Consider the following 57,671-nt stretch of genomic DNA (forward strand, 5'->3'; position numbering starts at 1 on the left):
TTGAGAGCTTATTGCTATGGTTACTAACAAAATTGAGTTTAAGGCGAGAGAGAGGCTGTGAGCCAATAAAAAGCCTCGACTAAATCGAGGCTTTGAATGGTGTCGGCGTTAGAAGGAACGAATACTTTAAGTGCGCCAGTTTTTGATTGCGTTTATTGTGCGGGATGAACCTGAGGGAAGCTCATGGTTGGGTGTTTTTCGACGATACTTTTGTATCCGTATACGTCTTCAATCATTGACGGCTTTAGCGCCTCCCAAGGACTTCCATCGCAAACTAAGTGTCCATCTTTCAATACCACTAATCGGTCGGAATATTGAGCGGCTAAATTTAGGTCATGCAACACCACGATAACCGCGGCATTGTGGTTGTCGGCGAGATCTCTCGCGATCTTTAAGGTGTTGTGCTGGTGGGCAAGATCCAGTGCTGATGTGGGTTCATCAAGCATCAAGATACATTGGTCACCAGAATAGTGAAGCTGGGTTAGCACTCGAGCCAAGTGAACACGCTGTTTTTCACCGCCGGATAGCGAAGGGTAGAGCCTTTCACTCAGGTGAGTCACATCGGCAACATCCATTTTTTGACTAGCGATGTTGGTGAGGTTCTTGTTGGACTCTTGCAGAGGAATACCACCAAGCTCGACAACTTCATGTGCCAAAAATGGGAAGGTCAACGTACTGTGCTGAGGTAGCATAGCCAGATGCTTCGCCAATTTTTGAGAAGGCCACTTGTCTTTGGTGTGTCCAAAATATTGGATATCGCCGTTGCTTGATATCTCTTGGCACAAGGCTTTAAGTAACGTGCTTTTCCCTGCGCCATTTGGCCCAAGCAGTGTGGTTACCTTTCCAGCCTCAATCTCAATAGAAACGCCATCTAATATCACTTTGCTGCCGAACTTCACTTCGATATCGGTCGCTTTTAACGCTGAAGGAAACATTAAAGGATTCTCCCTTTCTGTTGAAATAGAAGGTACAAGAAGAATGGAGCGCCGATAATCGCGGTAACAATGCCCACAGGTAATTCTGCTGGTGCCAGTACCACACGAGAGAACATGTCTGCGGCTGTTAGCAGTAGTGCGCCTAGTACTGCTGACAATGGCAAAAGAACTCGGTGATCTGGGCCTGCCAACATACGACCTAAATGAGGGATAACGAGCCCGATGAATCCGATCATGCCAGACAGGCTCACTGTGATACCAACGCCTGCGGCTGTCAGTAGAATGAGCTTTCGTTTGAGTTTTTGTACTGGAATGCCAAGGTGTTGCGCTTCTGACTCACCTAAGAGCAGGGCATTCAGTGACATCGCTTGACGGTAAAAAACAATAAACAGTGCTACGAGCGTAACCGCAGCAAGTAAAATGCCTGACCACTTCGCTCCAGCTAGTGAGCCCATCGACCATAATGAAAGATCACGCAGCATTTGGTCATCAGCGATGAAGTTCAAGAACCCAATACCAGCGCCAGAGAGCGCGCTGATCGCCACACCAGCTAACAACATGATAGTGACTGAAGTACCGAATTTTCCCGTACCTAGCTTATAAACCAGTAGCGTGGTTAAGGCTCCGCCTAAAAAGGCAAATATAGGTACAGCTGCAAAGTTCATGAAAGCGGGGTATTGCAGTGAAAGCTCAGAGAAAAGCACGATGGCTAATGCGGCACCCAATGAGGCTCCGGCAGACACGCCGATGATTCCTGGCTCGGCAAGTGGGTTGCGGAATAGCCCCTGCATAACCGCACCACATAACGCGAGAATCGCGCCGATTAGCATGCACAAAATAGTTCTAGGTAAGCGAATCTCTTGAATCACTAAATTGATGTGTGGGGCTAAATCATTGTTTGGTTGGAGTAAGCTCGCTGCACTGTCAGCTAAGCTAATGTTCATTGGCCCAACGGTAATTGAGAACAGTGCGACGAAGACTAGGGTAGCCCCTAGGCCTAACATCGATGTTTTCAGTGGGACGGAGCGTAGCAACATAAAGGGCCTCAATGTCCATCGCTAGCTTCAATATCCATCACCAACATTGCGGAAAAGCGGGTTGGTAATGGAAACTGAGCTAGCAACAGTAAGAATAGGGTGGTCTAGTTATAGCGGGTAGATAAGTTATAACGGATAGATAAGAGCGTTTAATCGCTTGGCTTCTGAAAGGCTTTCGAGGCCAAGTCCGCCGACTAATGCACAGCCTTTTACGGTAATGATTTGTTTGTTCATGCCAGCAGGAGTCGCTGCTAACATAGGCAGCGATTTAAGAATGGCGTCAGCGCCGCCCATTTTTTGGTAGCTGCGGCCACTCACCAAGATGACATCAGGCTGCATTTCAACGAGTGATTCCATCGATAGTGGTTTGTATGACGTCAGGCTTTTAGCCGCAGGGTTTACACCGCCAGCCAATTCAATGATCGCGTTTGGTGACGTTTCACCGCCAGCAACGTTCGCCGGGCGACCTTCATGCAATAATAAGAACAGAACTTTCTTCGCTTCGTTGTTGGGTACTTGGTTTGCTTTTAGTGCCGCAATCTTCTTATTTACTTCAGCTTTGACTTGCTGTGAGTGAGCTTCGGTGTGGGTAATTTTTGCGATTTGGTCGATACGCTTTAATAACCCCTCAACGTTTGCTTCGGTATTGACGATCTCGACATCGACACCAGCAGATTTCAATTGAGAAATCGCGTTGTCAGGTCCCATTTCATCTGAGCCAATTAGTGTCGTTGGCTCTAAAGCAATCAAGCCTTCTGCTGAAAGGTTTCGGTGGTAACCAATCTTCGGCAGATTCTCTGCTTGAGGGAAATGGCTGGTCACATCAATTGCCACTAACTGCTCTTCAGCGCCTAATGCCAAGACCAATTCAGTAACGGCACTACCCGCACTGATGATTCGAGGTTGTTCTACGTCATTGGCCATTGCCGTTGGCGCAGTCAATACCAAGCTCATTGCAGCTACTGAAAGGAGATGTCTCTTGGTCGTTAATATATTGAGCACGTTTAAGTTGTTCATAATCATTTCTTTATATTATCTACTTGTTTCGCGAAGATTCTCAGTGAGCAGTCCGTTCGCATTGTGAGTTCGTATCGATAGAGAAGTTTAGCTCTGCTTCTTTGGTGTTAGTCATCAAGAGCCAAACTTCATGAAAATAGAGAGTTGTTCTAGCCATCTTCAGTGAGCAATTGAGTCGCTGGTATTCCGTTCTCTTGAAGGAAAGACAGCAACTTCACTAGGTTCTCAACGTTGGCGGCTTTATCTGCACCAATGATGATCGGCTTCTTGTCTGATGTGCCTGTTTCTTCTAGCAATGCAATCTTGAAGTTTTCCCAGTCGATGTACTCTTGGCCGTTAATCGCCCAGTAGGGTTCGTGATCTAAGATATTGACGCTAATCGAATCTTTATGAACTTCAGAAACGTTCTTAATATCAGAGCTCGGCAGTTCGACTTCTAATGACTCCAACTTCACCGATGCTGTTAGCAGCAGGAAAACCATCACGATAAAAATGATGTCGAGCAGCGGTGTTAAGTCCGGAGCTAAACTTTGTGTTTGAGATGAGTGGGGCGTTTTAATCATGCTTGTCTCGCATCACCGACAGCGACTTTGTTTAATGATGAATCTTTAGATTCGTCAGACTGATTAGTTTGAATCGACATGCCTTCTAACCACACATTCACATAATTCAAAGTATGTTCTAGCTGCGCCAAAACCCTATCGGCCCAAAGCCCAAGTAGTTGAGACCCTGATATTGCAGGCAGTGCAATCATCAAACCTGCAGCTGTGGTTCTCATTGCTAAGCCAAGGCCGTCAGCTAGATCATTTGGTGTGATACTTCCGGTGGTAGCAGCTACACCTTTGAACATCTCGATAAGACCAAGCACCGTACCAAGCAAGCCAATTAGTGGACTGATCACGCCGATTAAACCAAGCAGCCTTAAACCTGCGTGCAGCTGGTGGCGTTTTTCTTGTAGCCAGATGCCTGCTGCACCTTCACGTAGTCCTTTCGAAAAAGAGTGGTGAGCAAGCAACATCGACACACCCTTGTACAGTAGCGGTCGTTTACCAGAAATAGATTGTGCTAATGCTTCGATCTCTTTGCTGTTAGTTGGTGATATTTGATTGAGCTCGCGACGAATGGCGCGTTTGCCAACACCAATGCTTAACATCACTTGGAAGACACGTTCAGCGATGATCATTGCGGTTAATGCTGAACATATAAGAAGAGGCCAAGTCATTAAGCCAAGTTGATCTTGTAAGTAACTGATTTGTTGCATGATTAATCCAACCTAAAACGAACAGGTATTTGTACACGGTGAGCAATCGCTCGACCATTGACAGTGTGAGGTGAGAATTTCCATTGTTTAATGGCGTCTAAAGCGGCGTTGTCGAGCATTAGTGCGCCTGATGAATTTACTAATGCTTGTTTAATCTGTTTGCCTTCAGCGTCTAACCAGACCTCATAAGTTGCGACACCTTCAACCCCACGACGTCTAGCTTGGCGCGGGTAATTCGGTGGTGTCGGGCGTGAAGAAAAAGAGGGCTTAGTGACTAGCACAGGCTCTTGGTTTGATACGCCTTGGTTTACTTCCTGAGGTTGGTTGGCAGACTCAGCCAGATTTCTATCGACTTTCTTGTCGGCCAGTTTTTCTGGTTGAGGCGTTGGTTTGGACTTTGGTTCTGGGCGTTCTTTCTTAACGACCTTTTTCTGACTCACTGGTTTCTTTTGAATTGGCTTCTTCTCGACTCTCTTTTCAACAACCTTTTTCTCTACTTTCTTGGGTTGAGGCTTATTGGTGATCGCTTTTTTCTTTGGCGTCGGTTTGGCTTGTTTTGGCTCAACGGCCTTGGGTTCGACAGGTTTAGGTTCAGCTTGTGAGACTGTTTCTTTGATTGGTTCTGGTTCAACCGGCTCTGTGATGGTTTTTTGTTGAGCCGGGGAAGGCGTGTTCTTAGGCGTGAAATTGATCGATACCGTGTTCGATTGGCTACCTGCAGGCATCGCGAATACTTTGGATTCTTGAGCGACAAATAATAGCGCTGCATGAATCACTAACGATGCACCGCCTGCAATAACATATCTAGGAACGTTCACACTCAATCCTTTACCAAATCCAAAATCTGTATCGGATTATTGCCTAGAATCTAAATAAGATCAATTATCAATTGCATTATCATTTGCGTCTATTTATGATTATTTCAGTTTTAGCGAATAGTATTCCAGACTTTGCTATGTAAGTGTTTAGAGAGATTATATGAGTCTTAATATCTATAAGTATGACGAATCAATCTTGGGTGTTTCTAGCCCTGATCCGCTTCGTTTTGCGTTTGCTAAAAAGCATTCTGCCCATGCCGGAGGAAGTTCAATTCCGGTCGACCCCAGTAAGAAGTTAGAACTCTTTGACGAACTGATGCTGAGTGAAGGGAAAAATCAGGATAAGCGTTGCTTGTATATCCACATTCCTTTTTGTCGCGTGCGCTGTACGTTCTGCAATTTCTTCCAAAATGCCGCAAGCCGTAAATTAGTGGATGAGTATTTCGATGCACTGATGGTCGAGCTAAAGCAGAAAGCCAAAACACCTTGGGCTCAGTCTGGACTATTTCACGCTGTCTATATTGGTGGCGGAACACCCACCGATTTGTCACCTCAACAAGTTGAGCAGCTTGGTAAAGCCATTCGTCAATATTTCCCACTAGCAAACGATGTGGAAATGACCTTGGAAGGACGCATCAATCGCTTTGGCGACGAGATGTTTGATCGTGCGCTTGAAGGTGGCTTCAATCGTTTCTCATTCGGTATTCAAAGTTTCAATACTCAAGTTCGACGCAGTGCTAAGCGCTTGGATGACCGAGAAGTGGTGTTGGAACGTATCAGTTCACTGAGCCGCACTGAACAAGCTCCGATCGTTCTTGATTTGTTATACGGATTACCGCACCAGTCTATGGAAGTGTTCCAACAAGATTTAGAAGACTACATGTCTACTGGCGCACACGGCATTGACCTCTACCAACTGATCGTTTCGGGCAATGCTCCTATGCTTAATCTCGTTGAGAAAGGAAAAATCCCACCACCGGCCAATACGCCAGATAAAGCGAGCATGTACTTGGCGGGTGTCGAGTTCATGGCAAAAAATAAGGTCAAGCAACTGAGCGTGAATCACTGGACTCGTGATAATCGCGAACGCAGCATTTACAACAGCTTAGCGAAAACCTACGCCGAAGTTTTACCTATTGGTTGTGGCGCTGGTGGCAACATTGGTGGCCACGGTGTGATGCAGCATCGAACTTTAGACAGCTACATGGAGTCTATAAAGCAAGGTCAATTACCTATTGCCATGATGACCAAGCAAAGCTCATTAGAGCCTATCTTCTCAACATTAAAGGCAGGTTTTGATTCTGGTGTTGTTAGAAGAAGTACGTTACCGACCTTTATGGGGCAAGACACGTTCGATTATCTGAAGCCTCTGTTCTCACATTGGGAGAAGAATGGTTTGGTTGAGCTTTCGGAAGATTATCTGACCCTCACTATTGCTGGCAGCTTCTGGGCAGTAAGCCTGGCTCAGAGTGTGCTTCAAATGCTTAACGCTGAATATCAGGCTATGCACCCAGCACCGAAAGCGTCAGGTTCAGGCGTTCACCCGCATGCAAGTTTGAAGCACGCTTAATATCGAATTTTTAGTTTATAACTTACGTAAATTACTCGTTTATACGGACACATATTCAATGACAGATACAACATTAGAAATGACAGAAACTCTAGAACAACGTGTCGCACGCATTCTAGAAGAAGAACCAAAACTGCTTCCTACTGCGATTGCTGAGAAGCTAGGCGTTTCAGAAGTTGAAGTAGTCGCTGCTTTTCCAAACGACATGGCGGTGATGTTAGATGGCAGCCGTGCCCAAGAGATCCTAGAAGGTTTAGTGGGTTGGGGCCCAGTGACCACAATTATGCATTCATTCGGCTCAATCTTCGAAGTAAAGGCGCCGTTCCCTAAAGGCAAAGTAGCACGTGGTTACTACAACTTAATGGGCAAAGAAGGCGAGCTTCATGGTCACCTGAAACTCGACAACATCAAACACGTTGGTTTGGTGAGCAAGGCGTTCATGGGCCGTGAAAGTCATTACTTCGGTTTCTTTAGTGAAACTGGCGAGAACATTTTTAAGATCTACCTAGGCCGCAATGAAAAGCGTGAGCTTATTGCCGACCAAGTAGAACGCTTCAAAGCACTAAAAGAACAAGCTTAAGAATAATTAACGGCAAGCTTAAATAAGGTTGCCTACTCGCTTAAACAGTACATCAATGCTCGAGGATCGTTTAGTTCGCTAATGATCGCTCAACCTCGGGCAAAAATAATAAATCAGAGAAAGTGAAGAAAGGAATTACCCATGGAACAGCAAGTAAAACAAGAACGTCTACAAGGTCGCCTAGGTCCAGAAATCAAAGAGTTTCGCCAAGAGCGCCGTACCCTTCAACTTGCAACGGTTGATGAAGAAGGTCGCCCGAACGTAAGTTACGCACCTTTCGTTCAGAACCAAGAAGGTTACTTTGTTCTCATTTCTGATATTGCTCGTCACGCTCGTAACTTGAAGGCTAATCCTCAAGTGTCTTTGATGATGATTGAAGATGAAGAGAGCTCGAAGCAGCTTTACGCACGCAAGCGTCTAACGTTTGATGCTCAAGCTAGTGTTGTTGAGCGTGAAACGGAACTTTGGACTCAAGTGATCGGCCAGATGCAAGAACGCTTTGGTGAAATCATTGATGGTCTTAGCCAACTTCAAGACTTCTCTCTGTTCAACCTTAAAGCAGAGAACGGTCTGTTTGTGAAAGGCTTTGGTCAGGCATACCAAGTGTCTGGCGACGATTTGGTGGATTTCGTTCACCTGCAAGAAGGCCATAAAAAGGTTCATCGCGGATTAGCGGGAACTAAAAACAAAAACGGTAGTAAGTGATATGGTTTAGTCGCCAAACAAAAATCATACACAAACTACCGTTTCTATGCCGAATCATACTTTCCTATCTTCATTCTGGGAAGGCTTTCAAATAGTAAAGTCTCTCCAGACAGCATCACTTATTACCCTGACTCTTAAACCTAGCTCTGAGGCTAAATGCCTTTGTGGTCTTGAGGCCGAGGCTATCCATGAGTATCAATGGCGTCACGTAAAGGATGCCATGTTGCTCGGTGTGCCTGTTGAACTTTCCGTTCAAACTCGAAGGATTAAGTGTCGTGACTGCGGCATAAAAACAGAATCTCTCTCTTGGTTAGAGCCTTATGCTCGTATAACAAAGCGCCTAAAAAGCTATATAGAACAACTGCTACCCCTGCTTCCCATTAAGCATATATCCCAAATTACGGGCGTTCATTGGCACACCATTAAAGAAATAGATAAACGCCGACTTCGACAAGTGGTGCCGCCAGTGAAATGGGGTGAGCTAAAGCAGCTCGTGATGGATGAGTTCGCCATCTTTAAAGGGCATCGATATGCCACCGTCATCGCTGATGCGAAGACTCATCAAGTCATTTGGGTTGGATTAGGCCGCAGCCGCAAGGACATACGGCCGTTCTTCGAGCAGCTAGGCGAGAATGGGGTAAATATCGAAGCAGTAGCGATGGACATGAATACGGCTTTTGACCTTGAAGTTCAAGCGCACTGCCCGAACGCAAAAATCGTTTACGACTTATTCCATGTTGTTGCTAAGTTCGGTCGCGAGGTGATGGATAGAGTCAGAGTCGACCAAGCCAACAAACTCAAGCAAGATAAAAAAGCGAGGCAATGGGTGAAGCGCTCACGGTGGGTACTGCTGAAAAATAGAGGCAACTTAAATACACGTCAAGATAGCTATCTTACTGAAATATTGAATATCAATAAGGACTTAATGACCACTTATATACTCGGAGCCCAACTCAAAGAGCTTTGGTATTGTGAATCCGAAGGGCACGCGAAGGGGCTCTGGGACACGTGGTGGGAACAAGTGCAAGAGAGTGGAATTAAGCCATTGAAAGAGTTCGCACGAAAACTGAGTCCTTATCTTCACGGCATTATCGCATCGGCAAGTTATCCGTTGAACACCTGCACACTGGAAGGGATAAACAACAAGATAAAGTTAATCAAGCGAATGGGGTATGGGTATCGAGATACAGACTACTTCTTCTTGAAGATAAAAGCGGCTTTCCCCGGAAAGCCGCGATGAACCATAAAAAAGTGTCTAACGAATAAGCTCGTTTAACCGATTTCTTTAGGAGCCCTCCAATGTGAGGGCTTTTTTATGTCTAAATCAAAGAGTTTGGTATATTGGCGTCTGATTATATTTATGTGTAAGGATCGGTACGTGAAACCAGTAAGTCGAGATTGGGACGAGTTCTGCTACCCGTTTATTTATGAAGACAGTCCTATCTGTGATTTTGAGATTTTATCGGATGAACTTTGTTGCCGAGTTGGATTAGTATTGTCTTTAGACCTAGAGCCTCAGGTTCGTGAGATCCTGCAACGCTTGCAGCCAAACATCTACCATTTGAATGGCTCTGTGCGCGGTAAGCTTGCCATCACCGAATCTGAATTGGTCGAGCTCAAGCAAGATTATCACTGTATCCGTGAGCAGCTAGAAGGCGGTTTCAAAGGGTTTGTTTTGCCCGGTGGGCACCGAGTGTCCAGCGAGCTTCACTTGTGTCGCTGTCAGGCTAAAAAAGTCGTGCGAGCATTGGTGAGTATTGAGCATCATGAAAGCAAAAAATCGCCGGACCCGATTCTTTTTAAATACGCTAACTTAGTCGCGAACACACTCTATGCATTGGCGTCTTTTACCAATCATGTCAATGAGGTAGAGGAAGTGGAATTTGTGAGTAAGAGCTATTCTATGCCAAAGAAATCTTAAGGAAGAGTTCTACATTGATTCATCTCTAATCCTAAAAAAGCTAAGAAGCTAAACCATTAAGCATGATGCTAGGTTTAGCTTCCAAAATAGCGTCTAAGCAGCCGTAGATGCTTCGTTTAAGACTTTTGCGCCGCGTAGCATGGCTTCGATTAATTCGCCCGCATTGAACTTCTCAAGTGCTTCATGTGCACCTACCTGATTGGCTCGGTCGACACAGATTTCACTGGACAGTGAGGTATGCAAAATACAGTAGGCATGACTCAGTGCGCTGTCATTTTGTACTTCAAACGCAAGCTCATAGCCATCGAGTCCAGGCATCTCAATATCACTCACGAGTAGATCAATTGCTGTACCTTTTGCGGCCTCGCCTCGCATCAGGTCAATAGCATCTAAGCCGTTATTACAAATGCTGTAAGGGATGTTGATACTGTCCAAGGCATCAGATAGCTGTTTCCTCGCGATTAAAGAGTCATCAACCAATAAGATATTCAGCGCTTTGAGACGCTCCCTTTCTACATCGGTCAGCATTGGAATATGCGCGTTTTCATAAGCCGGGTAGATTTTAGAAAGTAATAACTCCACGTCGAGCATTTGAACGATACGATCTTCAAAACGCGTAATACCAGTCACAAATACATTGCGACCCACACTGGCGGGTGGCGATTCAATGCTTTTCCAATCACATTCAATGATTTTATCAATCGAACGAACCAAAAATGCCACTACTGTTCTTAAACAATCGGTGACGATGAGCACACAATCTTGGTATTCAGAGGGTGTTATCGGTCGAAAGCCAATCGCTGCAGACATATCAATGACTGGAACGGTAAGATCGCGGATGGTCACCGTACCAATCACGTGATGATGGGAGTATGGGATTTGAGTCATCGGCTGAAAAGGCACTATTTCTCTTACCTTAAGCGTGCCAATCGCAAAACTTTGAGTAAGGGATAATTTGAACATCAACATTCCCTGTGACTGACTCGCTTTACTGATCGGTTTGGCCATAGTGGCTCCTACTTAATACGCGCTTAATTTATAAGGATTAATTTAAAGGGAAACAGGGATGTCGGCAAGTCACTATACGGTTTTTAGGGGTTTTAAGGCAGTTGTTTTCGGTTATAGAGTGAAGATTGGCAGTTCTTGGGTTAAAATCACGCTAAACGCGCGCTGTCGATGGTTTTATGTCGACAAGTCGTTAGCGATAAACAGAATTACAACAGTCAGTTCATTAACGATGCTCTAAGCAACCATCGTGAGTAAACTGACCGCAACACACTGAGAATTATCATGGCAAGAACAGCAGCAGCGCTTCATATTTTGGTGAAGCACAAAGAAGTAGCAGAAGACATCATCAAGCAGCTTAAAAAAGGTGCTAAGTTTCAAACGCTAGCGAAGAAGCATTCAACGTGCCCATCTGGTAAAAAGGGCGGAGACCTAGGCGAGTTCAAAAAAGGTCAAATGGTGCCTCAGTTTGACAAGGTTTGTTTCTCTGGCGAGACGCTAGTACCACACCTTGTTAAAACAAAATTTGGCTGGCACGTAGTGAAGGTTCTTTACAGAACTTAGTCATAAATATGTGTTAGATTGAATAAAAGGAGCGTATGTACGCTCCTTTTTTGTCACTTTTTTGTGCATTTTAAAGCACTATGGTTGAGTGTTCATCCCAGACGTTATGCGATAATTGGCACTACGCCCTTAACTATCCGCCGTGACTAATCGGTGGGAGGAGGAGGGTTTTTAATGAGTAACTCATATAATAAATACCATTCTTAAGGAAATTTATGCAGCTTTGCCTTTTAGCCTTTGTATTTATCTAGAAAGCTGTAAACAAGTTTGGTAGGAGAACAACATGGATAGTTCAGCTATGTTAAGCAACCCAGCGACAGATGTGATTTTGCATGCCTTTGACTGGTGCTACGCTGACGTAATGAAGAACGCCCCACTGATCCAAGAGTTGGGTTATAAATCTGTTTTAGTATCACCGGCAATGAAGTCGTTACGCGGACCTAAAGGTTGCGACCGTGATTCTGGCACCCAATGGTGGCAGCGCTATCAACCACAAGATTATCGTGTGATTGATAATCAGCTTGGTGACACGCAAGATTTCACTGCGATGGTGAACACGTTAAAGCAATACGGGCTTCGTACCTATGTGGACGTCGTGTTTAACCACATGGCCAATGAGTCGGGTATCCGTGGCGATTTAACGTATCCAAATCAGCAAGATATGGCGTCTTATCAAGAAGATGCTGACTATTACGAATCCATACGTTTGTTTGGCGATCTTTCTAAGCCTTTATTTGATGAAAACGACTTTGTTGAAGCGTTTGGTATCAAAAACTGGAAAGACACTTGGGAAGTGCAGAACGGACGTATTACCGGTGGAGTTAGTGACCCTGGCTTGCCAACGCTGTTAGACAACGACAATGTGGTCGCGCAGCAGAGAGCTTACCTAAAAGCCTTAAAAGAGATTGGCGTGAAAGGGTTTCGCATAGACGCAGCAAAACACATGACACTGTCACATCTACGCAAGGTGTGGACTGATGATATTTGCGAAGAAATGCACATCTTTGGCGAGATCATTACTGATGGTGGTGCGACCAAAGAAGAGTATGAGTTGTTCCTTGAGCCTTACCTCAAACACACTCGCTTAGGTGCTTACGATTTCCCTCTGTTCAATACTATCTTCAAATCCTTTGAAGAGCAGGGCAGCTTTAAATCTCTGATCAACCCTTACTGTTTTGGTCAGGCGTTATCGAATATGCGAGCAATCACTTTTGCCGTCACTCATGATATTCCAAATAATGAAGTATTTTTGGATCACGTAATGGGTGAAGTTGACGAGCGATTAGCTCATGCCTTTATTCTTGGTCGAGACGGCGGTGTGCCGCTTGTTTACAGTGAGCTAAGTACCAGTGGCATTCTGGATCAGAACGGTCAGCCTCGTTGGCTTAACGATTGGCAAGCGCCTTACATGAAAAACATGATTCAGTTTCATAACCATGTTCATGGCGAAGCGATGCGTGTGGTTGAGGCAAATGATGATTTGCTGGTGTTTGTCCGTGGAGACAAAGGCATTGTGGTGATCAACAAGTCGAAGCGAAGTAAAACGGCATCACTGGCTTGGACTGGTACAGTAACGGACTTATTGTCTGGTGCAGTGTTTGATTGTGTCGATAAGACGCTAACCATTCAGGTTGAATCTAATCAGTGCATGATGCTGACGACCAATGAGTTCGAACCTGTGATGAGTTAAGTCTGATCGGTCAGAAAGGAAATATCGAAAAGAAAGCCCCGCTTACTGGCAATCAGTAAGCGGGGCTTTTTATTTGAATCTGTTTATTAGTAACTAAACAGAGTGTTAGCTCAACGGTAAGACGGTTAAACCGTAAACTTGTTCAATAGCTCGTCTTGTTGGCGAACATTGTCAGTTTGTACCTGCATTGCCGTGTTTGCTTCTTGAGCCGCGTTGGATACTTGTGTTGAAAGGTCTTTGATCTTAACTGTGTTGTTGTTGATCTCTTCCGCTACTAAGCTCTGCTCTTCTGCTGCTGAAGCAATTTGAATATTCATATCAGAGATACGCTGAATCGCGTCACGGATGCGGTCAAGTGAAGAGTTTGCTTGCTGAGCGCGTTCAACGGCGTCAGTGGCTGTGTCTTTACTTTGGTTCATCGCGTTCGATACTGAGCTTGCACCCGCTTGGAGTTGCTCAATCATGTTGCGGATTTCAGTGGTCGATTCTTGAGTACGTTGCGCCAGAGTTCGAACTTCGTCGGCTACGACTGCGAAACCACGACCAGATTCACCAGCACGTGCCGCTTCAATCGCTGCGTTCAATGCGAGTAGGTTAGTTTGGTCTGCAATATCGTTGATTACTTTAAGAATCGTTTCGATGTTGGCTGTCGCTGATTCCAGTACTTGTACTTCTGCAACCGCTTGGTCGATACGTGCTGAAAGGTTATCAATGGCTTGAGTGGTATCACTGACTACAGATGTACCGTCTAGCGTTGCTTCGTCAGCTTCACGAGCCGCTGCTGCTGCGCCTTGAGCGTTGTTCGCGACTTCTGTTGCAGTCACTGCCATCTCGTTCATTGCAGTCGCTAATTGCTCAAGCTCTTGCAGTTGGGTATTCATCGCGTTTGCTGATTCGCCTGCACCTTTAACCGTGATTTCAGTACCACGCTTAATCTCAACACCAATCGCTTTTGATTGAATGATTTGGTTTTGCAGGTTTTCAGTAAAGGTATTGAAACCTTTTGCTAGGTCAGAGAACTCTTTGTCTGTGTTGGTGTCTAGTCGTTTGGTTAAGTCACCTTGACCGCTCGCCACATCTTGAATTGCTTGGTTAAGCACATCAAGTGGACGCATTAACACACGGATCAGAACAGTCAGTGCAATGATGCTGAGAATAACGGCAATCAAAGAGTAGATCATTGAGCTGTTTTTCAAGTCTTCAACGGTTTGGAACGCGATCTCTTCATCAAGGATTGCGCCAATGTACCAATCTTCACTTGGGATGTGGGTGAAGTTCACTAGGAACATTTTTCCGTCGACTTCAATTTCTTGAGAGCCTTCACGAATGCTTGCTTGTGGCATGTAGCTTGAAAGCGTTTCACCGTTGTTTTTCGCATTCGGGTGAGCAATCGTTGTGCCGTCAGCAGTGACTAGGAATAGGTAGCCGGCATCAAACAAGTTCACTTGGTTTACCAATGTCGCAAGGTTGGTCAATTCTAGATCGTAGAACATACCTGCCGTGAAGCGGCCGCTGTCTTTAACTGGCGTACCCACAGAGATGATGACTTTCTTACTTGATGCATCCACATAAGGAGCGGTAACCACTAAACTGTTTTTGGATTTAGCATCAATGTACCAAGGGCGGATTCTTGGGTCGTAATCTGGACCGGCTTCCCAACCGTCATCATTCTCAATGACGAAACCGTTTGCTTCATAACCAAAGCCAACCGCTAGGAAGCTGTTTTTAAGCTTTGGTTTTTCTAGGATTTCTTTTACGTAAGTACGATCTTGAGGGTTAATCTCGATGACTTCAGTCGTCGATTGAGCCAACGCTTTCTTGGCGTTCATTTCTGATACGACTGTATTTTTTACGCCAGAGACCATCTCTTTTAGGCTCGCATTGACGTGGTTTTCTACAGCACTTCTTACGGTGTAAAGTTGTTGTATTGAAAGCAATGATACTGTCACTAGCAGCAAGGCTGATGATGCAGCAACCACCTTATGGCTAAATTTCATTGAGTGTTCCCCTTCTCACAGGCTTTGCGAAGTCTAAAGTTAATCGTGTTTTTCTAATTATATATATCGACGAGATTGAAATTTACTTGAATGTAATTTCACAAAATAGACTACAAAAATACAACAACCTAAACAATACAAAATTCACTAAATCATATATTTTTTACTTTTAGCATTTGGTTCAATGAGTTGAAGATACACGCGAGCCTAGAGCCTACTGGTATTGATAATTTATTAATTAGACGTTTATGTGTGTGATTTTCTATTCTAAGACGAGAAGGAAGGTAAACAGATATGAAATTAAATGATATGCCAATTTTATATCTTGGCTGTATTTTTGATGGGTAGGTGAATGTATTTTGAGCGGGTAGGGAATGTCTTTACTGGCAATAAAAAGCCCCACAAAGTGAGGCTTTATAAAATAGTTCTTAATTACGCTATATCAGTAGGGTCTAATTTAGAATATTAGATGTGCTACACCAGCGATAACCGGAAGTGTAATTAACGTACGCAGAATAAAGATAATAAACAGCTCGAGGATGTTCACTGGAATCTTACTGCCTAGAAGCAGAGCGCCTACTTCAGACATGTAGATCAGCTGAGTTACCGACATTGCTGCAATAACAAAGCGAGTCATCTCGTTGTCGATAGAAGCCGCAAGGATTGCCGGGATGAACATGTCTGCAAAACCAACCACGATGGTTTCAGATGCTGCAACCGCTTCAGGAACACCAAGTAGCTCTAGGAATGGAATGAAAGGTTGACCTAGGAATGAGAATACCGATGTGTATTCCGCAATAACCAGTGCCATCGTACCAAGGCCCATAACAACAGGCAGTACACCAAATACCATATCTACGGCGTTACGGATGCCTTCAGCAAATACTGACTTAGCTGACTTAACTTGTGATGCTTTGTTTACTGCTAGCTCAAGACCCCAAGAGAATGTTGAGTGACCTGCAGGAATCGCGTCAGCGTCTTTGTGAGGCTTGCTGCCATCAATGAAGGTGTCTTTCTTCATGCTTAGTGGCGGAAGGCGAGGGATGATTACCGCAGCCACAATACCCGCTAGACAGATTGCTGCGTAGAAAGGTAGGAATAGGTGCTCTAGCTCTACTTGAGCAATAACCACAAGGCTGAACGTGATAGAGACTGCAGAGAAAGTCGTACCAACTACAGCGGCTTCACGCTGGGTGTAGAATTTCTTCTCGTATTGTTTGCTTGTAAGCAGGATACCGACACTGCCGTCACCTAACCAAGAAGCCATACAATCGATAGCACTACGACCAGGCAGGTTGAAGATTGGGCGCATTACTTTACTTAGTAAGGTGCCAAACAATTCTAGCAAACCAAAGTTAAGCAGTAGTGGCAGTAACAAACCAGCAAAGATAAACACTGAAAATAGAGTCGGCAATAGGCCTTCTAGCACGAGACCGCCGGTGTTTTCTTCCCAAATAAATTCAGGGCCGACTTGGAAGAAAGCCATGAATGCTGCAGCACCACCGATAAGACGAACCAACAACCACAGTGGAGATGGGTTGAAAAGGCCGCTTAAAAATGAGTTCGATGTAATGAATGCAGGTTTGAAAATGGTGCTTAAAACTGAAGCTACAGACATGAAGGCAACGATTGCAGTGATAATAGCAACTAGAGACTCACCGAAAACCGCTTGAATTGATTTGGCTAGAATAGCGACAGGGATCGTTAGATCACCTTGGTAGCTGATTGGCGCCATGAAAAGGAATAAACCAATCAGAGATGGGATTAAGAAAACCCAGAAACTGCCTTTAGATTTCTCTGGTTGAGCAGTATTCGTGTTGTTAGACATGTTAATTGTTCTCGTATTTCTACATGTAAAAAAGCCACATCCTTGGCGTTTTTATTCTCTAAACATCCGTATTTTCTCACTGGCTGCAAGATTACCCAGTATTGATAGTGCTTGCAATACTATTCATCAAATATCGCTAACTATTCACACTGGTTATTCTGCAACTCATTAAGAGTTTAGAATAAAGTGTTGCGGATGTTACGTAATTTGAGGATATATTGCCAGATATTTATAAATTGACTGGCGTTTCAGTTCGATAGGTCAGGTAGAGCCAGTAGCTAAATGCGATAATGAAGGCGAAAGAGGCAGGGAAAGCCAGCGCCAAAATTTCAAAGCGCTGGAACAGACAAGCTCCGCTTAAACCACCAAACAGAAAGCCAACCACAATGAACATCAGTAGTTTGGCTTTACGACGGTCAAAAGGCATCCCCTTTAAGCGAGCACCAATCATGATCCCAAGATCCGTGATGATCCCGCTCATGTGCGTTGTTCGAATGATCGCACCGCTGTAAGTCGTTATCATCGCGTTCTGCAAACCACAGGCTGCTGAAGCGAAGTATTGGCCTGAAGTGTAGCCCTGTAACAGTGCCCAAAGTGCTAAAAATAGCAACCCCCCTTCAATGCACAGAGCAACGCCGTAACGACGCCCTAACTTCAGTGCTTGGTTCTCAATAAAGAATCCGCTGAAGGCTGCACCTAACATAAAGCTCATGATAATCAGTAAAAGATGTAAAGAAGCCGAAGTTGGTGTGAGCAGGCTACTGCCTAATAAAGACATGGTGCCTGAAATGTGGGAGATCGCTTGATGCTGAAAGCCGAGTAAGCCAATCGCATTAACACTGCCAGCAAGGCCTGCGAGCAACAAAGCGCCGTATTCAACCCAGCGAGGTAGCTTAGAAATCATGTGGTTCACCCTGGGTTAAAAAGAGGAGCAGATTATAACGCTAGCGAAAAGATACGCTAGCGCTGTGGTGCGTTGATATTTGATCTTAGGCAACAGTATTGCAGTTTGTTCTAATGCCGTTGCTTTATCGAGATAAAGGTCAGTAACAGGCTAGTTGTAGTGACTCATTTGATGGTCAAATTTGACCCAGCCGTGTTTACGTTCTTCGTAGACTGAAAAGCTCGGTAGCGGAAAGTCTTGCTCTTTAAATAATCCGAGCGGGACGATATAAAAATCGGCAGCAGCAACAGATTGTAAGAGCATGGTGGTGCCACACTTAGGGCAAAACTGATAGGTCACTTCACTGCCCGTATCACTGATGCGTGAGAAAGAAGTGACTTCTCCGTTTAATGTGACTTGTTCTATTGGGAATCGAGCCTGAACACCAAACACACTTCCGGTGCGTTTCTGACATTCATAGCAATGGCACACAGAGGTGCGTTGAGGCTCGCCTCTGCATACTAGGTTGACTGCTCCACAGCGGCATTCGCAACTTCTGATATTTCTATCTTTAATATGATTGATATCCATCCATGCTCCACTTCTGGTTAACCCTGTATTGATAATTATACTAAAGCCCTTTATGGTCTGCACAACTGGATGAAAACAAAAGAATATAATTGCTCATGAAAAAGAAAATCTTACCTATACCTCTGATTTTACTGATTCCAATTGTCATGCTGGTTGTGGTGATACTGGCGGGTATTTATCGCTTTAGCTTAAGTGACGAAGAGATCTTGGCGAAGTTTCCTTCTTCTCAAGTCAGTTATGACCCTGTTGTTGAAACCGTTTTTGATTTGAAGACGACCAACCCATGGACAATTAAAGTACCCGAAACCAACGCGTACGCTTTTATTAATGAAGTCGATGAACCTAGAACTATAGCCTTTGGACGCTATGACTCGGGTGTTGAGCGTGGTGTGGTAACGGTAGACACCAACAACCTTTCAGCCGTCACGTTGGGCAAGGCGAGTTTCTTTGTCGCGCCGATGTGGGTATCTAACCAAGGCAGTGGCGTGTTCTATTATCTTGGCTTGTTTAAACATGACCAGCAGCGAAGCCGTGTCGTGCTAGTCGACCAGCTTTTTCTAGGCGATAGAGTGCAAATTCAGACTTTAGAGGTCGCTCAGCAGCAAGATTTACAATCCGCTAGCACACAAACAGGGGAAGGTTTTATCGGCTTTACTCAGCATTCTGCGGAACAATCATTTGCAGAATCCCCTTCTGAAAAGGTGTTAATGAGCTTTTCTTTTGATACGCAATCAATTGGTAAGCAATAACGTTTTCGTTAATGCAAGGATCTGTTGTTTATGTGAGCTAAATTACATATTATCTTAATTAGATGAATGAAATTTAGACACTCCTATGCTTGGTGTCTGCTTATTTTTACAAATGGAGCTTGCGAATGATTAATAAACGTTTTTTTAAGACGAAAGATGAAGTTGAAGTGACCTTCGAGCTAGAAGCTCAAGAAGCGAACTCTGTATCCATCGTTGCTGACTTTCTTGATTGGAAAGCCACCCCAATGAAAAAACTGGCCAAAGGGAAGGTTTACAAATTTAAAACTCGCCTACCTAAAGATGGCGAGTTTCAATTCCGCTATCTAGTTGATGACCAACAATGGGTGAACGATGCGAATGCTGATCGTTATATCCCGAATGAGTTTGGTGAAGACAATTGCTTGGTATCGACGGTTAACGCTTAATCGAGATGAAGTAGCGTGAATCAATAGAAAGCAGAAACTAGCCGTTTCTGCTTTTTTATTTTTTTATTTGGCGGTTAATATTATTAATCGTGTAGCGAGTTTTCACTTACGGTAACTCAATGACTTAGTCCAAATTGGGCAGATTCACATCATATTATGACAATGCAATGATGATTTATGCGTTTGAAAAGCATATCCTATGCCTTTATATCGTAGAAAGACCTGTTTACCGTGTATTCAAAAATATTTTCTTCTCCGTTTGCTGAGCTTTCACCTGTAAAAAAAGTAGCTATTTTAGGACTGCCACTTATTGCAGCGTTTGGTATTGCTTTGCAATCTTCAGAATCGGATCTGACGAAAACGATCGATCTTGATTTACCTGACTCAACCGTTATTGAGTCAATCCTATCACCTTCTTCTGTCGCGATTATCGAACCGCCGACGTTTGAGTATCAAATTCAAACGGGCGATAACTTGAGTAGCATCTTCACTCAACTTGGATTTTCTTATAAATCGATGATGAGCGTGATGGAAACCGATTTAAACTTCCTTGCCCTAGACACACTTCGTCCTGGTAACACATTACGTTTTTGGCGTGATGAGGCGACGGGCAATCTTTCCAAAATGGAAATTCAATTTAGTGTTGCGGATAAAGCAGTTTACCGACGACTTGAAGATGGCAGCTATGAATTTGAAGATATTTCTATTCCTGGTGAATGGAAGCAAAAGCCTTTAGTGGGTGATATTCACGGCAGTTTCTCTATGTCGGCGAACAAGGTTGGCCTGAATAGTCTTGAGATTGACCATATTGTGACGCTTCTTAAAGATAAGCTGAACTTTAGCCGCGACCTGCGTGCTGGCGATCAGTTTGAAGTGCTTCAGAAAGCGCAATTTGTTGATGGTGTCGCAACCGGAAAGCGTGAAATCGAAGCGATTAAGATCATGAATCGTAATCGTGTTGTTTCTGCGTACTTACACACTGATGGGCAATATTACGATGCCAATGGCGATAGCTTACAACGTGCTTTCCAACGTTACCCTGTGAGCAGTGGATGGCGTCAGAGTTCTCAGTTTAATCCTAAGCGCTTACACCCTGTGACAGGCCGAGTCTCACCTCACAACGGTACAGATTTCGCGACGCCAATTGGTACGCCAGTTCAAGCGACGGGTGATGGTAAAGTGATCATGACCCGTAAACACCCATACGCCGGTAATTACGTGGTTATTCAGCACGGTAGCACTTACAAAACGCGTTATCTCCATTTGAGTAAGATCTTAGTTCGTAAAGGACAAACGGTATCTCGTGGTCAGCGTATTGGCTTGTCAGGTAAAACTGGCCGAGTGACGGGGGCACACTTGCATTATGAGTTAATCGAACGTGGTCGTCCTGTGAATGCGATGACAGCGAATATTCCGATGGCTGATTCAGTGCCTAAAAAGGAAAAAGAGACGTTCGTAGCGTCAAGAGATGAAGCTGATAAGCTGTTAAAGGTAGCTTTAGAAGCACAATCTAACAACAGTTAATAGATTTCTCTAAATTAGGCCGATTAATCAAGCCGCGAGAGCTTTTCTAAATACTTCAGTATTTAGTCATGCTTCGCGGCTTTTTAGATTTTGGTCTGGCTACTGCTTTATATTTTAATTTTTATGGGCTTTGAATGAGCGCTTCAGAATGAGTCACTAAACTCACGATAGCTTCAGGTCGCATAGGAGGCGAGTATAGGTATCCTTGGATCTTGTCGCACCCCATATCGTGAAGTTTCTCTAGCTGTTCACGCTTTTCCACACCCTCTGCGACAAGTGATACGTTGAGTCGATGAGCAAGCTGGATGATCAACCAAACAACGCTCTCTGATGTCGAATTGGTGAGTAAATTTTGAATGAAAATTGCATCAATTTTAATGCAGTCAATCGGGTAGCTGTGAATGTAATTCAAGCTAGAGTAACCGGTGCCGAAATCGTCTAGCGCAATCGTAAAGCCTTGTTCTCGCAAAAAGTTGAGTGCGTCTTTAGTGTCTTGAGTTGGAGATAGCAATACTGTTTCGGTCAGCTCAATAACAAACTCATCAGCCTTAAAGTGATGCTGTTCAATGGTCCGAGTGAGGTAGGAAATGTAACGCTTAGAGTCGGTAAGCTCATGGGCGGAACAGTTTATTCCGAGCTTAACCTTGTATCCTAAGCCTTGTTCTAATGTCGTTTTAGCTCGGCATACTAGTTCGATAATGCGTTCACCCAGCTCGACAATTAGTCCGGATTCTTCTGCTACCTGTATAAACTCAACTGGGGATATGTCGCCGTGCTTTTCTGTTTTCCAACGAGTGAGTACTTCGAAATACTTCCAACGTTTGTCTTGTTGACCAACAATCGGCTGAGCCACAACATACATTCCGCTATTCAGCGAGATAGAGTTGTCAAGTTCATTTCTCAAGGCCGCAATTAACTCGGTCTTCCTCTGATATCGAGATCTTAAGTGGGTGTCATAGCACTTGATATGGGTACCCGAATATTGCTTACATTCTTTCAACGCCAAGCTGGTGTTGAAGATGATTTGCTCTACGTCTTTGCTATCTCCGGTTGATCCTGCGATGCCTATGCTGATATCAAAATCGATCCTAAGATCAATACTGTTATACCCCTGTTTTACTTTGGCGACGATTTGTTCACAAATTGCGGTTGGGTCGGCGTAATAGGTGATGAAGGCGAACTCATTTCCTGCCGTTCTAAAGGTGAGGTTATTTTCTGGGAGTGTTCGTCTCAAAATCTCAGCCAGATGTTGCAGTACTTTGTCTCCGATATAGTTGCCGTGAAGATCGTTAATCGCTTTAAAACTATTAATGTCCAGTATTGCTAACGTAAACGGTGTTGAGTTTTGCTGAGTGATTGATTCTAGCGTATCAGATAAGCAACTGCGGTTAAGTAGACCTGTTAAGCTATCGTGTGAGACTTCATAGCTGAGTTGATTGACCAGTTGCTCGGAGCGATCGTTGAACCACATCTCACGCAGGGTGTGGATGATGATATCCGAAAAAAGTTGATGATGTTTAATCGCTTCTTGTTGCTGAGCATTACTCAGTGGGGAAGTAAACGTAGAAAAAAGTACCCCCATGACTTCACCGCTTTGAGTCCGTGTAGGAATCGCAATGGAATTCTGTGAGGTAATCTCTTGCCGAAAGGCAGATGTAGGTAGTGATTTGACAACGTATTGAGCAAATGAGCAATCAGGGTGGTTTTGATTGACGGCTTGCTGATAGATTTGCCCATGACGAGGGTTGATTCTGTCATGCAAGACGTGATCAGAATGAGCAATAACTAAAGGAACAATTTGGTCTGGAAAGTACTTTTTCTCAATGATAGTGGTGTACTTAGTATCGAACATTTGGTGCAGGGTAAGTACTGCTGATTCCAAAAGGTCGATACCTTCCAACTTGAGCAAGCGCCCTATACGCTCAGTGTCTATCATATTGTTGTACGTTTGTTGAGTCATAGCTACCATCCCTAGTTAACCAGATCCAGCGTGTAAGCCTGTGTGTTTAGTTTGTACGCATCTATTTTTATATGCGCTTAGTTTATTATTGGCCGCGTTGTATCATTTTTCAAATAAAGTTGAGACTTATTTCACAAAATCTGGTTATTTCGCTCTTTATCTAGCCTATCTTTCAAATGGTCCAAAAATAACTTGGTTCGCGTATGTGAGTAATCAAGCTTAGGGTAGTATGCGTAAACCATCACTTCGTCGGCGGTAATATTTGGCAATACTGGAACTAATGTCCCTTGTTTAAGATCCTCTTTGATCATTGCTTTGATGGTTAACAGCACACCCATTCCTCGTTTCGCCGCGTGAAACAAAGCCTCAGGGTTGGTGGTCGCAAAGTTGCCGTTCAAAGTGATGCGCTGCCCTTTGGTGAGTGTGACTTCACGGGTAGGGCGCTCTCCCCATATTAAGGAGTTGTGTTGTTCTAAGTCTTGCTCGTTGGTGGGATAACCATGTTTGGCAAGATAACTCGGCGCAGCATAGAAACTGGCCTTGTGTTCAAACAGCGGTGTTTTCTTGAAGCTTAATGAGTTGAGCTGTTCCAGTTCACGACTGATCACGAGATCCAAGCCAAGTTCAGGCAATTGGCCTGGCGTGGTCGTGATCAGCTGCACCTTAATATCTGGGTATTTTTCTAAGAAGTCGTCCATGTATTGCACGAGAAATTTAGAGCCAACAGCAATCGTCGCGCCAATCTTTAAGAGGCCTGCCGGGGTTTGGTTAACCGAGCGAGTCTCATCAATAATTGACTGCCAATTGTCGAGTTGATCCTTGGCCCGTAAGTAAAAGAGTGCACCCGCTTCGGTTTGGTTAATTGAACGAGTGGTGCGTTTTAAAAGTTGAGTACCGATACGCTCTTCGAGCCAGTTTACTCTTTTGCTGATCGCCGAGCTGGTGGTGTTAAGTTTGCGAGCGGCGCCATTGAAACTGCCTTCTTCTACCACTCTAACGTAGCTTTTTACGTTGAGAATCCAATCCATATTATTTCCTGCTAGGACTTAATTAAATTCCAATTTGGTTAATTATCAATTACTGGTTTTGAATATAAACTTATATCATGAACAAATATCAAACGAATAGGGAATTTTTTGAGCCAATCGACCTTTAAAAAAACGCCGTTACTTTTAGCAATGATGATTATTGCTACGGGGCAGGTGGGTGTGAGCATCTACTTGCCATCATTGCCGTTAATTGCTTCTGATTTAAGTGTGACTCAGGTAGATGTACAGCTGCTCGTCACGCTGTTTCTTGTGGGTTTTGGCCTGTCTCAGCTATTTTACGGGCCGATGTCTGATGCAGTGGGAAGAAGACCTATCTTTTTGTTAGGTCAGGGTGTTTATTTGATTGGTACTGTCGTTTGTGTTGTTTTTTCTGACAACATGACGGCGCTAGAGGTTGGTCGCTTGTTGCAAGGTTTAGGGGCGGGTAGCGCCTCGGTTCTCGGACGAAGTGTGCTTCGCGACAGCTATGATGGCCCTCAACTGACTAAAGCGTTGTCTTATATTTCGATCACCGCTTCGATCATGCCGATCATTGCGCCCGTATTTGGTGGTTGGATTTCATTCCACCTAGGTTGGCAGGCGGTGTTCCTGTTTGTTCTACTGTATCTACTGGCAATATTCACTCTGGGTTACTTTGTGTTGCCTGAGACTTTGCCATATGGAAAGAGTCGCTTTGATGCCTGCCAAGTGGTGAAGAACTACGGACGCTTGATGACTAACCGCCAAGTGTTGACCAGTGCCAGTTATAACTGGATGAGCTACATGGCAAGTTTGGTATCTTTATCGCTGTTTCCATTCTTAATGCAAGAGCAGTTAGGGCTGACCGCTGCTGAATATGGCTCATTGATGATTGTCCCTTCGGCAGGCTTACTGATAGGTAGTGTGGCTTTGAACTTGCTCAATCGTAGGTTTAGCACTCCGCAATTGATGAGCATAGCTATCTTGATTATCTTGGCGTCGGGAACTTGGCTTCTTACTCATGAGTTATCCATCTTTAACTTAGTTTGGGCGTTTACTTGGTTGGCGATAGCGCAAGGTATCTCGTTCCCTCTATCGATCAGTATGTTGTTAGAACCTCATAAGAAGCAAGCGGGCGCAGTGTCGGCATTGTCAGGCTCAATTCAGATGTGCTTGGCGGGCTTGTTAGGAGGATATTTGGTGGAAAGTTGGGTGAAAACTCACCTACAACTTGGCGTGTTCTATCTGATTATTGGTGCTTGCATGGGCACAGTACTTTGGTCTTCAACCAAAATGAATAAGAAAGTCGCAGCTACCGAAGTAGAATACAGTTAAACAGCTGAAGTAGAGTACAGTTAAACAGTTGAAGTAGAGTACAGTTAAACAATTAGCTCGCTATAGTTCAGCGTACAGTCGTTAATACGTTGTATTTGTATGGATGGTTTTCTACAATACCTGCGTCCATTTAATAGGTAATAAACATGCAGCAAAATGAATTTGAAGTACTGGTAAAAGCTATCTGCGCACTAGATGGCCTGCCTCAAGCGCTTGAGCTATTGAAATCCAATGAGGATACAGAAGTCGCTGAGGCTGCTGGATCACTAACAGGTCAATTTGCGCTAGCTGAAGTAGAAGGCGAAAAGCGTATTTACCACGTGACGCTTCAAGAAAATGAACAAGGCGAAGAGCAAGAGTACATCGAACATGTCATGAATGAAGGCGATGACTTAATCAAATTTGCAGCTTGGTTCTTTGAAACTATGTTTGAGTTAAAGCAAAAAGACACATACCAAATTGCGGGTAAAACTTACAGACAGCCAAAGCGTAGCTAGTGTTATAACAGCTTCGTTTGAAAGGTATCTTTAGAACTAACGGTTTTTGGAACTCAGCCTTTTTCTAAAAGCAGCTTATTGAGCTGCTTTTTTATTGCGTTCTATTTATAAATTTACATGTAAATTCGGAATTTAATTACATAAAAGTGTGATGTAAGTCTTGTTTTTGGCCGCTTTAAGTGTAGAATCCGCGCATAAGAAAATCGATTATGTGCGGAGATAAGCATGAATTACGAACTAGGCCACGCATACCTTGGTCAAATGGTAGCAAAAAACATGATGCACGAAGCATTGTATGGCAAGCCAAAGCCAAAAAAAGCATCATTCTTTAAGCGAATGATGAAGAAAATGGCGAAATAAGCATTTTCAAAAACGGAATTTAAAAAGGCCTTAAACTCGATGAAGTTTAAGGCCTTTTTCGTTTTAGCGATTAATGAAGGTCATCGCTCGTTTTGTTGTGGATGGACACAAAAAAACACTGATTAATTCCCGATCGGATTTGTAACTCTGTGTGAGTTTAGCCTGCCGATTGGTTGGACAGGTCGACAACGTTATTTGGAATGGTATCTAAACCATTTTCTTTCATCCACGCTTCTAAGTTGTCTGCTCCACCGATGTATTTACCATCGAGCCAGATCTGAGGAACGGTTACTGGTGTTTTCTCACCAATGTGCGCTTTGACCTCTGGAATCATGCGATACAAAGCTGCGCTGTCTTTCACAACATCGTGGTATTGGTATTCAACACCCGCTTCATCAAGCATTTTCTTTGCCTTAACACAGAATGGACAGGTCGCTTTACCATAAACGATGTTGCCTTTTAGGCTGTCGCGTTTGGTCCACTCTTTGATCACGGATTGAACTAACACACCGCGGTTAAGCGCTTCGCCTTGGCTTACAACCTTGCCTTCAACAACAAGGATTGGAGCATGCCAAGAGCCCAGTTTTAGAGGCTCCCACCAGTGAGACAACCAATCTTTCACTTCCAGTTCGACATCGACATCTGATAATTCATTCTCAAAAGTATCCTTAAGAATGTCTTTGGTAAGGGTACATTCCCCACATGGGATATTAACTTTAAATGGACCCCAGCTGCCTGCCCAACGGTATAGTGTAATCTTGACTGGTTTCTTCATGGTTACGGCCTCGTTTGAATTCTCTTATCCATATAGAACGGACAGTTGAACTATTTATTTCACTAACCCTAAACTTTCTTCAGTTTTGACGGCTTTTTCGTTTCCCAGTGCGTTATAAATGCGACTGACGCAATAATAATAGCAGCCCCGAGCCATAAACGACCCGGTGGAACCCAGCTAAATACAATCCAACCTGCTAGGACATTTAGCGGTAATTTTGCGTGGTCAAATGGTTGTACGAATGAAGCATCAGCGACTGAGTAGGCTTTTACAATTGCCCATTGAGCGAGTGCCGTCATAACACCGATGACAATTAAGATAGCCCAAATCGTACCGCCGCTTGGAGTCTGCCAATCTGGCGCAGCAAGTAGGATGTTAAATGGCGTAATCAATAGTAAAAGGTAGACCACCATGGTAGAAGGGCTGTCTTGTGAAGAGAGCTTTTTCACCATTAGTGAGTAGCATGCCCAAAAGAAAGCGGCGCCAATCGGTAGTAGCGTTGCCCAATTAAAGTCCTCAGCCCACGGCTCTAGAATCACCATCGCACCCACGAAACCTGCTAAGGTCGCGCCCCAGCGAGCAGCTCCAACTTTCTCTTTGAGGAAAAGCCCTGAACCTATGGTTGCAAACAGTGGCGACGTCATGAGAAGGGCAATGCCTTGCCAAATAGGAACAGGGTAAGCCAGCGCCCATATCCAAAGTTGAATACCAATTACCGATAAAAACACACGGAATACATGCAACTTGAGGTTGTCGGTTTTTAGCGCGCGGCGAATGCCCAGCGTTTTCAGATAAGGAAGAATAGCGAACAACGCGATGGCGTATTGAATGACGGCAACGGTAGTAGAAGTAAGTCCGAAATGAATGCTAGCGATTTGAGTTAGGCTGTTAATGACGGCAAAGGCTAGGCCTGCGGTTAGCATCCAGCTAGCGCCTTGGATCGGATGGTGTTGTGACATGATGCTTCTAATTATTTGATGTGGTTCACCTATGATACGGATTTAGCACCACTTAACCAGAAAAAGCATTGATGAAGTTAGTCAGAATATTTGAATATGAAAAAGGTTGAGCTATTGCCCAACCTTTTAGTCTGTATCTAAAGCCGATTTAGATTAGAAGTCGTAGCGTAGACCTAGACGAAGAGAATCTTCGCTTTGTGTCTCTAGACCTGCAACTTGTACATCGTCTAGGTTGTTTAATTGGTAAGCAACGTAAGTACGGATAGACTTGTTGAACTTGTATGTACCCGTTAGCTCGAAGAAATCAGCTGTATCTACAGTGATGTTCTGTGTCGCGTCTTTTTCTTGTTTTTGGTACAAAGCAGCCAATTCAAATTGATCGGTTAGTTTGTACTTAGCCGCAACTTCTACACCAGAGAACTCAGTCTTAGATTTGTCGTCTAGGTCACCCATTGTGTAGGTGGCACCTAGGTATAGAGCATCCATTTTGTAGTTGATACCAGCAATTACAGCGGTTGCAGAGCCATTACCCGTACCATTGTCATTACCTGAGTAACCAAGACCAAAACCTAAGCCCATAGGCAATGTGTAGATACCAGAGATACCGTAACCGTCTGTATCTTTATCTTCGCCAGCGATTAAACTTGCCTTCAACGAAAGAGCATCAGCATCGTAAGCGTACACGAACGTGTTGTTAATCTGCTCGTTGCCCGCGTTAATGAAGGCTTTTTGATCACCTGAGTAGATAGTAACATCCGACATTTCTGAGATTTGAGCAGCGGCTGTATCTTGACGACCTACCGAAACAGCACCAAAGTTACCTTCAAGGCCAGCGTACATATAGCGTTGTTTAAAGTTATCAGTTTCATCGTTATCTGCTGAAGAATTTACGCCTTGTTCTGCTTCGTAGAAACCGAAACCAGATAGATCGCTAGTGATTTCAGTAGTGCCGCCAACATTTAAACGCACACGGCTTTTATTTTTCATGGTTCCGTCGATTTCTTTACCGCCTGACCCGATGAAATCACCACGGAATTCTGCACGACCACCAATCTTAAGCTCAGTACCATCAGAGCTGTAAACTGTTGCTGCTAGAGATGAACCTGAAACTAGTGCCGCTACCACTGCAGAAGCTAGAACTGCCTTTTTCATAATCACTTACCTTGTATTTTAAAATCCGTGAGCAATGTGCTCTCCGTTTCGATATGAAGCTAATTTAGAGCAGCTAAATTAAGCTTTCATTTCTATAAAATTACATTTTCGTGAAGGGGGAACTTTTTAAGTGTTGATTTTATTACACTTTTATTTCAATAGACTGAGTGGTTTGTGAATGGTTATATAACTTGTATGTTCTTGAGTGCATACTTTCACAGGCTTCTATTTAGGGGAAGTGATGATGAGATGAATGATTATTATGGGGAAGTCAGAGCTTGTTCATCTTATTAACTGTTTGTACTGATTAAGATATCCTCTATGATGCAAAAACTTAGAAGAGAATAGATTTTGCTCAACAAGATGGAGACGTTGGATGAAAACAGAGTACTTAGGCGATGTTTTACAAGGTAGGCAGGTTATTGGCTCCTTGAATGTTGAAGACCTACCCGTTGGAGAGCACCAGTTTTGGTTTCAAGTAACCAGTGATGGGCTAGGGCAACCCAAGAACATGCCGGTTTCTGTTTTCAAAGGCAGTCAAGCAGGTCCTAAGTTGATGATCACCGCTGGTATTCACGGTGATGAGCTCAACGGTGTGTTGGCTGCTCAGCAAATTATCAGAGACTTAGTCGGTAAAACTCTCAAAGGCACGGTAACGATAGTGCCTACTGTGAATTTGTCGGGTTTGCTTAACCACAACCGCGATTTTATCTCTTCGGATCCGGGCTCTTGCCCTGCCAACCTTAATCGACTATTTCCGGGTGATGCGAATGGCTTAGCGGCAGAGCGCTTTGTTGCGTCTTTGTGGGATCGCTTACTCAAACACAATGCGACATTCGCCGTTGACCTGCATACCCAAACTCGTGGCGCTGTCTACCCACTTTATGTTTTTGCTGACTACCGAATTGAACAATGCCTTGAAATGGCAAGGTTGATGACGCCAGATTGTGTTCTCAATGATCCTGGCGATCCGGGGATTCTCGAAACGGTTTGGAATCGAAGTGGAATTCCGAGCATTACGGTGGAAGTGGGGATGGGTAAGTTTACTCAGCCTGACATGATTCAACGAGCCGTGGACGGTGTTTTTAATATGCTGTCTTACTACGAGATGCTTAATGGTGAAGACCCGTTTGAGGCAAAGCAGCTGCCAAGTATGGACTGGATAGAAGGAAACAACGTCGTGTCTATCCGCGCCGATATTGGTGGCTTTGTGCTGCCTCAGGTCGAGCTTTTGCAAAGTGTCGAACAAGATGATCTGCTCGCCATCCAATATGATGCGTTCGGTAATGAATGTCGCCGCTACCACGCACCATCTTCTGGGCGTGTACTCAGCTATAACGTGGATGCATTAAGGGAACCGGGCGCGCTTGTTTGTCGCTTGCTGAGTTAAGCAAAAAAAAAGACCAAGCAAGGCTCGGTCAAAGGACAGTTGTCTTGAGTTAACACGTCTTTGACTCATCGACAGAACAGCTTTTAGCGTAGCGAGGGTAAATTAAGAATCCATTGCAAGATAGTGACATTTCGATTGCTTTTCTGTTTCAAAAATAATATTGAAAACATTATCTTAAGCTCATTAAAAAGCCGACGGCGAGTGACGCGAGTCGGCTTTTATTCACTTCTCTTTCGAGTCTTTATCTCTATCTACACTCGATTAAAAAGCGTCATCCACGATATCTTTAAGTCGGTCGTAAGGCACATATCCTGGTAAAACATTTCCGTTCATCATCATGGTTGGAGTGCCCGTTAAGCCGAGTGCACTGAACGTTTGGTGGTTAGTGGTTAGAACCTGGTTTTGTTCTTTAGTTGTTTTTAGTTCCGCCTCTGTTCCCGTCTTCTTGGCAACGGCTTCTAGTGAGCTTTTCGAGTGAATACCGCTTTTGGCCATCAGCAATCTATTAACTTCAGGGAATGCTTCTGGGTTATCTTTCCATACTTTCATCGCGTATAGCGCCGCGTTGGTGTCTAGCCCTGCAACTTGTTGTTGTTTAAACGATAAGTACACGTTGATCACTTTGATGTCGTTGTTTTCAGAAGCTAATTGAACCAAGCCCTTTTCCAAGCGTTTACAGTAAGGGCAGTTATAATCGGTAAAGTTAATGATGACCGATTTACCCTCTGGGTTGCCCGTAATTGGGTGAGCATCATTGTTATACAGCCAGTCGTGACTCTCTGCTTGAGCCTTCATCGCTTGCTCTTGTCCTGCGACATACTGCTCTAAGCTGGTATGTAAACCTGAGATCGTTGAAGGGTTGTCTTTTAGAAATTGGTTAATTTCTTCAAGTTGCTGAGTCTGTTCTTTGTTCAACTCGGCAAAAGCGCTGCTACTCATCAATGAGCTAATAATCAATGTGCTTATAAGATACTTTTTCATTTCTATTCTCTAATTTTGTGTAACCGCTAGAGGTTCGTCTTTAGCGATTTAAATCTATTAATAAGTGGCTTATCTTTTACCTGGTTTATTAGGAAAAGTAGGTTCTTAGCCAAAGCCCAATAGGGGAAGTAACGCCTGTTGCGATACTGCTTATTTTTCCATCTTTGATGATGACAATGCTTGGAGTGACGTTGACTCCCCAATCCCTACTGATCGATCCTGAAATATCGTTGATAGTAGGAAATTGATATTCTTTGGCATCCAAAAACCGCTGAACACGTTCGTCTGACCCAGATGACAAGGCGACTGACACTACTTGATGCGAGTCGCTGAAGCTATTAATGGTCGGACTCACTAATTTGCATGCACCACACCATGTTGCCCAAAAATAAACAATGACGGGCTTACCATTTTTGCTTAGCTCGATAACATCAATATCCTCACCTTGGAGTGATTGGCCAACGATTGAAATGGCGTCTCCCTGAGGCATATTCCTGCTGTGATAAAAGTCCATGGCAAATGACACCACGCCAACAATCAGTATCATTGAGACGAGTTCCTTTCCCCACTTCTTAAGACGACTTGGCTTTTTGGTTTCACCCTTTACAACAGCACTGTCTTCAGTCGTGCTAGATTTATCTTCATTGTTGGGAGTCTTCATCAATTATCTCGCAGCGTTGATGGCTTGAACGACAGTGTCACTGTCGAGAATGACAGGCAGTGGAATACCGCTTTTATAGCTTGGGCCGTAGACGATATTAAATGGCACACCAAATCGACCATTACTTTGTAGGTATTGAGTGACACTTTCACTTGGTGTTGTCCAATCGCCTTTCATCAAAACAATGTTTTCTTGCTGTAGGTGGCTGTAGACAGGGTCTTGGAGAACGACGCCGATCTTGTTGGCCTTACAGGTAATACACCAATCAGCGGTCACATCGACAAATACCGTTTTGCCTTGCTCAACCAATTGAGGGATTTGTTTTGCATCTAGCTTTTGCCAAGCGAGATCGTCAACAATCGGTGTCACCCAATTGTCTGCGGTCACACTGCCTACGATTAATGCAGCACCAAACACCAAGGTTGTGGTTGCGACGATAGGAATAAGTACCTTGCGACCCAACTTACGGCCAATCCAAATCAATACTGTAATCACGATAAACAGTGACAACAGGATCGTCGGGAATTTACCAATGAATGGGCTCATTAGGCTTGCTAACCATAGACTGGTAATGAACATCATTAAGCCAAATACCAGCTTAACTCTGAACATCCATGCCCCAGGTTTTGGAAGCAGTTTTGTAAGACTTGGGAACAGCGCGAAAATTAACCAAGGCGCACTCATACCTATACCTAAAGCAATGAATATCGCCCACAGTTCTTGGTAACTCGCCCCTAATGCGTAAGCCACAGCCGTACCTAAGAATGGCGCACTACAAGGAGTAGCAAGCAGTGTCGCGAACATGCCTTGAACAAAGTGACCGCTGTGGGAGTCATTACCTTTGGTGGCCATCCAAGTGTTCATGCTTGATGGTAATCTGAATTCAAATAGACCGAGCAAGTTAACCGAGAACAATAAAGTGATGATCAACATGAAACCAATGAACCAAACATTTTGGAATTGGATTCCCCAACCAATTGCGTTACCACCCATTTTTAGAACGGTCATGCCAAAGGCCAACAACGCGAAGGAGGTAATCACCCCCATAGCTGAAGCTAAGAATGAGATTCGGATGTGACGATTTGATGCGCCTTGGTTGTGAATGATGCTGTTTAACTTCATCCCTAATACTGGCAGTACACATGGCATGATATTGAGTATCAAACCACCAATGAGGGCAAAGCCAAGCATCACCCAAAAACCATTATTGCTCTCTTGGTATGCGATAGGCTTAGAACCAACCGGTGCAACCATTTCTTCCGCGAAGTTGGTATCAGAAACAGTGATACTCACAGTACGATCGGTTAAGTCGACTTCTCCAAGCCAGTTGCTGACGTCAAATACCGCGGTCATGGTATTGCCGGTGATATGGACGGTTGGTTGAGCAAAGAAGTCATCGATGACTTCTTGCCCGTCAATCAACACCATCGGCTTATCCCAGCCTTCGTTACTGGTTAGTTGAGTGACCAGTTGTTGCTTGCTTTTGTCCCAAAACAGACCGTTCACTGAAGTCCGGTTCGCTTCTCTTGGAGATTGGCTCATGCCTTGGTTGAACAAGAACATCGCTTCTTCATCGAACTTCAATTGCTGTGTGTCGATAGGGAGTTCGATGTCATAGTCAGTCAAAACACAAATATTGGTGCACGACGGGAACGAGAGAGAAGCCCTAAATACAGCGGGTTGCGTTTTGTCTTTCAACGTTAGGGTGACAGGAAAGCTTACGTGCTTTTTGTATCCCAGCGTCATTACGTCAAGTTGTTCGTAGTATTTAGGGATCGGCCAATGCCAATCTACAGACTCTATATTAGTTGAATCAGACCAATCCCAGCTTGGCGGAATGCCACCTTCACCTGGGCTGCGCCAATAGGTTTTCCAGTCACCGTCGAGTGTAACGTCCAATACAGTTTGAACGGTACCGCCTTTATCCGACTGTTCACCCGTCGACATCATTCGCATCTTAACTGGCGGATGCTCAGGCACGCTTATCCAGCCCGTGGTTTGAGCCAGGGCGGTAAATGACGTCATGACTAAGATTGCAGTGACGAAAGCTTTTGCGCATGTGCGCATGCAGAATGCCAACGAATCGGCAAACTTAGTTAGTAGTGTGTTGTACACAAATGTATCTCCAAAAAATAAATAAAAGGGTGGAATAGCCCGGTTATTTACTCTCTAAATATACAGTGCTTTAGGTGTAAGCGGTGTTTTGTAGGTCGAGCAGAGCGATGATTGTCTCTAGATAATCTCGAGATGTGAGGAGGTAAGTTAAATGCAACAGCAATAATAAGTACGAATGGTATCAGCCAGCCGGTTTTCGGGGCGGCAAAGGTCAGCATTTTCGAACTCAGGCTGCATGAACTTGAATTTGGTGTTGTCAGAGCTTTAGATGCTTCTGAACCAAAAACGCTGGCGTAAAGCTCAGACATTTTATCTAAAGATGCGATGACAGCATGTGGGTTGCTGGTTTCTGCGCCGACAAATATTGATTGTTCAACTAAGGAAGCTGAAGCCGTTACTTTATTTGCAGACAGCGTACTCGCCAGGCAAGTTATGATAACCAGTCCGGTAAGGAGAAGCGCCCAAAGCGATTGCTTTTGTTGGCGATTCTGTGTGGGTAAGAAAAGTAGCGATGTGTTCAGCAAATTAGTCGGTAATCAAATCTGTTAATAGTTAATAGCTAAAGCGAGCTCATTGAATTGTGGCTAGCTTAGATAAGTTCTCTTCGCGCCACAAGTCATAAAATTGTTAAAGTGAAACCATGTATAAACTAGAGAAACTATATAAACGCGGGAAACGGCATATACACGATAAAAGACGTATAAACATCAACTCACGCGAATACGACATTGGGCTCTGGTTAAAGTTCACAACAACTGGCAATTAGAACTAATTTATTCTGTATCGATTTGTTTATTCACGATGAGGAGATGCAAAAAGCCCAACAGATCTTATAGGAACTTATTGGGCTTAATCGTTGGTTCTATTGGAAAGGCTTAGTGAGTACGGCGAGGGCCATTACGTACCAAGTCTTTACCATTTTCGAAAACTTCTTTGGTGATCCAGCGAGCGAGCAGAACTTTGTGGCTACTGTTGAATACAGCAACGAAGTGACGACCATCTGAATTATTGGTTGCCATGCCTACACCTTCAACGCCTTCAAGACCCAAACCGCCAGCTTCCACTGAGATTAGGAACTTTTCTAGTTCTTCTAAGGATTCGATAATATCAAGTTCGTTGTTCATTTCTATGCTCTCTTGCTGTTAGCTAACATCGGATTTAAGGCGTTTTTGTGCATGTGCTTAAGTGACGATATTGGCTGTTGTTCTTTGTTGGTTGCGTACTCTACAGATCATAAGAGGGGATTGGAACTCTCAAATATTAGATACGTACTGATATTTTGCGAATTTTTAACACAACATACGTTTAAATACTTGTTATCCATATTCTTTTTACTACTATTTAAGGGGTCAATTTAGACATTCATAGGAATTAACATGATAAAGGTTTGGCGTTGTCTATTTTTAATGTTGGCGTTTGTTGCATCAGGGAGTTTTGCACAAAGTGTCGATAAAATAGCAGAAGTACAAGACCAGCTAATGCTGGACCTAACAACATTAGAAACAGCGCACGATGCTGAGAAGCCGTTTCTAGAAGATATATTAAGACGAAAGAACCAAGCACTACGTAAAGAGATTTCCTCCCAATTATCATCCGATAAGAAGGAAGGCTTAGACGCTGTTCTTGCCCAACAGGTAGATCTTTTACAACATTTATTGTCATTGAACGAAGTCAAAATTGTCTCTATGAGCAAAGACAACCGTTCGGCTGAGGGGGATTCAAAAAAGCGTCTTGAATTGTTGATTCAAAAACGTATCGGAATGATGGATGATTACTATCAGCAACTCTCTAAAACCTTAAGTTGGTCAAAAGATCGAGGCGTTGATGTATCGGCTGCGGAAAGCCAGTTAAAAACCGCATTGGTTTCTCGTTCTCAATATCTGACCAATGCGATCCTGTATACAGACACGCAGCGTCAAGATCTAGAGCGTCGCTTGTCTTTTGTTAGTGAAGACGAAAAGGCGACAATAAAAACTGAGTTAATACGTTTCAGCGAACGAACCAGTGTAATGGTTGCCAGCTTAGAGACAAGTATCTCTATGATGGCCCCGTTTGGTGTGGATGTCACTTCGTACAAGCGCATTCTATTAGCGACGACTGGGGACATTAACGCCGATGTGTTGGATGTCGATGTTGCACTGGATCTATTGGATAGCTGGCTTCGATCGTTCAGTTCATGGGCGTTTGACAACACGCCTTCATTTATCGTTAAACTCGCTCTGTTTCTTGGTATTTTATACGTAACTCGCCTTATTGCTAACGTGGCTCGTAAGACCGTTCGTAAGAGTGTCTCGCACTCTAAAATGGACTTTAGCGTATTGATGCAGGAGTTCTTCGTATCCATCGCATCTAAAGCGGTCGTGTTTATTGGTTTGCTTATCGCTCTGTCTCAAATTGGGATTGAGCTAGCGCCACTATTAACCGGTTTCGGTGTTGCGGGTGTCATTATTGGTTTCGCATTGCAAGACACACTATCTAACTTTGCGTCAGGTTTGATGATCTTGATCTATCGTCCTTATGATGTGGGCGACATGGTTAAAGTGGCCGGCGTTCAAGGCACAGTAAAAGACATGAGCTTAGTGTCGACGACCATTCAAACCATCGATAACCAACGCTTGGTGATCCCGAACAACAAAATTTGGGGTGACGTGATCAACAACATCACTGCAGAGCGTGTGAGACGTGTTGATATGGTCTTCGGCATTGGTTACTCAGATGATATCGATAAAGCGAAAGCGGTATTGAACGACATCATTCTTGCGCACCCTCTAGTACTGAAAAAACCGGAGCATATGATCAAGCTTCATACCTTGAATACGTCTTCTGTTGATTTTGTCGTCAGACCTTGGGTTAAGACCGATGACTATTGGGATGTGTATTGGGATGTGACGGAAACCGTGAAGAAACGCTTCGATGAAGAAGGTATCACGATCCCATTCCCTCAACGAGATGTGCATATTTACAATCACGAAGAGAGCTAAGCGAAAGAGCTAATACGAAAAGCGATTTCGAAAAGAGCTATTACGAAAAAAACTAATACGACAAAGCTAAGCGCAGCTTAGAGTCGACATTCTTAATGTGATATCAAATGGACGCTGAATAAGCGTCCATTTTTATTGGCTTCCGTTTATATTGAGCTTCATTCTTTTATGTCACTCAACCGCCTTAGAATTACGTTATGATGGGGTAGGCTTAGTTTGGACAGTTGAAAGCGAATGGATGATTCACAGCAAAAAACGAATAGTAGAAATACAACGGTAAGAAAAGCAACACGAATTGAAAGCGTCATGAACTCTGCGATGTGGCACCTAACCCAGAGAGATATGACGGAAAGCGAGTTGGTTGCGAAGCTCAAAGTGAAAACCGACAATCAAGAATGGATCGATGAAACTCTAGGGACACTGAAAGGCTTCGGGTATCTCAAGTCTGACCAAGTGTTTGCAGAACAATTCGTGGAACAAGCTTTTTCTGGTGAATTCGGTTCTCGATATATTGTCGAAAAATTGAAGAAGAAAGGCCTGACCGATTCAGTGATTTCTGATGCAATCCATAAAGTTTCCTTCGAAAAGTCTATTGATGAGCAAACCATCTTGATAGACCGTATCAACCATTACTATACAAGTTTTACCATGAGCCGTGAAAAGCTTGTCGCGACCCTACAAAAGCGTGGTTTTAGCTACCAGCAGGTGAAGGTAGCGATTGACCAGCACACGCAGTCGCATGAACTGAAAAGTAATATTCAAATTAAGGCAGAGAAAGCTGATTTGGAAAAAGAGGTGCTTAAATATGCTCGTAAAGGCAAAGGCTTGACTGCTATTCAGCAAGAGCTCAGACAGCGACAAATCGACACCAGCGAGTTGTCATCGTTGGTCGACCGATTAACTAATGAGGAGCAACTGGATTTCTATTCATCTTGTTTGGAACAGCTGCAGAAGAAATCATATGACCTCAACGATCACAAAGAGCGTTCAAAGGCGTACGCAATGTTAAGTCGAAAAGGCTTTTCGTCGGATGAAATCAAATTTGCTCTGAGTGAAGGCAACGAATAACAATCAATATTATGCGTAAAGAAGTGTGCATAGCCTTGCTTTAACGTGTCGTGTGTAGGTTTTCTGTAAGACCTAGGCCATTGCGTAAGGCGAATTGAATCAGGTCATTGTGGCTGTTTAAATCGAGCAATCCAAGCATTCTGTATTTATGCGATTCTATCGTTCGAGAGCTAAGGTGGAGCTGTTCTGCACACTCTTTTGCACTAAACCCTTGAGCAATGAGAGCCAAAACCTTGGTTTGTTTTTTTGGTGAGTAATAATAGCTTTTCACTATCATCTGCTAGCCGATTCTCATTTTGTTTTAGTGTCCTCGCTAGCGTTGAGTGCTGCCAATAACAGAGCCAAAGTTCACAGACTAACTTTAAGCGCTGGATGTCTTCGAGATTGAAGGTGGTATCGTTGTCGTGAAAGTTAGTGAAAGACAATGCTCCCCAGCGTTGGTTAAACAGCTGCAAAGGAATGATGCAGTGCCATCTTCCCCCTTCTTTATAGATCCTCTTTAACACATAGTTTTTGGTTGAAACGAGTTCGTCGCTGGTAAAAGTGAGATATGTTTCATTGGTTTTCAATAGCTTTAGGTAATCAAGGTAGTTACCGCCAACCAAACTTTTCTTATCGACAGGAGGTATGTTTGCTTTGGATACTGAACAAGTTTTCCCGTCTTCGAGTAAGACCATTGAATTCGGGTATAGCGTTAAACGATCAATCCCGAACCAATCGAGTACGTCAAAGCTTGCTTCTGACCACGTTGTTTGAAAGTTTTTAGGATCGCTATTAATAAGAGAGGTTGATTGTTTCATTAATAGCTGTTCAAAACTTAGGCTTAAAGCAGGCACGTTTTTCCTTTCTCGATATATTCATTAGGTCAATACTCAGAAGATATTCGTTCGAGTGGCTCAGTGCAAGATAAGATTCTTATATATATCATAGGTTCTATTTTTAAGTTTTTTATAACTCTTAGTTCTAGATTGTCGAATGATAAGCAGTACATTTACTGCATTAATTGAACGGTGTTTTTTATAGGTTCAGGATTTTAATTCTGCCTAACAAATCCCGTGATGATTGAGAACATCCGGAATATGGATAACAGCACGGATATCGGGTTTACGCTCGGCTTGCGATTCTCAATATAAAAGCCATATCAACATATCATTATGTAATTTAATTCACCAAAGCTATAAAATTTTCAGTAAATTTACGGTATATCAATAACGTATTTTTTTGAACAATAGCGCCACTCCAAAAGGCCGGACTAACAAGGCCGAATCAATATATAGGTAGTGGTTATCATGAAAAAGACATTAGTAGCACTTGCGATTGCGAGCATTTCAAGTTCAGCTTTCGCTGTAAGCACAAGCAGCCAAAACAGCCAAAACGAAGACATGTTTGCATTCGATTCAATGCACAAAGATCAATTCTCAGTATCAGGCTCTTTCGGTGTTGGTGGTTACTACGACACTGGCTCTAAAGCGTTCTACGATGACTGGGCAACGGGTCTTACTCTTGCCGTAAACTACCGTAACAACCGTATTGTTGGTTATTTCGAAACTGACTTGATGGTGAACTACACGACAGACAACAACGTATCTGCGAACGACGCAGCAACAGCTGGTTGGACAAACGGTATCGATACTGGTCCAGCAACAGACGTAGACAAAGCATGGTTAGGTTTCGATACTGGCTACGGTATTGCTTCATTCGGTTGGGAAAACGACACAGCACTAGACAAAGTGGATGGCGCTGGCGATAACACTTACGAGTTTGGCGCTTCTGCTGGTGATGCATCTGATGGCTTCAATGTTGTTAAATTCCAAGGCGCAACAAACGGTATCGCTTATGGTATTTCTTACTTTGAAACAGGTGACGATCATAATGATGCGGATAAAGGCATTAACGGTTACATCGGTTTAGAGCAAGAGGTATTCAACCTATACGCAGGTTATGAAGCTCGTGATGACGATGCTAATTACGAAGTTTACACAGTGACAGGTAACGTTAAGGTTGGTGCTCTTAAACTAGGTATGAACTCTTGGATTGAAGAGAGTGATTCTGCTAAGAATACGGGCTATTACGTTTCAGGTGGCTACACAGTTTCTGAAGACCTAACAATCGCAGCAGGTTACGCGTCTAGCAGCAATGAATTAGATGGTCAATCTGACGTAGATTCTTCTTACATCAATATCGCTGCAATGTACCGTATTGCTGACAACGCTGACATGGGTATTGATATCAAGCAAGACTTAGACGGTTACCGTGTGGGTAAAACTAGCGCGCAATACGACGAAGAAACACACGTATTCGCAGCAGCTTACTACTATTTCTAAGAACTTAAGAACTTAAGAACTTAAGAACTTCTAAGAAATTTGATGATAATGGTGTAATAGCTTGCCCGGTCTTTACACCATCTTCTCTTCTTTACGCAGTTTAAATATCCACAGTTCGACATGTGGTATGCCACTCAGGTGTTACGAGTGGAATTATTATTTGGAGAAATGTAATGGTTAAAAACATTACTGCTAAGGGTAGTATTTACGGAAATGATACCCTGTTTACGTGTAAACCGAATCGTAATGGATTATTTGAATTGGCGCGCAAACATGGAAGAGTAGCAGGTACTCGCCCGCAAGATCTCAAGAACAAGGTTTATGCTGAATCTCTTGATGAAGCTTGGAATCTACTCAAAACAGAGAAGTTTTATATTGTTTTGACGGGGCAAGTGTTTGGCATTCATCGAAAATCATTGCGAAGTGTTGATTCTGTTGATGTTGAGTTTAATTGTGAAACTCGCTCGATATGTGTCACGGCATAGATCCAACGCTGAATATAAAAAGGACGATAAATTATCGTCCTTTTTTCGTTTGGTCTTTTGGTTCAACCTTGGTTATAGATGCTCAGCACCCGCTATCGGCCGTATTGCCCAACGATAAAGTGTTCAAACTCATCACACATGTGATGGTTTGACTTATTATTATTCGCCAACTCGGTTGCCCCATCAACGATCGATATCTTCGCATTCAAATCAGCGACTGGTGCACGTTCTCTTGTCGACAGCTGTTTGATTTTTTGCTCCTCAATAGCCCAAGCTTGCTCTGGCGATAAGTTGCACTCGTCAGCGAGGTATTTGGCATTAAAACCTTCCCCGGTCAGGCTTTCGATTGTTCCATTATGATTGACGCTATTTCCTTGGTGCCAATAGTGCTTAGCTAACAAAGGGCCGATTTCTGGGTTATCCGTTAAGTAGCCAAACTTATCGGTGAAATATGCACGAGTTTGATACACAGCCATATGAGCCAGCAGGTAACCTTGATATGCGCAAGACGCTTCATCCGACAACAGATGTGGGATCGCCATCAATGGGCGAGGGCTACTCGCCAATCCAAGAATCATTTTCTCACTGCTACGAGCAAGATCGGTGATCTTTTCAGGTGTCAGATCTTCACCCGCCAATTCGTAAAGTGCTCGCTCGAAATATGGAACCACTAAAATGCTGCGTTCTTGATAAGCTCTGAAAGGTTGTTTGTTATCGATGATTGCTTTGATTAACTCATCAGGTACTGCTTGGCCATCTGCATTAAGCGCGTATTGTTTGAGCCAATCGGCGTCATTCAATAAGCTGTCACAGAACATGGATTGAGTTTCCGCATAAGCCATCGAAGTTGGTGCAAATTCCTGAGAGAAACAAGGCGCGTTCATCTTAACATTGGCGAAATGCGCTGCGTGGCCGCCCTCGTGAAATAGCGTGTTGATACCATCATAACCGCTGCCGATTTGGTCGGGCTTGGCGTTGCTCGTGAAGTTAACTTGAGCCGCTACCCAAGTGTCTTGATCGTAAAAAGATGGGATAGGGCCATGGCAGAAACCATTAGGGTACTTACCTTTACGATCAAGCAGATCCAATTTTAATGTCGCTTGAGAGTATTCGATGTTTAGGCGACCAAAAGATTCAATCCATCGTCGAAGTGACTTTGAGAACGGAACATAAGGATCAAGATCATTCATAACGTCACCTGCAAAAGAGTAGGTAAAGTTATGGGCTTGAAGTGCATTCTCGCCTTTCTGTTCTGCTAAATTGGCTAGGCTTTGCTGATGGCTATCGCGTGTACGTGCTTCGAAGTCGTCAAGAATCGTAAACAGCTGCTCTGTCGTCATCTGTTCGGTTTTAACCACCGAGTAATCAAAGAAGGTTTTAAAACCCAGTGATTGAGCAAATTGGTTACGTTTTTTGATCAGTTCAATGAAGCCGTTAGCCAGCAGCCACTGTTCTAAATCTAATAGTGCTTGGTGTGCAGAAAGCCTGACTTGTTCATTACCATTACTTCTAACGGCTGAACCTAAAACTGGCAGTGATCCTTCTGTTTCGTCGCCTGTTTCATTTACGTAAGTCATCACATGATTCTGTTTTTTCTCAAACAGTTCAGCCTCAAACTTTATGAGATCGGCTTTAAGCTTCTGTGACTGCTCAGACTCAATAGCGTGAGATCTAAAGGTCGCTAACCAACCATTCAAGCCTGTTAGCGTACTCTCTTTTTCTAGGGGATCTTGAATTTTATCGATAGCAGCGAGTTGAGTTTCGATAGCAGCAATCTGTTCGGCAGAGCTTAGAAATTCAGTCCATTGAGTCTGCGCGAGTGTCGAGCCATCGTGGTCGTCACTGATCCCCATATATGTATCCCAAAAGAAGTCTTCTTTCGCTTTATGAGTCGCAAGATACTTTTGATTCAATTGGTTGAGATAGTTCGTTGCAGTCATGACATTCCTTGAAAATTAACCAGTAATTTCAACATTATGACACATTCATTGAATGTATTTTGTGACGATAGATATAACTGAATGCAAGTCTTCTTAGTATCAAGCTTGTTAATATTAGCAATTACCAATAATTTTTTAGCTAAAAAGAGGTCAGTCAATAAGTTGTTTGTCGGCTGGTCACGTATAATGGATGCTTCGTACCGCGTGAAATAAGCACAAATAATGAGAACTCTTCCTGTCTTAATCCTACCTTTGTTATTGGCTCTGAGTACCTTTTCATTTTCTGCGCAAGCGAGTCAAAGCTGGTGGTTGCGAACGGTATTCAATAGCGACCCAACTCAACCGAGCTCTCAAAACTATATTAACGATATCGATCTTATGGATTGTGGCGAAGTTGAAGGCACTCTGTTGTGCAGTGACTTAACCCAATATTACGATTTGGATGTTTATGTTGAACTGGAGTTGGGTGACTCAAGCGTCGAAGTGGTTCGCCTTAATCTGCCATATTCGAATCTAAGTTACACAAAGCTTCAGGCATACCTTCGCCAAGATGGTTTTGCTCTTAGCTCAATTCGGATTGGAGAGAATGAGTTTGATGTCGTCACTCAACTTGAACAAGCTAAACGTGAGGGAGTTGGTTACGACAAGGTAGATAAACAACTCGTCAAATTCATCAACTCACCACATCAATCCTCTGAGCAAATGAGTGTGTGGAATGTGCCTAGTTCTTCCTCATCTTCTTCTAGCTCTTTAGCTCCTTGGGTTCAGTTACATAGTGATGGTGACAAGTTAACGGTTGAACTAAATCGCTTTTAATTGTTCAAATTTATAGATGATTTCGTCATTCATCAGAGTAAACAAGCCTTTCAGGAGAACGGTTGACGGGCAGACAGCAAGCTATTATTCATTTAAGTGTTCGTTTTTCTGTGGCTCTCACATTTTTAGTAAGCGTTTACCGTTGCCATTTGTTATACGTTGAGCCCTCGGTAAAACGAGCTTACGATACGTTCAGTATTGATAAAGGAGACAACCCATGGTTGCAAGAGTAACGACAGCGCCACAAGGCCCAGAACTTTCTGAGTTGGTGCAAGGATACTGGCGTACAGCAGAGTGGGGCATGACCCCGCAACAACGCCTGACTTTCCTGAAGCAGCACATTGACCTTGGTATCACAACTGTTGATCACGCGGATATTTACGGTAACTACCAATGTGAAAAGTTGTTTGGTGAAGCATTAACGCTTGAGCCAAGCCTTCGTGATGATATTCAAATCGTCACCAAGTGCGACATCAACTTGTGTGGTGACCACACTCCAGATCGCAAGATCAATCACTATGACACCAGCGCGCACCATATTTACCAATCAGTAAATAATTCTCTAGAGCGCTTGGGTGTAACCGAACTGGATGTATTACTGATTCACCGCCCTGATGTACTGATGGATGCAGATGAAGTAGCAGAAGCGTTCGCTGAACTACATAAGGTCGGTAAAGTTAAGCACTTCGGTGTCTCTAACTTTTCACCACGTCAGTTCGACTTACTGCAATCTCGACTAGGTAAGCCACTGGTGACTAACCAAGTTGAAATCAATCCATTGAACTTCGAAGTAGCCCACGATGGTACGCTGGATCAACTGCAGATGAACCGTATTCGTCCAATGGCGTGGTCTTGTCTCGGTGGTGGTAGCATCTTCAGTGGCGATTCAGCACAAGCAATTCGCGTTCGTGATGAGCTAGAAGCGATTCGCCAAGAAGTGAGTGCGGACAGCATTGACCAAGTGATTTACGCTTGGGTTCGCCGTTTACCATCTAACCCGATCGCGATTATTGGCTCAGGAAAGATTGAACGTGTGAAAACTGCCGTTGATGCACTGAAAATCGAACTGACTCGTGAGCAGTGGTACCGCGTATGGGTTGCATCTAAAGGCCACGGTGTGCCATAGAGACCTTTGGGGTCTGGCATTTATCCACAGACTTAGATGTTTCAACGTAAAAAACCAGCACCCCAGCTGGTTTTTTTGTATTCGCCTAACATGTTGCTCCAAAACTGTGATTAAGGTGGAATAATTTTCAAAAACACTCATAATGCACTCTGTTTTTCACCAGTTGGATATTTCCATTGAGCACTTCAAAATTCTCTTCAATCGCCCTTAAGCCAGAGCTTCTAAATACGTTAGATTCTCTTGGTTATACTGAAATGACGCCTATTCAAGCGTTAAGTCTTCCTATTATTCTGGATGGCAAGGATGTTATCGGTCAGGGTAAAACGGGTTCAGGTAAAACAGCTGCCTTTGGTTTAGGCGTGCTGCAAAACCTACGCGTTAAGCGTTTTCGTGTTCAATCTTTAGTGTTATGTCCGACTCGTGAGCTTGCAGACCAAGTAGCAAAAGAGATCCGTACTCTTGCTCGTGGCATTCACAATATTAAAGTGCTGACACTATGTGGCGGTATGCCAATGGGGCCACAAATTGGTTCATTAGAGCATGGCGCACACATTCTTGTGGGCACTCCTGGTCGTATCCTGGACCACCTAGAGAGAGAGCGTATTGACCTGTCTGAGTTGAACACACTTGTGTTAGATGAAGCCGATCGCATGCTGGAAATGGGTTTCCAAGATGCACTAGATGCTGTTATTGAAGCAGCACCAAAAGATCGTCAAACGTTATTGTTCAGTGCAACTTTCCCTAAACAGATTAAATCTGTTGCAGACCGCATCATGAATAACCCTGAAATGGTGAAGGTTGAATCAACGCACGATCACTCAAGCATCCAACAACACTTTTATAAGGTTGAAGGTACTGAAGCTCGTGATGACGCACTAGAGCTAATGCTTCTTCATCATCAACCAGAGTCAGCGGTTGTGTTCTGTAATACTAAGAAAGAAGTACAGAACGTAAATGATGAGCTAAGCCACCGTGGTTTCAGTGTTATCGAGCTTCATGGCGACATGGAACAGCGTGAACGTGACCAAGCTTTGGTTCAGTTCTCGAACAAAACCATCTCTATCTTGGTTGCAACAGATGTTGCTGCTCGAGGTCTTGATGTTGATAACCTAGATGCTGTGTTCAACTTTGAGTTGTCTCGCGATCCTGAAGTACACGTGCACCGCATCGGTCGTACTGGTCGTGCAGGAAGCAAAGGTGTCGCAATTAGCTTCTTTAGCGAAAAAGAGATGCACCGTGTTGCTCAAATTGATGAGTACATGGATATGCCAATCGAACCGTCACAGTTGCCAGCTAAGCCAATCGCTAAGCCATATTACTCTAATATGGTAACTATCCAGATTGATGGTGGTAAGAAAGCGAAACTTCGCGCAGGTGATATCCTTGGTGCGTTGACAGGCCAAGGCGGTATTGATGGTAAATCAGTAGGTAAGATCAACTTGTTCGCGATGCGTGCTTACGTTGCTGTAGAAAGATCAATGGCTAAGAAAGCATTAGGTAAAATCGAATCAGGTAAAATGAAGGGTCGTCAATTCCGCGCCCGAATTCTGAAGTAATTCGAGATTGTCTCCCTTTACTGCTAAGTCATGCTAGTGATAATGCAGTAAAGGGTGTTCCACAGTCAGTAACGTATCAAACGTTTATTCATCAGGTCTGATCGAATAGAAATCGTTGATATGTCTTCCTTCGCTAAGATACCAAGTCATCGCTTCCTGTCGATTATTAGCGGATATCGTAATTGTGGTTAGTCTTCCATCGTCAAAATAACAAAGCTCGTACTCTAACTCGCTTGTATAATGAGGAGTAGCGGCCATAGCTTACCTCCCAAATATTAATCATTTGAAAATAAATAAACCATTCGTTTATAGGGTTCGTGTACATCAAATGAGCAATAAAAATCAAGTTACATCACTGCCATTAATTATTTTTAGTTTAATCATTTGCCGAAATAGCTAGATTAGCAAGTCTGAGTCTCAATTTATCTCAAAGTTTTTACAGCCACTGCTTATTAAGGCTACTTTTATAAGAGCTAGAATATAGCGTTATAAGAACTAGAGCTAACCTTAAAAGGGTGAGTTAATGGATTTGTGGATTTGCTGAATATCGTGAGAGGGTTAAATGAGAAAGTGTCGATGGTTAGTCTTATTAGTCTGTTTTGTATTCGCTGGTTGCGGGACTAAATTTGCCTACAACAATATAAGCTGGTTTGCGGTTAGCTATATTGAAGACTTTGTTTCTCTATCCAACAGTCAAGAATCAGAGCTCGAAGAGCGCCTCGACTTATTACAGCAATGGCACAAAGAAACCCAACTTCCGCTGTATATGTCGCAACTGCAAGCGATTCAAAACTTAGACCGTTCTGATATGAATTCTGCTTTTATCATTGATCAAAGTGAACAAACTAAAAATCATATTCGCTCGATCGTTAACAAGTTCGCTCCAGATATTTACGCGTTAAGTATGCAGCTTACCCCAGAGCAAGATAACGAATTCTTAAAGAACTTTAGGGAAAAGCAGCAAGAGTATTACGAAGAAAGATTATCATTGAATGATGAAGATTCGAGAGAACGCTATCGAAGTCGAATTGAAGATAGGTTAGAGCGATGGTTCGGGTCGGTATCGGAAGAGCAAAAAACGATTATTTTTACGTGGTCTCAAGAGTGGGTAAATACTAACGATAGCTGGCGACAATATCAAAATAATACGTATCAAGACCTAACGACACTTATGCAAAAGAAGACCGATTTACATATTGCACAGCCAATTATTATGAAACTACTTTTGAACAATGAAGATTATTATCCGCAAGAACTGGAGTCTAAGCTTGATAAGAATATGCAAACATCAGCGAAGTTCTTGGTGGATATCGCCGCAGTGAGCAGTGATAAACAATGGGCTTATTTTATGAGTGAACTAGAAAGCCTCAAGACGACGTTAGTGTCACTGCAGCAGTAGGGTAGCTATATTAAGGCTCGCGACTTTTTGCTACTAGCCTTCTGACAAACCCAAAGCCGAACGCAGAGAGTTAGCCTCTGTTACTCATTAGCAGCTTTGGAATCGAGCCTTTAGCGGTCTTAGATATTTTCTGCATCAGTTGAAAGCTTGGCTGTTGAATACCGTGATCACTTTGCAGTTCATCAATCATTAATAACCACAACCTTGCTGTCATTTCTGAATCGGCTAACGCTCTGTGGAAAGTACCGTCGTTGTCGATATTTTTAAAACGCACAAGGTCGCCTAGCTTATGAGTCGGTGCGTCTTGGATGAGACGGCGAGCAATCAACATTGAACAAGCGAACTTGCCCGTATAGTCTCGGCCAATAAAGTCTAATTCCGCATCGAGAAAGCGCTTATCAAACGATGCATTGTGAGCAACAAGTTGGCTGTCTTGGATAAAATCTGCAAACTCACCCATCACTTCACTGCAACTGGCCGCAGTGCTTAACATGCGGTTACTGATCCCGGTATAGCTTTCAATGAATCCACTAACGCGAAATCCCGGGTTCATGAGCTGCTGGAAGGTGTCGACGACTTCGCCGTCAACTAATTTAACCGCACCGATTTCAATCGCTCGGTCACCCATGTTTGGTGATAAGCCTGTGGTTTCGAAATCGAGAACGATAACGGAGTCTGCGGAGTTTGGAGCCATCGTGTTTCCTAATTACTATTGGGTTGTATAGCTTTATATGGAGCGCTTAGTGTTACTACGGGGCGATCTATTGCGTGTTCTCGCTGATCGTGAGCTCAGTGTAACCTGTCGAATCGTCATGCTCTCTGTTGAAGGTCAAGGTATCGTAGCGGTGAACAATCAATTCAGCAGTGGTCGCGATAATCGTCCCTTCAAGCAAGTGCCCACCAATCACATCGCCATTTTCATCAGCAACGGATATATGAACATGCTGTTGGTTTGGGGTTAGCGTCGCCATCACAGACACAATTTCGAACGGAGCTTTGATTAGCTTGGTATTGTTCGCATTAGCCAGACGAATATTGAGTTGAGAAACACACCCGACACAAGACGCGACAGAGCCCGATGAGATATTGTGCGCTGTCACAAGCTTTTGGAGTTCAAGCTTCAGGTCTTGCCCACGGGTTAATCTCGTTGCGATAGGAGTGATCATCTTATTGCCTCAGTTTTATTTGTATTTCTAAGAACAAAACGAAGCCACATAGGGCTTCGTTTTATTTTCATTTTGGCTAACGTGACTGTAGCATTTTCTGTCGCTAAAATTACTTAGTCTTGTTGCTGTTCTCTTTTCTTCTTAGGCACGAAGTTCAATACTGAAATTGGTACTTCTTTACGTGGTTCGAAACCTTCAACAACGCGACGTTCAATCAAGTGGCCAAGACGTTTTTCAATGATGCACAGGTTCTTGAAGTTATCTTTCGATAGGAAAGAGATCGCTTCACCAGATGCATCAGCACGGCCTGTACGGCCAATACGGTGAACATAGTCGTCCGCTGGGAATGGGATGTCGTAGTTCACTACGCGGCTTAGATTATCAATATCGATACCACGAGCAGCAACACCTGTCGCAACGAGATATTTTAGACGACCTTTTTTGAAGTCTGCCAGAATCTTTTCACGAATCGCTTGGCTACGTCCACTGTGGAAAGCTTCAGCTTCGATACCACGCTTTTCAAGTTGAGCAACCAACTTAGCCGCGCCGTGCTTAGTCTCGATAAAGATAAGTGCTTGGTCCCACTCACCGTCAGTGATCATGTGGCTCAATAGTGCAGACTTACGGTCTTTATCGACGGTTACCAACCATTGCTCGATGTTCGCTTTAGAAGCGTCAGTTTTGGCAATTGAAATCTCTTCCGCTTCACTGATTGCGCTTTTCGCTAGCGCACGAACTGGCGTTGATAGCGTTGCTGAGAACAACAGGTTTTGGATATCTTGCGGTAAACGCGCGATGATCTTGTTGATGTCTTCGATGAAACCCATGTCTAGCATGCGGTCAGCTTCATCAAGAACCAGAACTTCAACTTCATCAAAGTGAACGGCACGTTGTCCGTACATATCGATCAAACGGCCAGGTGTTGCCACAAGAATATCAACACCTTCGATCAAGCGGTCTTTTTGGTGTTGGTACGAAACACCACCGTACATCGCTAATGATGTTAGGTTTAGGAACTTCGCGTACTTAGTAATGTTCTGCTCAACCTGAATCGCAAGCTCGCGAGTTGGTGTCAGAATAACAGCACGAATACGTTTTTTACGTTGTGTTTCACCTTTACTTAGCATTTCTAAGATAGGGAGAACAAAGCTCGCAGTTTTACCTGTACCTGTTTGTGCAGCAGCAATTAGGTTCTTACCAGAAAGCACAATCGGAATTGCTTTTTCTTGAATAGAGGTTGGCTTTTCATAGCCTTGTTTTGCAACGGCTTTAACAATAGGTGAGCTTAATCCAAGCTTGGAAAATGGCATAAGTTTCTCGGTATGATTTGGCTAAATAGCGATGGAAAGGTTCAACAATCTTATACAAGGATAAGATTAATGGCGGCATTCTACCATGTTGCTTGTGTACCGCTAGTAACATAGACACTTTAGTTGGATAATACTGGCTCAATAAGACGACGATAAGACAGGGATGTATGGAAATTACGCCGAATGAACGCGATGCAGTATATAAAACGATTTTTTCTCGCCGAGATGTTCGTGGTCAGTTTCTTCCTAATGAGATCCCAGAAGACGTTTTGATGCGTGTGTTAACCGCAGCGCACCATGCTCCTAGTGTTGGATTTATGCAGCCTTGGGATTTTGTCGTTGTCCGTGATATCGAAACCAAGCAACAAATCAAAGCGGGTTTCAATCAAGCTCATGCCGAATCCGCGGAAATGTTTACCGATGAAAAGCAGGCAATGTATAAGCGTCTAAAGCTTGAAGGTATCGTCGAATCACCGATCGGAATCTGCGTGACTTGCGATCGTAATCGAACCGGAAAGGTCGTGCTAGGCAGAACCATCAAACAAGAAATGGATCTTTACAGCACCGTGTGTGCGGTTCAAAACTTATGGCTCGCGGCAAGAGCTGAAAACCTAGGGCTAGGTTGGGTGAGCATCCTGCATGACTCAACACTGCGAGACGCATTAGATATCCCGGAAGACATCGATATCGTGGCGTACTTATGTATCGGCTACGTTGAACACTTCAAAGATAAACCCGAACTTGAAACCATGGGCTGGTTACCAAGAAGAGACGTCAATTCTGCGATTCATGAAGGGAAGTGGAACTCTAGTAAATCGGAGTGACATAAAGGCTCTTGTATCTATGTAATTTATTGATATTAAGTGTCAAAACTCGTTATAGATATTTCAGTATAAGGTTGAATTTAAAAATCCATACTGATATTAATGACACTTGATTCACCGCTCTAGCCTGGAATCCAATGAACGACGCTAACTTACGTAGACTTCAACAGCTCACTGCAAAGTACGAATTAGGCGAAGAGTACCATCTCACGATCGATGATCTAGAGCATTCGCTTTCGACTTCGCGCAGAAACACCTCGATAGTTCTGAAATGCTTATCTGAGTACCACTGGATTTGTTGGATTCCGTCTAAAGGGAGAGGGAAACTTAGTCAATTTAAGATCTTGGTTAGCTTCTCAGAAGCATTAGAGCAAGTTTTAGCACTTCAGTTAGAGCAAGGCCGCTTTAACGTTATTCCTCGCCTTCTAGAAAGCTATGGTGATACCGCAATAAAGGCACTGACGCTAGCCACTGAAAAACATAACCTTTTCAATCAACAGCATGATCATTTGTTGATTACTCAATACCCCTGGGTTGATAATCTTGAGCCCGCCAAAACCTATAGAATCGCTGAACATCAAATTCTGAGAAGTATCTATAATACTTTGTTAGTTCAAGATCTTAATGGCGAGCCTCAAGCCAGTCTTGCCCACCATTGGAAGATAGAAGGTCGCTTTCTGCATTTTTGGTTAAGGCCTAATGTTGTTTTCCATGACGGTGAAACCTTGAGTGCAAAAGATGTTGCTCAATGTTTGTTACGGTTAAAAAGTATCGATGGCCCTGTACAGTCTTTATTTGAGCAGGTCAGTGATGTTCAAGTGGTAGGTGATAAACAACTGACTATCGAGCTGACACATGCAAATCCTATGTTTATATATGCGTTGTGTAGTGCACATGCGTCTATTTACCGTTGTAAGCGAACGTATTTCTCTAGTGGGCGCAGTGCCTATATGGGAACGGGTCCTTTCTCATTAGACGATTGGAGCGAAGAAAGCCTCGTTCTAAAACGTCATCGTGGCTATTTTGCTCAAAATGCTTTGTTGGAACAGATAACGCTTACCGATATCGAGGGCCTAAACGATCACACCTTGAGTTTTAATAGATCTGGCGTCGCAGAAGAAACCACTATCAATGCATTTTCGTACCTTGCGGTTAATCGTAGGGAAGGCTCAGGAATTACCCCTGATGACTTAGACCGGTTGGTATTGTTTATCAAATCCAGCAGTAAAGAGTTTGACGCCGATATGATGACGGACGACTTGTCTTTCTCGCCTAGCGAATTAACGAGCAGTATCCTCACTCCTGCTTTGACGGGAACTGTTGTATTAACACGACCTAAAATGACGATTCCTTTGCTTCAAGATATGGCGGATTGGCTGCAGCAAACTATTGCAAAGACTGGCGTTACTATAGAAGTCGTCGAGCTTCCTAATATTAGTGACCCTAGCTCAATGAGTGAATCGGCAGACCTGTTATTTATCGAAGAAATTATTGAACAGCCTAAAGATTATGGCCTGTATGATTGGTTACTTGCGTCGTCTGGACTCAGGTTCATTTATGACAGTTCTGAGATGAGAGAGCATTGTGAGAGAGTTCACTTAGCCGTTAGTTGTGCTAATCCAGTCGGCGAGTTGAAAAAGATTGAACAATCACTGTATCAACAGAAGCTCCTTTGTCCGTTATTTCATGGTAAAGAGAAGGTTTCTAATAGTATTGAGGTTCAAGGCGTAGAGATCAATCAAACTGGCTACAGTGATTTCTATAAACTCTGGATATCTTCAAGCGATATGTAATTAGTCCATTTAAGATCTTTCGTTAGAACAAAACATGCATAAATTGCCTAGCACCCTTTCATGTTTCTTTTGAATACCAATCGCTATTATGACTGACCATGACTATCACAGTCATTCTCGGTCATCCCCCCAAATGACAGTTCTACACATTAATCAATTTCATTAGGATATCATCGAATGAAACTTAAGCTTATTTCTATCGCACTTATCGCTGGTGGCCTTACGGCTTGTGGCGGAGGAGGCGGTGGTAGCAATAGCAATACAAGTGCTCCTGCTCCTCAAACGAGAACCTTACAAGGTGTCGCCATTGACGGGTATATTTCCGGGGCGACCGCGTTTCTAGATATCAATTACAATGGCGTATTAGATGAAGGTGAGCCTAGCAGCATCACGGACGATGAGGGCAGCTATGAGCTATCTTTGACGGGCTCTAACTCAGACTGTATGGACTACGCTCCAATCGTAGTGAACGTGCCAGTAGGCGCTATTGATGCGGATAGCCCAAACACACCGATTACTGAACCTTATCAGTTAATCTTTCCGCCAGTCATGACGGTGAATTCTGAGCAAAAAATTAAGTCGACTACGCCACTGACAACTGTTTTATGGAATCAGATCCAAGCCGACTTGTATAAAGGTGGTTTAAATAGTTGTTCTGCTTTGAAGCAAGCTGTGAACACCCAAAATAGCATTATCCAAAATGTGAAAGAGCATGACTTCCGAATTGCGAACCGATACAACATCGCAGTAGAGGACTTGTATGGTGATTTCGTTAAAGATCAAAACGCTGAGCTCTACGATTTAGCGCAGAAGATGATGCCTGCCATTAAAAAGTCGTATCAAGAGACCAAAGAGATTCAAAAAGAGAACCCGACAGCCCAGCAAGCTTATGTTGATTATTACTGGCAGCATTGGGACTACTCCAAGAAGAACGAAATTAATAAGTGGTACAAAGTTAAAATAGTGATGACTGCTGACAAGCTGACTGTTATTGAACATGAAGTGTCAACAGATTTGCATACCGAACTGACTTTAAATAAACATATTGAGCGTAATAGCCAAAAGAAAAATGGTTTGGAGTATGACAAAGAAGCTTGGTTTACTTTGAATGAAGATGGGAATCAGTACTCGTGTCGAGTTCAGGAGACGATTAAGCAACAGGTACAGCCAAATTCACTCAAAACCTTTGGTGTAATAAACCGAGGGTATTCTGAACAATCTGATTGGCAAAGTTGTTCAACTCAAAACGTTGGTGATGGATTTATGCAAACCTTGACGGCAGATCTTGTCGGTGATTACAAAGATCAGTTTACTCAGGTACAAGCCAAGTTTAATTTTGAGAATAACGCGCCACACCCGGAGTGGGTTGATTTAGGGGATACATTGGATAACGTATCTCGCAGTGACTTTGATGCACTAGATTACCTATCAGTGGATTTCAATGATAATGCGTCGTATGGCTCTGATAGTTGGAATAGGCATAAATATGCGTTCATTGAAAATACTCCGTTTGATTATACTCAAACGATAACGTCTAAATATTCTCAAGGTCACTGGACCAAAGGTTATTATTACCAGAATGGAACAAGTCGATTAGAGTGTTCAGATGATGGTGTGACCTGGTCAAAAAACACTTGTAAGTAAAGCCAGAGTCGATACCGAGTAAATCTAGATAATCCGTACGCAATAAAAAATCCAGTGTCTACAAGGCACTGGATTTTTAGTTTTGGCTGACCGCTATTTAGCTTTACTTTATCAAAAGCGCTTAAGCGATCTCAATTTTCTCAGCTTGGTTCTGTTCTGCCATTGATATCGCTAGCGCTTCTGCAGCCTTAATACCATCGATACCAGCAGATAAGATCCCGCCAGCATAGCCTGCACCTTCACCTGCAGGGAAGAAGCCCTTTAAATTGATGCTTTGGAAGTCTTTGCCACGTTTGATGCAGACAGGAGAAGACGTACGCGTCTCAACGCCTGTTAATAGACCGTCTGGCGTAGAGAAGCCTTTGATCTTCTTCTCAAACGCTGGAATTGCTTCACGAATTGCTTCGATAGCAAAATCAGGCAGTGCTTTTGAAATGTCAGTTAGGTGGATACCCGGTGTGAATGATGGTTTTACTTCACCGATTTCACTTGGATCGCGACCTTTCAGGAAGTCACCGATTTTCTGTGCAGGGGCATCGTAATTCTCGCCACCTAGAACATAAGCCGCACTTTCTAATTCACGCTGTAGACGGATACCTGCTAGTGCATCACCTGGGTAATCGCGTTCAGGGTCGATCCCCACAACGATGGCACTGTTTGCGTTACGTTCTGCACGAGAGTATTGGCTCATACCATTGGTTACTACGCGGCCTTCTTCAGAAGTCGCTGCAACCACAGTACCACCCGGGCACATACAGAAGCTGTATACAGTGCGGCCATTTTTACAGTGGTGAACGAGTTTGTAGTCTGCAGCACCTAGGATAGGGTTACCCGCGTTCTTGCCGAAGCGAGCTTCATCGATCATCGCTTGCTTGTGTTCGATACGGAAACCAACAGAGAAAGGCTTAGCTTCCATGTAAACGCCACGTTCGTGCAGCATTTCAAACGTATCACGAGCACTGTGGCCAACAGCCAGTACTACGTGACGAGTTTTAATCTCTTCACCGTTAGAGAGCGTTAGGCCAGTGATTTGACCGTCTTCCATATGAACGTCGTCTACGCGAGTGCTGAAACGGATTTCGCCGCCGAGTTCAATGATAGATGCACGCATCTTTTCGATCATGGTAACCAGTTTAAAGGTACCGATATGCGGCTTACTTACGTATAGGATTTCTTCTGGTGCGCCAGCAGCTACGAATTCTTCGATTACCTTACGGCCGTAGTGCTTTGGGTCTTTCACTTGGCTGTATAGCTTACCGTCAGAGAATGTACCTGCGCCACCTTCACCAAACTGTACGTTTGATTCAGTGTTCAGAGTACGCTTACGCCAGAAACCAAAGGTATCTTTCGTACGTTCACGAACTTCTTTGCCACGCTCAACGATGATTGGATTGAAGCCCATTTGAGCAAGCACTAGGCCAGCGAACAAACCACAAGGGCCGAAACCGATAACGACAGGGCGCTCAGTTTGGTTCTCAACCGCTTTAGCCACGAATTTGTACTCCATGTCAGGAGTCACTTTTACGTGCGGGTCGCTGATGAATTGTTCTAACAACTCAGCTTCGTTTTCAACGAGAACATCAAGCGTGTAGATAAGTAAGATTTTTGATTTCTTACGAGCATCGTAGCCACGTTTAAAGATATTAAAAGAAAGTACCTGATCAGCGTTAATGCCAAGCTTTGCTTCAATAGCGTCTTGAATGGCTGGCTCTTCATGGTCTAGTGGGAGTTTAATTTCGGTTAAACGTATCATTTTGATGTCTCGTTTTTATAGGTGTCTTAGCTAGATCGTTTCTTAATACAGAGTTTGATAAAACGCTGGTGTTGAAAGAAGCGATAAGCTCACAATGGCGCGCATTTTACGAGAAATTGATTTATCTGTCATACTAATTTGGAAGCATCGAGCAAATAGACACGATATTAGAGTCGTATGATGTTGAATTTTGCCTTGGGATGAGTATTATCCTCCATTCTTCAATTTTGACTAACTTATAGAGCAGAGCATCATGGCATTTGTCGTAGGCGATAACTGTATTCAATGTAAATACACAGACTGTGTGGCGGTATGCCCCGCAGATGCGTTCCATGAAGGCCCGAATTTCATGGTAATTAACCCAATCGAATGCATTGATTGTGGTTTGTGTGTTCCTGAATGCGACGCTCAAGCGATCTTCCAAGAAGATGAACTGCCAGAAGATCAAAAGATCTTTATTGAAGTGAATGCCGAGCTTGCCGAGATCTGGCCAGTACAAACTGAAGTTAAAGCACCGATGGATGAAGCTGAAAAGTGGAATGGTGTCGCTGATAAGTTGGCAATGCTAGAAAAGTAATTGTTGAAAAGAACTCAAATAAAAAGGCGTACTGATTTAATCAATACGCCTTTTTAATATCTGAACACTGTCGACTGGCTCGTTAGCTTATGAGATCTAGCTATGTTGACGACGCATGTTGTCGAGAATAATACCTGTCGCCATTGCTACATTCAGAGACTCTGCGCCACCGAATGCTGGAATCGTAATCTTATCAGTTACGTATTTAGCGGCGTGTTCACGAATGCCGTGAGACTCACTACCCATTAGTAAAATACCGTTGGCAGTAAATTCTGTCTTATGCACACTTTCGCCTTCTAAGAACGCACCGTAAACAGGCAGGTTCGCTTGTTCTAAGTATTCAGGTAAATCTGTTTGGCTTACGTGTACTCGGCCAAAGCTACCCATAGTTGCACTGATGGTCTTAGGGTTGTATGGGTCTGCACAATCGCTGCTCGCAACGATATGCTTAATACCATACCAGTCTGCTACGCGAATAATGGTACCTAGGTTGCCCGGATCAGATACACCATCCAGTGCAATCATCAACCCAGTTGCTTTTGGCAGTGCAAATGTTGGGATCTCAACGACAGCAATCGCCGCATTGTTACTCACCAAAGTACTCGCTTTCGTCAGGT

Annotated in this window: 53 protein-coding genes and 2 pseudogenes (1 of these 55 running past the window's edge); 27 read left to right on the forward strand and 28 right to left on the reverse strand. The window is 43.6% G+C overall.

Annotated features, from left to right (window positions below):
- Nucleotides 1–152: 152 nt before the first annotated feature.
- The 6 genes from AC3CHU_RS21035 to AC3CHU_RS21060 all read right to left on the reverse strand — a co-directional run bounded on the left by AC3CHU_RS21035 (nt 153) and on the right by AC3CHU_RS21060 (nt 5,068).
- The gene (locus AC3CHU_RS21035; protein WP_102535297.1) at nt 153–935 is read right to left on the reverse strand and encodes a heme ABC transporter ATP-binding protein; all 783 of its coding nucleotides are present in this window, start codon (nt 933–935) and stop codon (nt 153–155) included.
- Nucleotides 935–1,972, reverse strand: coding sequence for a FecCD family ABC transporter permease (locus AC3CHU_RS21040; RefSeq protein WP_108118021.1), 1,038 nt, complete (start codon nt 1,970–1,972; stop codon nt 935–937). The genes AC3CHU_RS21035 and AC3CHU_RS21040 overlap by 1 nt, the downstream gene beginning before the upstream one ends.
- 126 nt (nt 1,973–2,098) lie before the next feature.
- Nucleotides 2,099–2,989 (reverse strand): heme/hemin ABC transporter substrate-binding protein, encoded by an 891-nt coding sequence (locus tag AC3CHU_RS21045; RefSeq protein WP_488525594.1) that lies wholly within the window; start codon nt 2,987–2,989, stop codon nt 2,099–2,101.
- A 149-nt stretch (nt 2,990–3,138) separates the two neighbouring features.
- Nucleotides 3,139–3,552 carry an ExbD/TolR family protein gene (locus AC3CHU_RS21050; protein ID WP_017077389.1) on the reverse strand — a complete coding sequence of 138 codons (414 nt, stop codon included), beginning with the start codon at nt 3,550–3,552 and terminating at the stop codon, nt 3,139–3,141.
- A complete protein-coding gene (locus AC3CHU_RS21055; protein ID WP_488525595.1) occupies nt 3,549–4,250 on the reverse strand; it encodes a MotA/TolQ/ExbB proton channel family protein in 702 nt (233 codons plus the stop codon). The genes AC3CHU_RS21050 and AC3CHU_RS21055 overlap by 4 nt, the downstream gene beginning before the upstream one ends.
- Before the next feature lie 2 nt (nt 4,251–4,252).
- Nucleotides 4,253–5,068 (reverse strand): energy transducer TonB, encoded by an 816-nt coding sequence (locus tag AC3CHU_RS21060; RefSeq protein WP_010431223.1) that lies wholly within the window; start codon nt 5,066–5,068, stop codon nt 4,253–4,255.
- 160 nt (nt 5,069–5,228) lie between these two features.
- Between AC3CHU_RS21060 and hutW the strand changes: the two genes are divergently transcribed.
- The 5 genes from hutW to AC3CHU_RS21085 all read left to right on the forward strand — a co-directional run bounded on the left by hutW (nt 5,229) and on the right by AC3CHU_RS21085 (nt 9,844).
- A complete protein-coding gene (hutW, locus tag AC3CHU_RS21065; RefSeq protein ID WP_488525596.1) occupies nt 5,229–6,638 on the forward strand; it encodes a heme anaerobic degradation radical SAM methyltransferase ChuW/HutW in 1,410 nt (469 codons plus the stop codon).
- 58 nt (nt 6,639–6,696) lie between these two features.
- Nucleotides 6,697–7,218 (forward strand): heme utilization cystosolic carrier protein HutX, encoded by a 522-nt coding sequence (gene hutX, locus AC3CHU_RS21070; RefSeq protein ID WP_076666926.1) that lies wholly within the window; start codon nt 6,697–6,699, stop codon nt 7,216–7,218.
- A gap of 141 nt (nt 7,219–7,359) precedes the next feature.
- On the forward strand, nt 7,360–7,923 hold the full coding sequence (gene hutZ, locus AC3CHU_RS21075) for a heme utilization protein HutZ (RefSeq protein WP_488525597.1): 564 nt from the start codon (nt 7,360–7,362) through the stop codon (nt 7,921–7,923).
- Between the two features lie 46 nt (nt 7,924–7,969).
- Nucleotides 7,970–9,163, forward strand: coding sequence for an ISL3 family transposase (locus AC3CHU_RS21080; RefSeq protein ID WP_488524348.1), 1,194 nt, complete (start codon nt 7,970–7,972; stop codon nt 9,161–9,163).
- 138 nt (nt 9,164–9,301) lie between these two features.
- A complete protein-coding gene (locus AC3CHU_RS21085; RefSeq protein WP_488525598.1) occupies nt 9,302–9,844 on the forward strand; it encodes an ATP:cob(I)alamin adenosyltransferase in 543 nt (180 codons plus the stop codon).
- Between the two features lie 93 nt (nt 9,845–9,937).
- Here the strand turns inward: AC3CHU_RS21085 and AC3CHU_RS21090 are convergent, their stop codons facing one another.
- Nucleotides 9,938–10,852, reverse strand: coding sequence for a chemotaxis protein (locus AC3CHU_RS21090; RefSeq protein WP_146456463.1), 915 nt, complete (start codon nt 10,850–10,852; stop codon nt 9,938–9,940).
- Between the two features lie 282 nt (nt 10,853–11,134).
- On the opposite strand from AC3CHU_RS21090, the gene ppiC reads away from it, so the two are divergent.
- A complete protein-coding gene (gene ppiC, locus AC3CHU_RS21095) occupies nt 11,135–11,413 on the forward strand; it encodes a peptidylprolyl isomerase PpiC (protein ID WP_004731852.1) in 279 nt (92 codons plus the stop codon).
- A 283-nt stretch (nt 11,414–11,696) separates the two neighbouring features.
- Nucleotides 11,697–13,103: an alpha-amylase family glycosyl hydrolase gene (locus tag AC3CHU_RS21100; RefSeq protein ID WP_146456461.1), complete on the forward strand. Its 1,407-nt coding sequence runs from the start codon at nt 11,697–11,699 to the stop codon at nt 13,101–13,103.
- 125 nt (nt 13,104–13,228) lie between these two features.
- On the opposite strand, the gene AC3CHU_RS21105 is transcribed toward AC3CHU_RS21100, so the two are convergent.
- The 4 genes from AC3CHU_RS21105 to AC3CHU_RS21120 form a co-directional block, all read right to left on the reverse strand.
- Entirely contained in the window at nt 13,229–15,100 is a 1,872-nt protein-coding gene (locus AC3CHU_RS21105) for a methyl-accepting chemotaxis protein (protein ID WP_114634832.1), read from the reverse strand.
- Between the two features lie 457 nt (nt 15,101–15,557).
- Entirely contained in the window at nt 15,558–16,928 is a 1,371-nt protein-coding gene (locus AC3CHU_RS21110; RefSeq protein ID WP_237288701.1) for a YjiH family protein, read from the reverse strand.
- A 229-nt stretch (nt 16,929–17,157) separates the two neighbouring features.
- Nucleotides 17,158–17,832 (reverse strand): YoaK family protein, encoded by a 675-nt coding sequence (locus tag AC3CHU_RS21115; protein WP_004731845.1) that lies wholly within the window; start codon nt 17,830–17,832, stop codon nt 17,158–17,160.
- Nucleotides 17,833–17,982: 150 nt separating this feature from the next.
- Nucleotides 17,983–18,465, reverse strand: a complete 483-nt coding sequence (locus tag AC3CHU_RS21120; RefSeq protein ID WP_017077401.1) for a GFA family protein — start codon at nt 18,463–18,465, stop codon at nt 17,983–17,985.
- Nucleotides 18,466–18,497: 32 nt separating this feature from the next.
- On the opposite strand from AC3CHU_RS21120, the gene AC3CHU_RS21125 reads away from it, so the two are divergent.
- The 3 genes from AC3CHU_RS21125 (at nt 18,498) to shyA (ending at nt 21,100) form a co-directional block, all read left to right on the forward strand.
- Nucleotides 18,498–19,151, forward strand: a complete 654-nt coding sequence (locus AC3CHU_RS21125) for a hypothetical protein (RefSeq protein WP_488525599.1) — start codon at nt 18,498–18,500, stop codon at nt 19,149–19,151.
- A 125-nt stretch (nt 19,152–19,276) separates the two neighbouring features.
- Nucleotides 19,277–19,576: an isoamylase early set domain-containing protein gene (locus AC3CHU_RS21130; RefSeq protein ID WP_009845720.1), complete on the forward strand. Its 300-nt coding sequence runs from the start codon at nt 19,277–19,279 to the stop codon at nt 19,574–19,576.
- A gap of 231 nt (nt 19,577–19,807) precedes the next feature.
- On the forward strand, nt 19,808–21,100 hold the full coding sequence (gene shyA, locus AC3CHU_RS21135; RefSeq protein ID WP_054545752.1) for a peptidoglycan DD-endopeptidase ShyA: 1,293 nt from the start codon (nt 19,808–19,810) through the stop codon (nt 21,098–21,100).
- 121 nt (nt 21,101–21,221) lie between these two features.
- On the opposite strand, the gene AC3CHU_RS21140 is transcribed toward shyA, so the two are convergent.
- On the reverse strand, nt 21,222–23,060 hold the full coding sequence (locus AC3CHU_RS21140; protein WP_171328342.1) for a putative bifunctional diguanylate cyclase/phosphodiesterase: 1,839 nt from the start codon (nt 23,058–23,060) through the stop codon (nt 21,222–21,224).
- A 131-nt stretch (nt 23,061–23,191) separates the two neighbouring features.
- Complete coding sequence (locus tag AC3CHU_RS21145; RefSeq protein ID WP_004731832.1) at nt 23,192–24,088, reverse strand: LysR family transcriptional regulator; 897 nt, start codon at nt 24,086–24,088, stop codon at nt 23,192–23,194.
- A 108-nt stretch (nt 24,089–24,196) separates the two neighbouring features.
- Here AC3CHU_RS21145 and AC3CHU_RS21150 point away from each other — a divergent pair, with 108 nt between their 5' ends.
- The 3 genes from AC3CHU_RS21150 to AC3CHU_RS21160 all read left to right on the forward strand — a co-directional run bounded on the left by AC3CHU_RS21150 (nt 24,197) and on the right by AC3CHU_RS21160 (nt 26,259).
- A complete protein-coding gene (locus tag AC3CHU_RS21150; protein WP_488525600.1) occupies nt 24,197–25,402 on the forward strand; it encodes a multidrug effflux MFS transporter in 1,206 nt (401 codons plus the stop codon).
- 146 nt (nt 25,403–25,548) lie between these two features.
- Entirely contained in the window at nt 25,549–25,899 is a 351-nt protein-coding gene (locus AC3CHU_RS21155; RefSeq protein ID WP_004731829.1) for a hypothetical protein, read from the forward strand.
- A gap of 225 nt (nt 25,900–26,124) precedes the next feature.
- Nucleotides 26,125–26,259 (forward strand): hypothetical protein, encoded by a 135-nt coding sequence (locus tag AC3CHU_RS21160; protein ID WP_004731825.1) that lies wholly within the window; start codon nt 26,125–26,127, stop codon nt 26,257–26,259.
- A gap of 157 nt (nt 26,260–26,416) precedes the next feature.
- Here the strand turns inward: AC3CHU_RS21160 and AC3CHU_RS21165 are convergent, their stop codons facing one another.
- From AC3CHU_RS21165 to AC3CHU_RS21175, 3 genes are all read right to left on the reverse strand, one after another.
- Entirely contained in the window at nt 26,417–27,034 is a 618-nt protein-coding gene (locus AC3CHU_RS21165; RefSeq protein ID WP_004731823.1) for a glutaredoxin domain-containing protein, read from the reverse strand.
- Between the two features lie 68 nt (nt 27,035–27,102).
- Nucleotides 27,103–27,993: a DMT family transporter gene (locus AC3CHU_RS21170; RefSeq protein ID WP_017089881.1), complete on the reverse strand. Its 891-nt coding sequence runs from the start codon at nt 27,991–27,993 to the stop codon at nt 27,103–27,105.
- Nucleotides 27,994–28,146: 153 nt separating this feature from the next.
- Nucleotides 28,147–29,145: a porin gene (locus AC3CHU_RS21175; RefSeq protein WP_171311613.1), complete on the reverse strand. Its 999-nt coding sequence runs from the start codon at nt 29,143–29,145 to the stop codon at nt 28,147–28,149.
- Nucleotides 29,146–29,521: 376 nt separating this feature from the next.
- Between AC3CHU_RS21175 and AC3CHU_RS21180 the strand changes: the two genes are divergently transcribed.
- Nucleotides 29,522–30,535 (forward strand): succinylglutamate desuccinylase/aspartoacylase family protein, encoded by a 1,014-nt coding sequence (locus AC3CHU_RS21180; protein ID WP_488525601.1) that lies wholly within the window; start codon nt 29,522–29,524, stop codon nt 30,533–30,535.
- Between the two features lie 261 nt (nt 30,536–30,796).
- Here AC3CHU_RS21180 and AC3CHU_RS21185 read toward each other — a convergent pair whose 3' ends face one another.
- The 4 genes from AC3CHU_RS21185 to AC3CHU_RS21200 form a co-directional block, all read right to left on the reverse strand.
- Complete coding sequence (locus AC3CHU_RS21185; RefSeq protein WP_488525602.1) at nt 30,797–31,516, reverse strand: DsbA family protein; 720 nt, start codon at nt 31,514–31,516, stop codon at nt 30,797–30,799.
- A gap of 88 nt (nt 31,517–31,604) precedes the next feature.
- Nucleotides 31,605–32,177 (reverse strand): protein disulfide oxidoreductase, encoded by a 573-nt coding sequence (locus tag AC3CHU_RS21190; RefSeq protein WP_488525603.1) that lies wholly within the window; start codon nt 32,175–32,177, stop codon nt 31,605–31,607.
- 3 nt (nt 32,178–32,180) lie between these two features.
- Entirely contained in the window at nt 32,181–34,244 is a 2,064-nt protein-coding gene (locus tag AC3CHU_RS21195; protein ID WP_488526321.1) for a protein-disulfide reductase DsbD family protein, read from the reverse strand.
- 923 nt (nt 34,245–35,167) lie between these two features.
- Entirely contained in the window at nt 35,168–35,416 is a 249-nt protein-coding gene (locus tag AC3CHU_RS21200; protein ID WP_004731805.1) for a hypothetical protein, read from the reverse strand.
- A gap of 252 nt (nt 35,417–35,668) precedes the next feature.
- Between AC3CHU_RS21200 and AC3CHU_RS21205 the strand changes: the two genes are divergently transcribed.
- Nucleotides 35,669–37,273, forward strand: a complete 1,605-nt coding sequence (locus tag AC3CHU_RS21205; protein ID WP_065207019.1) for a mechanosensitive ion channel family protein — start codon at nt 35,669–35,671, stop codon at nt 37,271–37,273.
- 234 nt (nt 37,274–37,507) lie between these two features.
- Nucleotides 37,508–38,341, forward strand: a complete 834-nt coding sequence (locus AC3CHU_RS21210) for a RecX family transcriptional regulator (RefSeq protein ID WP_054545743.1) — start codon at nt 37,508–37,510, stop codon at nt 38,339–38,341.
- A 40-nt stretch (nt 38,342–38,381) separates the two neighbouring features.
- Here the strand turns inward: AC3CHU_RS21210 and AC3CHU_RS21215 are convergent.
- Nucleotides 38,382–39,141, reverse strand: a pseudogene (locus AC3CHU_RS21215) (response regulator transcription factor).
- Between the two features lie 255 nt (nt 39,142–39,396).
- Between AC3CHU_RS21215 and AC3CHU_RS21220 the strand changes: the two are divergent.
- From AC3CHU_RS21220 to AC3CHU_RS21230, 3 genes and pseudogenes are all read left to right on the forward strand, one after another.
- Nucleotides 39,397–39,474: pseudogene (locus AC3CHU_RS21220) on the forward strand (DUF3187 family protein); the annotation flags it as partial.
- Nucleotides 39,475–39,630: 156 nt separating this feature from the next.
- Nucleotides 39,631–40,665 (forward strand): porin, encoded by a 1,035-nt coding sequence (locus tag AC3CHU_RS21225; RefSeq protein ID WP_171311624.1) that lies wholly within the window; start codon nt 39,631–39,633, stop codon nt 40,663–40,665.
- A gap of 173 nt (nt 40,666–40,838) precedes the next feature.
- Nucleotides 40,839–41,150 (forward strand): hypothetical protein, encoded by a 312-nt coding sequence (locus tag AC3CHU_RS21230; protein WP_029222415.1) that lies wholly within the window; start codon nt 40,839–40,841, stop codon nt 41,148–41,150.
- Between the two features lie 92 nt (nt 41,151–41,242).
- On the opposite strand, the gene AC3CHU_RS21235 is transcribed toward AC3CHU_RS21230, so the two are convergent.
- A complete protein-coding gene (locus AC3CHU_RS21235) occupies nt 41,243–43,090 on the reverse strand; it encodes a M3 family metallopeptidase (RefSeq protein ID WP_488525604.1) in 1,848 nt (615 codons plus the stop codon).
- 222 nt (nt 43,091–43,312) lie between these two features.
- On the opposite strand from AC3CHU_RS21235, the gene AC3CHU_RS21240 reads away from it, so the two are divergent.
- The 3 genes from AC3CHU_RS21240 to dbpA all read left to right on the forward strand — a co-directional run bounded on the left by AC3CHU_RS21240 (nt 43,313) and on the right by dbpA (nt 46,588).
- On the forward strand, nt 43,313–43,906 hold the full coding sequence (locus tag AC3CHU_RS21240; protein ID WP_171308369.1) for a hypothetical protein: 594 nt from the start codon (nt 43,313–43,315) through the stop codon (nt 43,904–43,906).
- 217 nt (nt 43,907–44,123) lie between these two features.
- Nucleotides 44,124–45,032: an aldo/keto reductase gene (locus AC3CHU_RS21245; RefSeq protein ID WP_488525605.1), complete on the forward strand. Its 909-nt coding sequence runs from the start codon at nt 44,124–44,126 to the stop codon at nt 45,030–45,032.
- Between the two features lie 176 nt (nt 45,033–45,208).
- Nucleotides 45,209–46,588, forward strand: coding sequence for an ATP-dependent RNA helicase DbpA (gene dbpA / locus AC3CHU_RS21250; protein ID WP_017074818.1), 1,380 nt, complete (start codon nt 45,209–45,211; stop codon nt 46,586–46,588).
- Between the two features lie 84 nt (nt 46,589–46,672).
- On the opposite strand, the gene AC3CHU_RS21255 is transcribed toward dbpA, so the two are convergent.
- On the reverse strand, nt 46,673–46,846 hold the full coding sequence (locus tag AC3CHU_RS21255) for a hypothetical protein (protein WP_017077429.1): 174 nt from the start codon (nt 46,844–46,846) through the stop codon (nt 46,673–46,675).
- 304 nt (nt 46,847–47,150) lie between these two features.
- Between AC3CHU_RS21255 and AC3CHU_RS21260 the strand changes: the two genes are divergently transcribed.
- On the forward strand, nt 47,151–47,987 hold the full coding sequence (locus tag AC3CHU_RS21260) for a DUF6279 family lipoprotein (RefSeq protein WP_488525606.1): 837 nt from the start codon (nt 47,151–47,153) through the stop codon (nt 47,985–47,987).
- 70 nt (nt 47,988–48,057) lie between these two features.
- On the opposite strand, the gene AC3CHU_RS21265 is transcribed toward AC3CHU_RS21260, so the two are convergent.
- The 3 genes from AC3CHU_RS21265 to AC3CHU_RS21275 all read right to left on the reverse strand — a co-directional run bounded on the left by AC3CHU_RS21265 (nt 48,058) and on the right by AC3CHU_RS21275 (nt 50,463).
- Nucleotides 48,058–48,681: a 3'-5' exonuclease gene (locus tag AC3CHU_RS21265; protein ID WP_488525607.1), complete on the reverse strand. Its 624-nt coding sequence runs from the start codon at nt 48,679–48,681 to the stop codon at nt 48,058–48,060.
- 67 nt (nt 48,682–48,748) lie between these two features.
- Entirely contained in the window at nt 48,749–49,153 is a 405-nt protein-coding gene (locus AC3CHU_RS21270) for a PPC domain-containing DNA-binding protein (protein ID WP_488525608.1), read from the reverse strand.
- 113 nt (nt 49,154–49,266) lie between these two features.
- Nucleotides 49,267–50,463: a DEAD/DEAH box helicase gene (locus tag AC3CHU_RS21275; protein ID WP_108206925.1), complete on the reverse strand. Its 1,197-nt coding sequence runs from the start codon at nt 50,461–50,463 to the stop codon at nt 49,267–49,269.
- 167 nt (nt 50,464–50,630) lie between these two features.
- Here AC3CHU_RS21275 and bluB point away from each other — a divergent pair, with 167 nt between their 5' ends.
- The 3 genes from bluB (at nt 50,631) to AC3CHU_RS21290 (ending at nt 54,724) form a co-directional block, all read left to right on the forward strand.
- Nucleotides 50,631–51,287 carry a 5,6-dimethylbenzimidazole synthase gene (gene bluB, locus AC3CHU_RS21280; RefSeq protein WP_237298287.1) on the forward strand — a complete coding sequence of 219 codons (657 nt, stop codon included), beginning with the start codon at nt 50,631–50,633 and terminating at the stop codon, nt 51,285–51,287.
- A gap of 137 nt (nt 51,288–51,424) precedes the next feature.
- Nucleotides 51,425–53,080 carry an ABC transporter substrate-binding protein gene (locus tag AC3CHU_RS21285; RefSeq protein ID WP_488525609.1) on the forward strand — a complete coding sequence of 552 codons (1,656 nt, stop codon included), beginning with the start codon at nt 51,425–51,427 and terminating at the stop codon, nt 53,078–53,080.
- A gap of 177 nt (nt 53,081–53,257) precedes the next feature.
- The gene (locus tag AC3CHU_RS21290) at nt 53,258–54,724 is read left to right on the forward strand and encodes a hypothetical protein (RefSeq protein ID WP_488525610.1); all 1,467 of its coding nucleotides are present in this window, start codon (nt 53,258–53,260) and stop codon (nt 54,722–54,724) included.
- Nucleotides 54,725–54,845: 121 nt separating this feature from the next.
- Here AC3CHU_RS21290 and AC3CHU_RS21295 read toward each other — a convergent pair whose 3' ends face one another.
- Nucleotides 54,846–56,477: an NAD(P)/FAD-dependent oxidoreductase gene (locus AC3CHU_RS21295; protein WP_488525611.1), complete on the reverse strand. Its 1,632-nt coding sequence runs from the start codon at nt 56,475–56,477 to the stop codon at nt 54,846–54,848.
- Nucleotides 56,478–56,730: 253 nt separating this feature from the next.
- On the opposite strand from AC3CHU_RS21295, the gene fdxA reads away from it, so the two are divergent.
- Entirely contained in the window at nt 56,731–57,054 is a 324-nt protein-coding gene (gene fdxA / locus AC3CHU_RS21300; RefSeq protein WP_050650887.1) for a ferredoxin FdxA, read from the forward strand.
- 96 nt (nt 57,055–57,150) lie between these two features.
- Here fdxA and AC3CHU_RS21305 read toward each other — a convergent pair whose 3' ends face one another.
- A protein-coding gene (locus tag AC3CHU_RS21305; protein ID WP_488525612.1) for a TrmH family RNA methyltransferase crosses the window boundary here: on the reverse strand, nt 57,151–57,671 show its 3' portion. 214 nt of this gene lie beyond the right edge of the window; the window shows 521 of its 735 coding nt (coding positions 215–735); its start codon lies off the right edge, out of view; the stop codon is at nt 57,151–57,153.

The organism is Vibrio sp. QJM3NY_39, assembly GCF_057785895.1.

Bases quoted from the DNA above. Each gene is read 5' to 3' on its own strand.
- AC3CHU_RS21170 (WP_017089881.1), bottom strand. From the start codon at position 27,993: ATGTCACAACACCATCCGATCCAAGGCGCTAGCTGGATGCTAACCGCA.
- AC3CHU_RS21045 (WP_488525594.1), bottom strand. From the start codon at position 2,989: ATGAACAACTTAAACGTGCTCAATATATTAACGACCAAGAGACATCTC.
- AC3CHU_RS21130 (WP_009845720.1), top strand. From the start codon at position 19,277: ATGATTAATAAACGTTTTTTTAAGACGAAAGATGAAGTTGAAGTGACC.
- AC3CHU_RS21040 (WP_108118021.1), bottom strand. From the start codon at position 1,972: ATGTTGCTACGCTCCGTCCCACTGAAAACATCGATGTTAGGCCTAGGG.
- AC3CHU_RS21240 (WP_171308369.1), top strand. From the start codon at position 43,313: ATGAGAACTCTTCCTGTCTTAATCCTACCTTTGTTATTGGCTCTGAGT.
- AC3CHU_RS21175 (WP_171311613.1), bottom strand. From the start codon at position 29,145: ATGAAAAAGGCAGTTCTAGCTTCTGCAGTGGTAGCGGCACTAGTTTCA.
- AC3CHU_RS21295 (WP_488525611.1), bottom strand. From the start codon at position 56,477: ATGATACGTTTAACCGAAATTAAACTCCCACTAGACCATGAAGAGCCA.
- AC3CHU_RS21160 (WP_004731825.1), top strand. From the start codon at position 26,125: ATGAATTACGAACTAGGCCACGCATACCTTGGTCAAATGGTAGCAAAA.
- AC3CHU_RS21100 (WP_146456461.1), top strand. From the start codon at position 11,697: ATGGATAGTTCAGCTATGTTAAGCAACCCAGCGACAGATGTGATTTTG.
- AC3CHU_RS21180 (WP_488525601.1), top strand. From the start codon at position 29,522: ATGAAAACAGAGTACTTAGGCGATGTTTTACAAGGTAGGCAGGTTATT.
- AC3CHU_RS21155 (WP_004731829.1), top strand. From the start codon at position 25,549: ATGCAGCAAAATGAATTTGAAGTACTGGTAAAAGCTATCTGCGCACTA.
- hutW (WP_488525596.1), top strand. From the start codon at position 5,229: ATGAGTCTTAATATCTATAAGTATGACGAATCAATCTTGGGTGTTTCT.
- AC3CHU_RS21235 (WP_488525604.1), bottom strand. From the start codon at position 43,090: ATGACTGCAACGAACTATCTCAACCAATTGAATCAAAAGTATCTTGCG.
- AC3CHU_RS21265 (WP_488525607.1), bottom strand. From the start codon at position 48,681: ATGGCTCCAAACTCCGCAGACTCCGTTATCGTTCTCGATTTCGAAACC.
- AC3CHU_RS21200 (WP_004731805.1), bottom strand. From the start codon at position 35,416: ATGAACAACGAACTTGATATTATCGAATCCTTAGAAGAACTAGAAAAG.
- AC3CHU_RS21080 (WP_488524348.1), top strand. From the start codon at position 7,970: ATGCCGAATCATACTTTCCTATCTTCATTCTGGGAAGGCTTTCAAATA.
- AC3CHU_RS21245 (WP_488525605.1), top strand. From the start codon at position 44,124: ATGGTTGCAAGAGTAACGACAGCGCCACAAGGCCCAGAACTTTCTGAG.
- AC3CHU_RS21185 (WP_488525602.1), bottom strand. From the start codon at position 31,516: ATGAAAAAGTATCTTATAAGCACATTGATTATTAGCTCATTGATGAGT.
- AC3CHU_RS21090 (WP_146456463.1), bottom strand. From the start codon at position 10,852: ATGGCCAAACCGATCAGTAAAGCGAGTCAGTCACAGGGAATGTTGATG.
- AC3CHU_RS21225 (WP_171311624.1), top strand. From the start codon at position 39,631: ATGAAAAAGACATTAGTAGCACTTGCGATTGCGAGCATTTCAAGTTCA.
- AC3CHU_RS21145 (WP_004731832.1), bottom strand. From the start codon at position 24,088: ATGGATTGGATTCTCAACGTAAAAAGCTACGTTAGAGTGGTAGAAGAA.
- AC3CHU_RS21290 (WP_488525610.1), top strand. From the start codon at position 53,258: ATGAAACTTAAGCTTATTTCTATCGCACTTATCGCTGGTGGCCTTACG.
- AC3CHU_RS21105 (WP_114634832.1), bottom strand. From the start codon at position 15,100: ATGAAATTTAGCCATAAGGTGGTTGCTGCATCATCAGCCTTGCTGCTA.
- AC3CHU_RS21125 (WP_488525599.1), top strand. From the start codon at position 18,498: ATGAAAAAGAAAATCTTACCTATACCTCTGATTTTACTGATTCCAATT.
- AC3CHU_RS21190 (WP_488525603.1), bottom strand. From the start codon at position 32,177: ATGAAGACTCCCAACAATGAAGATAAATCTAGCACGACTGAAGACAGT.
- hutZ (WP_488525597.1), top strand. From the start codon at position 7,360: ATGGAACAGCAAGTAAAACAAGAACGTCTACAAGGTCGCCTAGGTCCA.
- bluB (WP_237298287.1), top strand. From the start codon at position 50,631: ATGGAAATTACGCCGAATGAACGCGATGCAGTATATAAAACGATTTTT.
- AC3CHU_RS21270 (WP_488525608.1), bottom strand. From the start codon at position 49,153: ATGATCACTCCTATCGCAACGAGATTAACCCGTGGGCAAGACCTGAAG.
- hutX (WP_076666926.1), top strand. From the start codon at position 6,697: ATGACAGATACAACATTAGAAATGACAGAAACTCTAGAACAACGTGTC.
- ppiC (WP_004731852.1), top strand. From the start codon at position 11,135: ATGGCAAGAACAGCAGCAGCGCTTCATATTTTGGTGAAGCACAAAGAA.
- AC3CHU_RS21140 (WP_171328342.1), bottom strand. From the start codon at position 23,060: ATGACTCAACAAACGTACAACAATATGATAGACACTGAGCGTATAGGG.
- AC3CHU_RS21055 (WP_488525595.1), bottom strand. From the start codon at position 4,250: ATGCAACAAATCAGTTACTTACAAGATCAACTTGGCTTAATGACTTGG.
- AC3CHU_RS21110 (WP_237288701.1), bottom strand. From the start codon at position 16,928: ATGTCTAACAACACGAATACTGCTCAACCAGAGAAATCTAAAGGCAGT.
- AC3CHU_RS21035 (WP_102535297.1), bottom strand. From the start codon at position 935: ATGTTTCCTTCAGCGTTAAAAGCGACCGATATCGAAGTGAAGTTCGGC.
- AC3CHU_RS21230 (WP_029222415.1), top strand. From the start codon at position 40,839: ATGGTTAAAAACATTACTGCTAAGGGTAGTATTTACGGAAATGATACC.
- AC3CHU_RS21205 (WP_065207019.1), top strand. From the start codon at position 35,669: ATGATAAAGGTTTGGCGTTGTCTATTTTTAATGTTGGCGTTTGTTGCA.
- AC3CHU_RS21165 (WP_004731823.1), bottom strand. From the start codon at position 27,034: ATGAAGAAACCAGTCAAGATTACACTATACCGTTGGGCAGGCAGCTGG.
- AC3CHU_RS21275 (WP_108206925.1), bottom strand. From the start codon at position 50,463: ATGCCATTTTCCAAGCTTGGATTAAGCTCACCTATTGTTAAAGCCGTT.
- AC3CHU_RS21260 (WP_488525606.1), top strand. From the start codon at position 47,151: ATGAGAAAGTGTCGATGGTTAGTCTTATTAGTCTGTTTTGTATTCGCT.
- fdxA (WP_050650887.1), top strand. From the start codon at position 56,731: ATGGCATTTGTCGTAGGCGATAACTGTATTCAATGTAAATACACAGAC.
- AC3CHU_RS21285 (WP_488525609.1), top strand. From the start codon at position 51,425: ATGAACGACGCTAACTTACGTAGACTTCAACAGCTCACTGCAAAGTAC.
- AC3CHU_RS21050 (WP_017077389.1), bottom strand. From the start codon at position 3,552: ATGATTAAAACGCCCCACTCATCTCAAACACAAAGTTTAGCTCCGGAC.
- AC3CHU_RS21195 (WP_488526321.1), bottom strand. From the start codon at position 34,244: ATGCGCACATGCGCAAAAGCTTTCGTCACTGCAATCTTAGTCATGACG.
- AC3CHU_RS21210 (WP_054545743.1), top strand. From the start codon at position 37,508: ATGGATGATTCACAGCAAAAAACGAATAGTAGAAATACAACGGTAAGA.
- AC3CHU_RS21255 (WP_017077429.1), bottom strand. From the start codon at position 46,846: ATGGCCGCTACTCCTCATTATACAAGCGAGTTAGAGTACGAGCTTTGT.
- AC3CHU_RS21115 (WP_004731845.1), bottom strand. From the start codon at position 17,832: ATGATTTCTAAGCTACCTCGCTGGGTTGAATACGGCGCTTTGTTGCTC.